This window comes from Kitasatospora sp. NPDC101157 (assembly GCF_044768255.1).
Taxonomy (GTDB): Bacteria; Actinomycetota; Actinomycetes; order Streptomycetales; family Streptomycetaceae; genus Kitasatospora.
Window position 1 is genome coordinate 1 of record NZ_JBIWPL010000022.1, and the last position, 54,892, is coordinate 54,892.

At 74.0% G+C, this 54,892-nt stretch carries 55 protein-coding genes (1 of these 55 cut by a window edge); 25 read left to right on the forward strand and 30 right to left on the reverse strand.

Annotation, left to right across the window (positions count from 1 at the left end; translation table 11 throughout):
- Positions 1-263: 263 nt before the first annotated feature.
- A complete protein-coding gene (locus ACIRVF_RS32090) occupies positions 264-1,628 on the forward strand; it encodes a hypothetical protein (RefSeq protein ID WP_402825651.1) in 1,365 nt (454 codons plus the stop codon).
- Between the two features lie 57 nt (positions 1,629-1,685).
- Here ACIRVF_RS32090 and ACIRVF_RS32095 read toward each other — a convergent pair whose 3' ends face one another.
- Positions 1,686-1,904 carry a hypothetical protein gene (locus ACIRVF_RS32095; RefSeq protein WP_402825654.1) on the reverse strand — a complete coding sequence of 73 codons (219 nt, stop codon included), beginning with the start codon at positions 1,902-1,904 and terminating at the stop codon, positions 1,686-1,688.
- Between the two features lie 80 nt (positions 1,905-1,984).
- The gene (locus ACIRVF_RS32100; protein WP_402826018.1) at positions 1,985-2,209 is read right to left on the reverse strand and encodes a hypothetical protein; all 225 of its coding nucleotides are present in this window, start codon (positions 2,207-2,209) and stop codon (positions 1,985-1,987) included.
- A 101-nt stretch (positions 2,210-2,310) separates the two neighbouring features.
- Between ACIRVF_RS32100 and ACIRVF_RS32105 the strand changes: the two genes are divergently transcribed.
- Together ACIRVF_RS32105 and ACIRVF_RS32110 are read left to right on the forward strand one after the other, a co-directional pair.
- Positions 2,311-2,832 carry a peptidylprolyl isomerase gene (locus ACIRVF_RS32105; protein WP_402825657.1) on the forward strand — a complete coding sequence of 174 codons (522 nt, stop codon included), beginning with the start codon at positions 2,311-2,313 and terminating at the stop codon, positions 2,830-2,832.
- Positions 2,833-2,896: 64 nt separating this feature from the next.
- Positions 2,897-3,292 carry a hypothetical protein gene (locus ACIRVF_RS32110; protein ID WP_402825660.1) on the forward strand — a complete coding sequence of 132 codons (396 nt, stop codon included), beginning with the start codon at positions 2,897-2,899 and terminating at the stop codon, positions 3,290-3,292.
- A 55-nt stretch (positions 3,293-3,347) separates the two neighbouring features.
- On the opposite strand, the gene ACIRVF_RS32115 is transcribed toward ACIRVF_RS32110, so the two are convergent.
- The 3 genes from ACIRVF_RS32115 to ACIRVF_RS32125 form a co-directional block, all read right to left on the reverse strand.
- Positions 3,348-3,941: a hypothetical protein gene (locus ACIRVF_RS32115; protein WP_402825663.1), complete on the reverse strand. Its 594-nt coding sequence runs from the start codon at positions 3,939-3,941 to the stop codon at positions 3,348-3,350.
- A gap of 165 nt (positions 3,942-4,106) precedes the next feature.
- The gene (locus ACIRVF_RS32120; protein WP_402825666.1) at positions 4,107-5,285 is read right to left on the reverse strand and encodes a transposase; all 1,179 of its coding nucleotides are present in this window, start codon (positions 5,283-5,285) and stop codon (positions 4,107-4,109) included.
- Between the two features lie 24 nt (positions 5,286-5,309).
- Positions 5,310-5,633, reverse strand: a complete 324-nt coding sequence (locus tag ACIRVF_RS32125) for a cupin domain-containing protein (protein WP_402825669.1) — start codon at positions 5,631-5,633, stop codon at positions 5,310-5,312.
- Positions 5,634-5,704: 71 nt separating this feature from the next.
- On the opposite strand from ACIRVF_RS32125, the gene ACIRVF_RS32130 reads away from it, so the two are divergent.
- The gene (locus ACIRVF_RS32130; RefSeq protein ID WP_402825672.1) at positions 5,705-6,706 is read left to right on the forward strand and encodes a helix-turn-helix domain-containing protein; all 1,002 of its coding nucleotides are present in this window, start codon (positions 5,705-5,707) and stop codon (positions 6,704-6,706) included.
- Between the two features lie 164 nt (positions 6,707-6,870).
- On the opposite strand, the gene ACIRVF_RS32135 is transcribed toward ACIRVF_RS32130, so the two are convergent.
- A complete protein-coding gene (locus ACIRVF_RS32135; RefSeq protein ID WP_402825675.1) occupies positions 6,871-7,878 on the reverse strand; it encodes an ADP-ribosylglycohydrolase family protein in 1,008 nt (335 codons plus the stop codon).
- Positions 7,879-7,994: 116 nt separating this feature from the next.
- Here ACIRVF_RS32135 and ACIRVF_RS32140 point away from each other — a divergent pair, with 116 nt between their 5' ends.
- Positions 7,995-8,810: a hypothetical protein gene (locus ACIRVF_RS32140; protein WP_402825678.1), complete on the forward strand. Its 816-nt coding sequence runs from the start codon at positions 7,995-7,997 to the stop codon at positions 8,808-8,810.
- Positions 8,811-8,844: 34 nt separating this feature from the next.
- Here the strand turns inward: ACIRVF_RS32140 and ACIRVF_RS32145 are convergent, their stop codons facing one another.
- The gene (locus ACIRVF_RS32145) at positions 8,845-9,267 is read right to left on the reverse strand and encodes a carboxymuconolactone decarboxylase family protein (protein ID WP_402825680.1); all 423 of its coding nucleotides are present in this window, start codon (positions 9,265-9,267) and stop codon (positions 8,845-8,847) included.
- A gap of 139 nt (positions 9,268-9,406) precedes the next feature.
- Positions 9,407-9,802: a hypothetical protein gene (locus ACIRVF_RS32150; RefSeq protein WP_402825682.1), complete on the reverse strand. Its 396-nt coding sequence runs from the start codon at positions 9,800-9,802 to the stop codon at positions 9,407-9,409.
- Between the two features lie 366 nt (positions 9,803-10,168).
- Between ACIRVF_RS32150 and ACIRVF_RS32155 the strand changes: the two genes are divergently transcribed.
- The 6 genes from ACIRVF_RS32155 to ACIRVF_RS32180 all read left to right on the forward strand — a co-directional run bounded on the left by ACIRVF_RS32155 (position 10,169) and on the right by ACIRVF_RS32180 (position 17,236).
- Positions 10,169-11,086 (forward strand): hypothetical protein, encoded by a 918-nt coding sequence (locus ACIRVF_RS32155; protein ID WP_402825685.1) that lies wholly within the window; start codon positions 10,169-10,171, stop codon positions 11,084-11,086.
- Positions 11,087-11,150: 64 nt separating this feature from the next.
- Positions 11,151-12,143, forward strand: a complete 993-nt coding sequence (locus ACIRVF_RS32160) for a hypothetical protein (RefSeq protein WP_402825688.1) — start codon at positions 11,151-11,153, stop codon at positions 12,141-12,143.
- Positions 12,140-13,015, forward strand: a complete 876-nt coding sequence (locus tag ACIRVF_RS32165) for a hypothetical protein (protein ID WP_402825691.1) — start codon at positions 12,140-12,142, stop codon at positions 13,013-13,015. Before ACIRVF_RS32160 ends, ACIRVF_RS32165 begins: the two co-directional genes overlap by 4 nt.
- A gap of 348 nt (positions 13,016-13,363) precedes the next feature.
- Entirely contained in the window at positions 13,364-14,410 is a 1,047-nt protein-coding gene (locus ACIRVF_RS32170) for a hypothetical protein (protein WP_402825694.1), read from the forward strand.
- 307 nt (positions 14,411-14,717) lie between these two features.
- Positions 14,718-15,029: a hypothetical protein gene (locus tag ACIRVF_RS32175; RefSeq protein ID WP_402825696.1), complete on the forward strand. Its 312-nt coding sequence runs from the start codon at positions 14,718-14,720 to the stop codon at positions 15,027-15,029.
- A 2-nt stretch (positions 15,030-15,031) separates the two neighbouring features.
- On the forward strand, positions 15,032-17,236 hold the full coding sequence (locus ACIRVF_RS32180; protein ID WP_402825699.1) for a hypothetical protein: 2,205 nt from the start codon (positions 15,032-15,034) through the stop codon (positions 17,234-17,236).
- Positions 17,237-17,384: 148 nt separating this feature from the next.
- Here ACIRVF_RS32180 and ACIRVF_RS32185 read toward each other — a convergent pair whose 3' ends face one another.
- The gene (locus tag ACIRVF_RS32185) at positions 17,385-18,488 is read right to left on the reverse strand and encodes an NADH:flavin oxidoreductase/NADH oxidase (RefSeq protein ID WP_402825701.1); all 1,104 of its coding nucleotides are present in this window, start codon (positions 18,486-18,488) and stop codon (positions 17,385-17,387) included.
- Positions 18,489-18,839: 351 nt separating this feature from the next.
- Here ACIRVF_RS32185 and ACIRVF_RS32190 point away from each other — a divergent pair, with 351 nt between their 5' ends.
- Positions 18,840-19,274 carry a DoxX family protein gene (locus ACIRVF_RS32190; protein ID WP_402825703.1) on the forward strand — a complete coding sequence of 145 codons (435 nt, stop codon included), beginning with the start codon at positions 18,840-18,842 and terminating at the stop codon, positions 19,272-19,274.
- 12 nt (positions 19,275-19,286) lie between these two features.
- Here the strand turns inward: ACIRVF_RS32190 and ACIRVF_RS32195 are convergent, their stop codons facing one another.
- Complete coding sequence (locus tag ACIRVF_RS32195; RefSeq protein WP_402825706.1) at positions 19,287-22,040, reverse strand: ATP-binding protein; 2,754 nt, start codon at positions 22,038-22,040, stop codon at positions 19,287-19,289.
- An 80-nt stretch (positions 22,041-22,120) separates the two neighbouring features.
- Between ACIRVF_RS32195 and ACIRVF_RS32200 the strand changes: the two genes are divergently transcribed.
- Positions 22,121-22,312: a hypothetical protein gene (locus ACIRVF_RS32200; protein ID WP_402825709.1), complete on the forward strand. Its 192-nt coding sequence runs from the start codon at positions 22,121-22,123 to the stop codon at positions 22,310-22,312.
- Positions 22,313-22,379: 67 nt separating this feature from the next.
- Here ACIRVF_RS32200 and ACIRVF_RS32205 read toward each other — a convergent pair whose 3' ends face one another.
- The 4 genes from ACIRVF_RS32205 to ACIRVF_RS32220 all read right to left on the reverse strand — a co-directional run bounded on the left by ACIRVF_RS32205 (position 22,380) and on the right by ACIRVF_RS32220 (position 25,832).
- Complete coding sequence (locus ACIRVF_RS32205; protein WP_402825712.1) at positions 22,380-23,777, reverse strand: MFS transporter; 1,398 nt, start codon at positions 23,775-23,777, stop codon at positions 22,380-22,382.
- 647 nt (positions 23,778-24,424) lie between these two features.
- Positions 24,425-24,838 carry a DUF2690 domain-containing protein gene (locus ACIRVF_RS32210; RefSeq protein ID WP_402825715.1) on the reverse strand — a complete coding sequence of 138 codons (414 nt, stop codon included), beginning with the start codon at positions 24,836-24,838 and terminating at the stop codon, positions 24,425-24,427.
- 205 nt (positions 24,839-25,043) lie between these two features.
- A complete protein-coding gene (locus tag ACIRVF_RS32215; RefSeq protein WP_402825718.1) occupies positions 25,044-25,532 on the reverse strand; it encodes an NUDIX domain-containing protein in 489 nt (162 codons plus the stop codon).
- Between the two features lie 54 nt (positions 25,533-25,586).
- Positions 25,587-25,832: a hypothetical protein gene (locus ACIRVF_RS32220; protein WP_402825721.1), complete on the reverse strand. Its 246-nt coding sequence runs from the start codon at positions 25,830-25,832 to the stop codon at positions 25,587-25,589.
- 144 nt (positions 25,833-25,976) lie between these two features.
- Between ACIRVF_RS32220 and ACIRVF_RS32225 the strand changes: the two genes are divergently transcribed.
- The 4 genes from ACIRVF_RS32225 to ACIRVF_RS32240 are packed head-to-tail and all read left to right on the forward strand — an operon-like array spanning position 25,977 to position 27,437.
- Positions 25,977-26,804, forward strand: coding sequence for a helix-turn-helix domain-containing protein (locus tag ACIRVF_RS32225; protein ID WP_402825724.1), 828 nt, complete (start codon positions 25,977-25,979; stop codon positions 26,802-26,804).
- Positions 26,797-26,994 carry a DUF397 domain-containing protein gene (locus ACIRVF_RS32230; RefSeq protein ID WP_402825727.1) on the forward strand — a complete coding sequence of 66 codons (198 nt, stop codon included), beginning with the start codon at positions 26,797-26,799 and terminating at the stop codon, positions 26,992-26,994. The genes ACIRVF_RS32225 and ACIRVF_RS32230 overlap by 8 nt, the downstream gene beginning before the upstream one ends.
- 10 nt (positions 26,995-27,004) lie before the next feature.
- Positions 27,005-27,217, forward strand: a complete 213-nt coding sequence (locus ACIRVF_RS32235; RefSeq protein WP_402825730.1) for a DUF397 domain-containing protein — start codon at positions 27,005-27,007, stop codon at positions 27,215-27,217.
- Between the two features lie 13 nt (positions 27,218-27,230).
- Positions 27,231-27,437: a DUF397 domain-containing protein gene (locus ACIRVF_RS32240; protein ID WP_402825732.1), complete on the forward strand. Its 207-nt coding sequence runs from the start codon at positions 27,231-27,233 to the stop codon at positions 27,435-27,437.
- A gap of 65 nt (positions 27,438-27,502) precedes the next feature.
- Here the strand turns inward: ACIRVF_RS32240 and ACIRVF_RS32245 are convergent, their stop codons facing one another.
- The 4 genes from ACIRVF_RS32245 to ACIRVF_RS32260 form a co-directional block, all read right to left on the reverse strand.
- The gene (locus ACIRVF_RS32245) at positions 27,503-28,234 is read right to left on the reverse strand and encodes a heparin lyase I family protein (RefSeq protein ID WP_402825735.1); all 732 of its coding nucleotides are present in this window, start codon (positions 28,232-28,234) and stop codon (positions 27,503-27,505) included.
- 145 nt (positions 28,235-28,379) lie between these two features.
- Positions 28,380-29,789, reverse strand: coding sequence for a uracil-xanthine permease family protein (locus tag ACIRVF_RS32250; protein ID WP_402825737.1), 1,410 nt, complete (start codon positions 29,787-29,789; stop codon positions 28,380-28,382).
- A gap of 321 nt (positions 29,790-30,110) precedes the next feature.
- Positions 30,111-32,765, reverse strand: a complete 2,655-nt coding sequence (locus ACIRVF_RS32255; protein WP_402825740.1) for a SpoIIE family protein phosphatase — start codon at positions 32,763-32,765, stop codon at positions 30,111-30,113.
- Positions 32,766-32,888: 123 nt separating this feature from the next.
- Positions 32,889-33,794, reverse strand: a complete 906-nt coding sequence (locus ACIRVF_RS32260) for a PIG-L family deacetylase (RefSeq protein WP_402825743.1) — start codon at positions 33,792-33,794, stop codon at positions 32,889-32,891.
- Between the two features lie 240 nt (positions 33,795-34,034).
- Between ACIRVF_RS32260 and ACIRVF_RS32265 the strand changes: the two genes are divergently transcribed.
- Both ACIRVF_RS32265 and ACIRVF_RS32270 read left to right on the forward strand, forming a co-directional pair.
- The gene (locus ACIRVF_RS32265) at positions 34,035-34,754 is read left to right on the forward strand and encodes a ricin-type beta-trefoil lectin domain protein (RefSeq protein ID WP_402825745.1); all 720 of its coding nucleotides are present in this window, start codon (positions 34,035-34,037) and stop codon (positions 34,752-34,754) included.
- A gap of 351 nt (positions 34,755-35,105) precedes the next feature.
- Positions 35,106-35,246, forward strand: a complete 141-nt coding sequence (locus ACIRVF_RS32270) for a hypothetical protein (RefSeq protein ID WP_402825748.1) — start codon at positions 35,106-35,108, stop codon at positions 35,244-35,246.
- Here ACIRVF_RS32270 and ACIRVF_RS32275 read toward each other — a convergent pair.
- Positions 35,237-35,851 carry a hypothetical protein gene (locus tag ACIRVF_RS32275; RefSeq protein WP_402825750.1) on the reverse strand — a complete coding sequence of 205 codons (615 nt, stop codon included), beginning with the start codon at positions 35,849-35,851 and terminating at the stop codon, positions 35,237-35,239. The genes ACIRVF_RS32270 and ACIRVF_RS32275 overlap by 10 nt on opposite strands.
- Before the next feature lie 140 nt (positions 35,852-35,991).
- On the opposite strand from ACIRVF_RS32275, the gene ACIRVF_RS32280 reads away from it, so the two are divergent.
- The gene (locus ACIRVF_RS32280; protein WP_402825753.1) at positions 35,992-37,104 is read left to right on the forward strand and encodes an RNA-binding protein; all 1,113 of its coding nucleotides are present in this window, start codon (positions 35,992-35,994) and stop codon (positions 37,102-37,104) included.
- 21 nt (positions 37,105-37,125) lie between these two features.
- Here ACIRVF_RS32280 and ACIRVF_RS32285 read toward each other — a convergent pair whose 3' ends face one another.
- Positions 37,126-37,719, reverse strand: coding sequence for a MarR family winged helix-turn-helix transcriptional regulator (locus ACIRVF_RS32285; protein WP_402825755.1), 594 nt, complete (start codon positions 37,717-37,719; stop codon positions 37,126-37,128).
- Between the two features lie 197 nt (positions 37,720-37,916).
- Between ACIRVF_RS32285 and ACIRVF_RS32290 the strand changes: the two genes are divergently transcribed.
- The 3 genes from ACIRVF_RS32290 to ACIRVF_RS32300 all read left to right on the forward strand — a co-directional run bounded on the left by ACIRVF_RS32290 (position 37,917) and on the right by ACIRVF_RS32300 (position 40,758).
- Complete coding sequence (locus ACIRVF_RS32290; protein ID WP_402825756.1) at positions 37,917-39,116, forward strand: cytochrome P450; 1,200 nt, start codon at positions 37,917-37,919, stop codon at positions 39,114-39,116.
- An 80-nt stretch (positions 39,117-39,196) separates the two neighbouring features.
- A complete protein-coding gene (locus ACIRVF_RS32295) occupies positions 39,197-39,406 on the forward strand; it encodes a ferredoxin (protein WP_402825759.1) in 210 nt (69 codons plus the stop codon).
- The gene (locus ACIRVF_RS32300) at positions 39,403-40,758 is read left to right on the forward strand and encodes an NAD(P)/FAD-dependent oxidoreductase (protein WP_402825761.1); all 1,356 of its coding nucleotides are present in this window, start codon (positions 39,403-39,405) and stop codon (positions 40,756-40,758) included. The genes ACIRVF_RS32295 and ACIRVF_RS32300 overlap by 4 nt, the downstream gene beginning before the upstream one ends.
- Here the strand turns inward: ACIRVF_RS32300 and ACIRVF_RS32305 are convergent.
- Complete coding sequence (locus ACIRVF_RS32305) at positions 40,724-41,320, reverse strand: dTDP-4-dehydrorhamnose 3,5-epimerase family protein (protein ID WP_402825764.1); 597 nt, start codon at positions 41,318-41,320, stop codon at positions 40,724-40,726. The genes ACIRVF_RS32300 and ACIRVF_RS32305 overlap by 35 nt on opposite strands.
- 210 nt (positions 41,321-41,530) lie before the next feature.
- On the opposite strand from ACIRVF_RS32305, the gene ACIRVF_RS32310 reads away from it, so the two are divergent.
- Positions 41,531-42,505, forward strand: a complete 975-nt coding sequence (locus ACIRVF_RS32310) for an NAD-dependent epimerase/dehydratase family protein (protein WP_402825767.1) — start codon at positions 41,531-41,533, stop codon at positions 42,503-42,505.
- Between the two features lie 28 nt (positions 42,506-42,533).
- Here ACIRVF_RS32310 and ACIRVF_RS32315 read toward each other — a convergent pair whose 3' ends face one another.
- Positions 42,534-43,760, reverse strand: a complete 1,227-nt coding sequence (locus tag ACIRVF_RS32315; RefSeq protein WP_402825769.1) for a methyltransferase domain-containing protein — start codon at positions 43,758-43,760, stop codon at positions 42,534-42,536.
- 44 nt (positions 43,761-43,804) lie between these two features.
- Entirely contained in the window at positions 43,805-44,836 is a 1,032-nt protein-coding gene (locus ACIRVF_RS32320; protein ID WP_402825772.1) for an NAD-dependent epimerase/dehydratase family protein, read from the reverse strand.
- A gap of 158 nt (positions 44,837-44,994) precedes the next feature.
- On the opposite strand from ACIRVF_RS32320, the gene ACIRVF_RS32325 reads away from it, so the two are divergent.
- Positions 44,995-45,612 carry a dTDP-4-dehydrorhamnose 3,5-epimerase family protein gene (locus ACIRVF_RS32325; protein WP_402825774.1) on the forward strand — a complete coding sequence of 206 codons (618 nt, stop codon included), beginning with the start codon at positions 44,995-44,997 and terminating at the stop codon, positions 45,610-45,612.
- A 114-nt stretch (positions 45,613-45,726) separates the two neighbouring features.
- On the opposite strand, the gene ACIRVF_RS32330 is transcribed toward ACIRVF_RS32325, so the two are convergent.
- The 7 genes from ACIRVF_RS32330 to ACIRVF_RS32360 all read right to left on the reverse strand — a co-directional run.
- Positions 45,727-47,400, reverse strand: coding sequence for an FAD-dependent oxidoreductase (locus ACIRVF_RS32330; RefSeq protein ID WP_402825777.1), 1,674 nt, complete (start codon positions 47,398-47,400; stop codon positions 45,727-45,729).
- Complete coding sequence (rfbB, locus tag ACIRVF_RS32335; protein ID WP_402825780.1) at positions 47,397-48,374, reverse strand: dTDP-glucose 4,6-dehydratase; 978 nt, start codon at positions 48,372-48,374, stop codon at positions 47,397-47,399. The genes ACIRVF_RS32330 and rfbB overlap by 4 nt, the downstream gene beginning before the upstream one ends.
- A 42-nt stretch (positions 48,375-48,416) precedes the next feature.
- Positions 48,417-49,319: a glucose-1-phosphate thymidylyltransferase RfbA gene (gene rfbA / locus ACIRVF_RS32340; protein ID WP_402825783.1), complete on the reverse strand. Its 903-nt coding sequence runs from the start codon at positions 49,317-49,319 to the stop codon at positions 48,417-48,419.
- A 68-nt stretch (positions 49,320-49,387) separates the two neighbouring features.
- A complete protein-coding gene (locus ACIRVF_RS32345) occupies positions 49,388-50,602 on the reverse strand; it encodes a nucleotide disphospho-sugar-binding domain-containing protein (protein ID WP_402825786.1) in 1,215 nt (404 codons plus the stop codon).
- A 190-nt stretch (positions 50,603-50,792) separates the two neighbouring features.
- Positions 50,793-51,563 carry an alpha/beta fold hydrolase gene (locus ACIRVF_RS32350; protein WP_402825789.1) on the reverse strand — a complete coding sequence of 257 codons (771 nt, stop codon included), beginning with the start codon at positions 51,561-51,563 and terminating at the stop codon, positions 50,793-50,795.
- 12 nt (positions 51,564-51,575) lie between these two features.
- Entirely contained in the window at positions 51,576-54,728 is a 3,153-nt protein-coding gene (locus ACIRVF_RS32355) for an amino acid adenylation domain-containing protein (protein ID WP_402825792.1), read from the reverse strand.
- On the reverse strand, positions 54,712-54,892 hold the end of the coding sequence (locus ACIRVF_RS32360; protein WP_402825794.1) for a nuclear transport factor 2 family protein. 269 nt of this gene lie beyond the right edge of the window; only the last 181 of its 450 coding nucleotides appear in the window; the start codon falls outside the window, past its right edge; the stop codon is at positions 54,712-54,714. The genes ACIRVF_RS32355 and ACIRVF_RS32360 overlap by 17 nt, the downstream gene beginning before the upstream one ends.

Sequence of the window (54,892 nt, forward strand, 5' to 3'; positions counted from 1 at the left end):
TGAGTCCACACAACCCTTGATGATCACGCGGTGGCCGTTCCCGTTCCCACCCGGCCCCGGCGCGAGATCACGAAGTCACACTGGAGTACTAGGGGGTGTCACCGACAGGGGTGACACGCCGTCGGGGCGGCCCGGGGAGGGGGCGGAGGAGGTCCGGGGAGGGCCCGGGGAGGGTGGCAAATATCTGGTATGGCAAGCGTAAAAGAAGATCTATGCTGTGGGGCGTTCATGATCCCTTCACAGGAAACAGCAGGTTCCACTGCATGAAGCTGCCCCGGGTGTCCACCGTCGTCGCCGCCGCCGTCCTGGCCCCCGCCGTTCTGTTCCCCTCCTCGGCCTCCGCCGCCGACGCCCCCCAGCCGACCGGGGTCTCCGGTCCTGACACCGCCTCGGGCTCGGTACCGGACGTCACGCCCGGCGACGACGGCGTCAACGGCGGTCCGGGCAACAGCAGCGGCCCCAAGGCCCCCGAGGGGCAGGAGCAGCGCGACCGCGCCGAGATCCAGAAGATCCTGGCCGACCCGGACACCGGCCGCGGGGTGCGCGAGGCGGGCGAGAAGGCGCTCAAGGGCGGCGCCGCCGAGCTGCGGCACTTCCTGACGGTCGAGCTGCCCAGGAACCGCATGGACGACCTGCGGGTGAAGCTCGCCCAGACCATGGACCGCGGCGGCCCGGCCGTGCGCGCGGCGGCCAGCAAGGCGCTGGACAACGGCGACGCGGCGGTCCTGAAGTTCTTCGCGGAGGATCTGCCCGCCGCCCAGGCCGAGGACGCCGACCGCGCCGAGATCCAGAAGATCCTGGCCGACCCGAACACCGGCCGCGGGGTTCGCGAGGCCGGTCAGAAGGCGCTCAAGGGCGGCGCCGCCGAGCTGCGGCACTTCCTGACGGTCGAGCTTGCCAAGAACCGGGCCGACGACAACCGGGTCAGGGTCTCGCAGATCCTGGCCACCGGCGGCCGCGAGGCGCGCGAGGGCGCGCAGAAGGCGCTGGACGGCAGCGACGCGGACGTCGCGAAGTGGCTGGCGGAGGGCTGGCCGGCTGCCAAGGCCTCGGACGACCGCGTCGCGGTGTTCGTCGCCCTGTCCGACAAGAACACCGGTCCGCACGTCCTCGAAGCCGCCAAGACGGCGCTCACCGGCACCCCGGCCGACGTCGCCCGCTTCCTGGAGGAACTGCCCAAGCTGCGCGCCTCCGACAACCGCATCAAGGTCTCCCAGCTCATGGAGACCGGCGGTCCGGCCGTGCGCGAGGCGGCCGCCAAGGCGTTCGGGGGCAGCGACGCCGACGTCGCCAAGTTCCTCGCCGAGGGCTGGGCCACGGCCCGTGCCGCGGACGAGGCCGCCGCGGACAAGCCGGCGGACAAGCCCGCCGACCAGGGTGCCGGTCAGCAGGACCAGGGCGCCCAGCAGCCGCAGACCGTCCAGCAGGCGGCCCTGACGGGGACCACCACCGGGAACACGGCCGGTTCCGCCGGGACCACCACGGGCGCCACCGCCGTCTCCGGGGCGGGCACGCTGGCCGCCACCGGCACCGAGGGGCTCGGCTGGGAGGCCGGCGGCGCCGCCGCGGCCCTCGCCGCCGGAGCCGCGCTGGTCGCGCTCTCCCGCCGCCGCTCCGCCGAGAGCTGACACCCGGTCGCGTCCCGGCCCGCCGCCCCACGGCGCCGGGCCGGGACGCGCCCGCTCTCAGCGTTCTCGGTGCCGGTTCTCAGCGCTCGGGAACCGGCGCGCGAGCTGCTCGCGCCACCGCGCCGCGTTCCTGCCGTCCAACTGGCCCTCGAACGCCCGGTGGGCGGCCGCCACCCGCTCCTCGCTCACCTGCCGCCCGGCCCCGAAGTACCCGGCGTCGTACACCGCCCACAGGGCCTCCTCGGTCTCCTGATCCAGGCCCAGGCAGGTCGCCACCCCGCGCCCGGCCAGGGCCTCGGCCGGCGCAGCCGCTGCCCGTCCCGCCCGTCCCGCCCGTGCTGCTCATCCGTCAAGGCTCAGTCCCCGCCGCCCTCGCCGCTGCCGCCCTTGCCCAGGAGCCACCGCTCCCGCCGTTCCCGCCGCCGCCGGCGCTGCTCCGCGCCGCGCAGCAGGCCGCCCGCGGCCAGCGTCAGCGCCGCGACCGCGCGCGCCCAGCGCGGGCCCCCGCGCTCGGCCCACACCACGCACCCGCACCCCGCGAGCACCAGCACCAGCACGGCCACCAGCACCGCTCCGACCATCACGGACCCCTCTCCTCCCTCACCGGTTCGGCCACGAATCCTGCCATGTGCCAGGATCTCCGTCCGAGTACCGAACCCGACCGACGAACAAGGAGACACCCGTGGCCAACGCCCGGTTCGCCACCCTGCACACCACCGCCGGCCCGATCCGGCTGGAACTGTTCCCGTTCCACGCGCCGAAGACGGTCCGCAACTTCGTCGAACTCGCCGAGGGCACCCGGGAGTACACCGACCCGCGCACCGGCGAGCCCGGCAGCGGCCCGTACTACGACGGAACGACGTTCCACCGGGTGGTCAAGGGCTTCATGATCCAGGGCGGCGACCCGACCGGCACCGGCACCGGCGGGCCGGGCTACGCCTTCGCCGACGAGTTCCACCCGGAGCTGTTCTTCAACAAGCCGTACCTGCTGGCGATGGCCAACTCCGGCCCGGGCACCAACGGTTCGCAGTTCTTCATCACCGTGGGCACCCCCACCCACCTCAACCGCCGGCACACCATCTTCGGCCAGGTCGCCGACGCCGCCTCCAAGGCCGTGGTGGACGCGATCGCCGCCGCCCCCACCGACGGCGAGCGCCCGGTCGAGGACGTGGTGGTCACCAAGGTCGAGATCACCCACCCCTGACGGCCGCCGTGAGCGCCGTGACCGCCGCGGCCGCCGTGACCGCGCCGTGAGTGCCGTGACCGCCGTGAGTGCCGCGACCGCCGGGCCGCAGGCCTTCCCGCCCCGGCCGGTGCGCGGCGTACGGGCCCGCTTCGTGCGGCAGGCGGGCTGCCCCGGCTCGCCGGCGGACGCCCTGGTCGACTTCGAGCCGTGGGAGGAGGGCGTGCACCTGGAGGTCGCCGCTGACGCCACCGTGCACGGCGGCCCTCTGCCGCAGGAGGACCTCGACCGCTGCCACGCGGCCCTGGCGGAGGGCGTGCGCGCCGGACTTGCCGAGCAACTGCCGGGCACCGCAGTGGCGTTGGCGCTGGTGGTGCACCGTACCGTGGTGCACGAGGTCGACACCAGCGAGTACGCCCACCGCAGGGCCGGGCAGGCGGCGGTGCGCGAGGTGCTCGCCCTCCTCGGGACGCCGGCGTAGCCGAGCCCCCGCCCCGCCGTGACCGCCCGCCACCGCACCCAGCCGGCCGGGCGGTTCAGTCCCGCGCCGCCCGGCGCCACCACCCCGCCGCGTCCCGGGCCGCCCAGCGGCCCAGGAACACCGCCCCGTACAGGGCGAACGGGACGGGGGCGGCGAACAGCGGCACCGACAGCCGGCTCGGCCGCCCGGTGCTCATCCGCCCCCGCCCGTCCAGCCACACCGTGACCTCCTTGCCCTGCGGGTAGGGCCCCTGCGGCCGCTCCGCGCCGAACTCCCGCCCGTCGACGCTCCAGCGGAAGGTGCAGGCGTAGGTCCTCGCCCCCAGGCCGCCGCCCTCCCCGCCCGGCTCCTGGCCGCTCACCCGGCAGCCCGTCACCCAGGCCGTCGTGCTGCGCGGACGGCTCAGCCGCTCCCGCACCGTCCCGGCGGCCTGCGCGGCCAGGAACACCGCCACCAGCGCCAGCAGCAGGGCCCCCACCGCCCGCGTGCCCGTCCCGGCCGGCGCCTGCGGATCACGGCCGCGCAGCACCGCCGACGCCGCCAGGGCCACCGCCGCCGCGCCGGCGCACAGCCACCACAGCCACCCGTCCACCGGATCGTCCTGCGACCACCGCCACACCGCCGCCGAGCCCGCGAGCGCCAGCGTCACCACCGCCCCCACGGCCACCGCCGCGCAGCCCCGCACCAGCCGGCCCCCGCCCGCTCCCGCCCGAACCGCTCCCGCCCGAACCGCTCCCGCCCCCACCAGCCCGCCCCCCGATGCCGCGCCCCGCCACCCGTCCCGGTATCCGATCCTCGGGCCGCCCGACCGTTCCTAGAGACTGAGCGGGAGTGAGTCCTGTCGCCAGAACCCTTGCTCAGCCGAACGCCCCGAACGGTCTTGGGCGTTCTGGTCCACCGCGTTCCTGCCGCGTTCAGCGCCGACGGATCGTGTCCGTGGTCCGGGTACGCGGGGGCGGTTTCCCTCACGCCCCCGGTCACCGGGCCGGGCCTGGACGGTCCGATGCCCGCGCACATCGCTCTGGTGTGCACGGGGCGGTGCCGTCCGTCGCCTGATCCGGTGTCCGAGGGCGCGCCTGCCGATCGCCACGCTCGCCGCCTGGTGGCGGCTCACGGGGCGGTCCGGTGTCGTGAGGGGCTTCTGCCAGTGCTCGGCTCCCCACATGGAGGTGTAGGCGGGATCGACCGCGATCACGCCGATTCCGGCTTCGGCGGTCATCGCGAGGAGCCGGGCGTGCAGCTTCGCGGTGGGCATGCCGTTGACGAGCTGGCGGAAGCGACGTTTGCGGCCGTGCTTTTCGCGGGTTCTGGAGTCGGTGAAGTCCAGGTCCTCGATCGCGATCGCCTTGACGCCGGTGTCGTTCACCCAGTGAAGGAGGCGGGTGATCGCGTGCCGGAGCCGGGCGTCACGGTGATCGGCGGTTCCGGACAGGTCGTAGTCGAAGCGGCGTGGCCGGCTGGTGGGGTTGCCGTGGGTGTCCAGGCGCCAGGCGGCGAGGTGGCCGGCGTTCACATCCACGCCGATCACCTCACCGCACCGCAGGGTTTCCAGCGGCACGACGGGGAGGTCCTTGCGCTGCCGGCTCGCGTCCAGGTACCAGCGCTCCCGCTCGACGTCGAGGTGGATGCGGTAGGCGACGGCCCGGTTCGCCTCGATGCGATCGCGCCACTCCCCACCCCGGTGCGGGAACGACACCGTCGAGGCCAGGACGTAACGGCCGTACGGGGCGTTGGCCAGATGCGCCGGCGGCGCCGGCAACCTGACGCTGATCCCACCGGCCGGGGTGACCCGGATCGTCTCGTTCCCGTAGCGTTTGCCCGACTCCCCGTCGGCCGCCAGGTCAACCGAAAGCATCTCGACGACCCTTCGCCGGAAACCGACAGACTCACTCATGAACACCAAAGAACACTCAACAACACTCAGCCACCAGCAGTTCACCACCCCCGCGGCCAGGCCCGCCCCGCAGCAGTGACCAGGCCGGGACAACGTCACGACCGGCCGGCGCCCGCCCCGCCGTCAGACGCCGGCCAGGGTGATCCCCAGGATCCGCGCGCCGGTCTCGGTGCGCGGCCGGTGCCGGCTGCCCGGCGCGAACACCACGTAACTGCCCGCCGGATGGCGCTCCTCGCCCTCGATCACCTCACCGCTGAGCACGAAGTACCGCTCCTCGCTCTCGTGTACGTCCACCTCCGGCCACCGGCTGCCCGGCGCGAAATCGATCAGCCAGGCGCGGGCGTACCCGGTGGCGGTCAGCCGGCGCCGCAGGATCCCCGGCCCGACCTCCACCGGCTCCACCTCGTCGGCCAGCAGGCTCGTCTTCAGTGCGTCGTTCTCGTCCATGCCCCCACTGTGGCCGCCCGGCCCCCGCCCGCCCCAGTGTCCCGAAAGACATCCTCAGGTACATTCCTGCCATGAACGCCCCTGCCGCGCGAGCACCCGCGCAAGCACCCCTGCCAGCACCCCGCCACCGGGTGGTGGCCCTGCTCGGCGCACCCCAGGCACCGTTCGAACTCGCCTGCGCCGCCGAGGCCTTCGGCACCGAACGCGCCGGGCTGCCCTCCCACTACGACTTCGCCCTGTGCACCGAGGCCCCCGGCCCGCTGCCCACCACCCTCGGCGTCCCCCTGCTGGTCGAGGACGGCCTGGAGGCGCTGGAACGGGCCGACACCGTCGTCGTCCCCGGCTGGCAGCCGCCCGGCTCGCCCGCACCGGCCGCCGTCCTGGACGCGCTGCGCACCGCCCACGCCCGCGGCGCCCGGATCGTCTCCATCTGCACCGGCGCCTTCGTCCTGGCCCAGGCCGGACTGCTCGACGGGCGCCGCGCCACCACCCACTGGGCCCGCACCGCCCAACTCGCCTCCCAGCACCCGGCCCTGGACGTCGACCGGGACGTGCTGTACGTCGACCACGGCGACGTCGCCACCAGCGCCGGCTCCGGCGCGGGCATCGACCTGTGCCTGCACCTGCTGCGCCGCGACCACGGCGCCGCCTACGCCGCCCAGGTCGCCCGGCACATGGTGCTGCCCCCGCACCGCGAGGGCAGCCAGCTGCAGTACGCCGCCGCCCCGGCACCCGCCCGCGCGGACGAGTCGCTGGCCCCGCTGCTGGAGTGGGCCCAGGAGCGTCTGGGGGAGCGGCTGACCCTGGACGGCCTGGCCGCCCGCGCCGGACTGTCCGGGCGCACCCTGGCCCGGCGCTTCACCGAGCAGCTCGGCACCAGCCCCGGCCAGTGGCTGCTGGCCCGGCGCATCGACGCCGCCCGGGCGCTGCTGGAGCAGACCGATCTGCCGGTGGAGGCCGTCGCCGCCCGGGTGGGCCTGGCCTCCGCCGTCAACCTGCGCCGCCGCTTCCGCACCGCGCTCGGCACCACCCCCGGCGCCTACCGCCGCACCTTCGGCGGACGCCCCAACTAGCCTCTGTTCCTGGTCAGTTCGAGGACCCGGGCGAGGACGGACCCGGGCGAGGGCGAAGGGGAGGGCGAAGGGGAGGGCGAACCGCCGGTCGAAGCCCCCTGGACTGCCCCCTCGCCGTCCGGCCGGCGGGCGCCCCGGCCGGACGGCGAGGGGGCCTTGTGCGCTCAACTCCCGTTGCGCACCGGGGTTTCGTCCTCGGCCCGGGCCACCCACTCCGGCAGCGGTTCGCGCTTGGCGAGCCACGCCGCGGCCGGGCCGCCCAGGCCGGTGCGGGCGGCGACCACGCCGCCGGTGATGGCGCAGGTGGTGTCCACGTCGCCCAAGCCCTCCGCCGTCGTCCACAGCGCGTCGGTGAGGCTGTCCAGGTGGTGCGCGGCCGACCACAGGGCGAACGGCACGGTGTCGCCGGCCCGCACCCGCTGTCCGTTGCCCAGCAGGTCCGCTGCCCGCCAGGGCTCGGTGTCCGGCGCGATGGCGGCGGCCCGCTCCAGCCCCTCGCGCACCGGGCCGCGCGGCGTGCGCCTGGCCACCTCGGCCAGCAGCTCGGCCCCGGCCACCGGCTCCGTCCCGCCCACCGGCTCCGTCCCGCCCACCGGCTCCGTCCCGGCCACCGCATCCGTCCCCGCCACCGCGCGCCCGCGCGCGGCGAGCGCGGCCGCCAGGGCCACGGCCACCGCCCCGGCCACCCCCTCGGGGTGAGCGTGGGTCACCTCGGCCGACAGCGCCGCCTGCTCCGCCGCCTCGTCCAGGTCCGCGTGGAACCAGGCGCCCAGCGGCGCCACCCGCATCGCCGCACCGTTGCCCAGGCTGCCCTGCCCGTCGAACAGCCTGCGCGACTCGGCGCGCCAGCTCGACGGCCGCTCGGCCAGCCTGGGCAGCAGCAGGCTCATGCCGTTGCCGTAGCCGCGGTAGGCGTCGGCCAGGTACGTCGCCCCGAACGCCTGCGCCAGCTTCTCCTGGTGCACCGCCTGGTAGGCGGTGAGGACGCCGTACACCGACAGCGCCATCGCGGTGTCGTCGGTCCAGTGCCACGGGGACTCCGGCGGCACCTGCCGGGCCCGGATCTGTGTGAACGCCAGCTGCGGCCTGCGGAAGAGCGGGAACCACCGCTCCCCGAAGCCGTCCCCGAGCGCCAGGCCCTCCAGTGCGTCACGTGCGGCGGATGATGTCATCCCGGCATCCTCGCACCGGCCCCGCGTGCCCGGGACGGCCCGGACGGCACAAGTTGATCAAGATGTGACCATCCCGTGGCGGGAGGTGTCAGTCGTGATCACTACCGTGCGTCGGTATGCGAAACGACGACCCGGGGCGGAGCCGGGACAAGTCCGAGGACGAGCAGTGGAACGAGTTCGTGAAGGCCGTGGCCGCGCAGGAGGAGGCAGAGCGCCGGGCCGCCGAACCGCAGCCCAGGCGGGTCTGGCCGCGCAACGCGGCCATGGCCCTGGGAGCTGCCGCCCTGACGCTGCTCGGTGTCGAGCTCCTGCAGCCCTCCGCGGACACCTCCGCCCCGCCCGCCCCGCCCGCCGCGGCCCCCGCCGCCGCCCTCACCCCGACGGCCTCCGCCGCGAGCGCCCCGGCCTCCGCCGCCGCCGACCACTCGCCGATACCACTGGACCAGGTCTTCCCTGCCGAGGTGAAGACGGCTTCCGGCGCCGTCTACACCCGGGTCGCCTCCGCCACCCTGCCCTCGTGCACCGAGACGGACTCGGTCGCCCCCGCCCTGATCGCCATGATCAAGGCGGGCAAGGGCTGTGTGGCCGAGCAGGTCGCCCTGTACAAGGACGCCCAGGACGACCAGTTCAACCTGGCGCTGTTCACCATGAAGGACCCGCTGGAGACCGTCCACCTGGCCACCCGGCTGTCCGGGGACTTCGAGGACTTCGAGGTCGCCGCCCAGGCCCCGCCGCCCGCCTCAGGACTGCGGACGCTGCCGCCGGACAGCGGCATGGTCCAGGCCTTCGGCAGCGGCGGCCGCGCGATGCTCGTCGCGCTCGGCCAGTGGGCCGACGGCCGCTCCACCGACCGCCAGCCGCTCGTCGAGCGCCTGTCCTCGCTGCAGGACGCCGTCGGCAAGACCGTCTACGCGTACGAGTCCACACTCTGAGCCCGGGCGGCCGCGCACCGCTCCCGGCGCGGCGTCAGTTCGCCGTGACCGGGAGCAGGCCGCGCTCGCCGAAGACCTTCTTGGCGACGAAGGTCGCGTTCAGGGCCTTGGGGAACCCGCAGTAGGCGGCGGAGTGCAGCAGGGCCTCGGTGATCTGGGTGGGGGTGAGGCCGACGTTGAGGGCGGCGTTGATGTGCACCTCCAGCTGCGGCTCGCAGCCGCCCAGCGCGGTGAGCATCCCCAGAGTCACCAACTGGCGGTCACGCGGGGCGAGTTCGGGGCGGCTGTAGATCTCGCCGAAGCCCCAGGCGACGACCTGGTGGGCCAGCTCGGGATTGATGTCGGCCAGCGCGTCGATCACCCGCTGCCCGCCCTCGCCGTCGACCCGGGTGAGCATCTCCATGCCCCGGTCGAAACGCTCCTGCCGCTGGCCGGCCCCGTTCTCGTGAACACCCATGGCGCCTGTCCTCTCCTCGTACCCGTACTCGTACCCGTACTGCTCGTGCCGTGGTCCCGGCCGTTGCGGTCGTGACCACGGCATGAACCGTAGGACTTGGAGTGCACTCCAACTCAAGCCCGGGCCGCGCGACACGTCCTCAGGGCCGGGGTGTCCACCCGGGCGGGGTGAGCGCGGTGTCGGCGAGGATCCGCGCCGGCGTCCCGTCCAGCGCGCCGGCCTGCGGAACGACCCGCTCGACACCGCCCGGCAGCAGGTCCCGCTCGGTACCAGCCGGCCATGTCCCCGGGCGAACTCGGCCGCCCGCGGCCGGGTGGCGTGGCGGCGCACCGTCTCCCCGAAGTCGACGTCCAGGTAGTACAGGTGGCTGCGCCCCCCGGTGGCCGGCGACCAGGTCCGCCGGCATCGGGCCGTAGCGCTCGGCGGCGAGGATGCCCTCCACCACGACGCGGAAGCCGCTGTCCAGCGCGTGCCGGGCCACCGGGGAGATCAGGCCGATGTTCGCCCCGCCCGGCACGTCGCGCTCGCGCAGCACGGTGCGCCGCAGCAGATCCTGCCCGACGACGGCAAGGCCCCCCGTACGAGGCCCGCAGTCCGGCGGCGACGCTGGACCTGCCCGCCCCGCCCGGCCCCCGCGCCACCACCAGCACCGTTGCCCGACTGCCCGTCACCGGGCCACCGTAGCCGCCGCCGGGGCGGTGTTGCGGTTGGATCACGGAGTGTCCAATTGATCAAGCAATGGGCGGGAGTGTGGTGATTGATTTTGTTGGCGTCAATGTCACCGGACTCTCATAATGCCTGCTGAGACACGTGACGGACGGTCCGGAGAGCCGCTTGGGGGAGCGGGATCCGACAGTGGCCCGCGTGCTAATCCCACATTTTTCCCTTTGGGGGGAGTCCTTTGTCCGCGCCCGAGAACGAGAGCGCCGCCTTCGCCGATCCGCCGCCGGAGCCGGCTGCCGCGGTGACGGAACCGGCCGCCGTACCCGCACCCGCGGCCGTAGACGTGCCCGGGCCCGCAGCCGCGCCGGAAGCGGCTGCCGCGCCCGCGCCCGCGCCGGACCGGGCCGCGGCCCCGCGCCGGCTGCCGCGCGCCGTCGCCGTCGCGCTGGCCACCGCCGGGCTGCTCGCCGTCACGGCGGCCAGCGCCGCGGTGACCGTCGCGGTCGGCAAGCCCGACAGCCGCCCGGCCGCCGCGCCCGCGCCCCGCGCCACCGCCGCCTCGCCGAGCGCCGGTGCCAGCGCCACGCCCTCCGCCGTCCCGGTGCCGACCGTCGTGCCGAGCGAGCCCGCCCCGGCCAGCACCGTCAAGGGCACGGTCAGCAACGGCAAGCACGAGGGCGACCTGCGCTACTTCCTGCTCCCGATCCCCGCCGGCGGCGAGTCCTACGGGCCCGCGGACGGGATGCCGATGACCCGCGACGACGTCTCCGAGATCTTCGGCAAGCAGGACGACATCGACACCATCCTCAACCGGCTCGGCTACCGGGACGGGGCGACCCGCACCTACCGCACGGCCGACGGCAAGGCCCAAGTGACCGTCACCCTCCTGCACTTCGGCTCCGCCGACACGGCCAGCAGGTTCGTCCAGGGCTACAGCATCAAGTCGCAGGAGCCGATCGACATCGACGGCGACCCCAACGCCCACGGCTTCCGCCGCACACCCAAGCACGAGGCGTACACCGGCTCGATGACCGGCGTCTCCAGCCAGGGCGACGTCCAGTACACCATCGACGTCGACGTCAAGGGCACACCGGACAAGGCGCTGCTCAACGACCTGATGAAGCGCCAGCGCGAGTGGCTCGCCTCCGGCGGCTGAGCCCGCGCCCGCGCCCCGCCCCACGACGTCGTCCTCCCTTCCTCCTGTCTGGAGAGCCACTCCCGTGACCACCGAACCCGAGCAGCCGCCGCCCACGCCGGCCGAACCGTCCGCGGCGGCCGAACCGCCGCTGCCCCCCGTACCCCCCGTACCCCCGGTGCCCCCGGTGCCTCCCGTGCCGCCGGTCCCGCCGGTGCCGGACGAACTGCCGGTCCCGCCCGTGCCCCCTGCTGCGCCGGTCCCGCCCGTCCCGCCCGTCCCCTTCGGCGCCGCCGAGGCGTCCGACGGGCCATCGGACGGGCCGTCGGACGAGCGGACGCCGCACCAGGACCTCTCCGCCGCCGACCTCCTGTCCGCCGGCCCCGAGTCCGCCCCGCGCGCCCCGCGCCGCCCCCGCCCGGTGCTGCTGTCCGTCTGCGCGCTGGTCGTCGGCGCCCTGGCCGGCGGCGGCGTCGGCTACGCGATCCAGGCCCAGCGCCCGCCCACGCCCCTGCCGCCGCTGCAGGTGGCCCTGCCGGCCTACCCGGCCGAGGTGGTCGACCCGGCCGCCCTGGCCGCCGTGCAGCCCGGGCCGCCGGCCATCGAGGGCGACCTGCTCAAGCTGCTGGTCAGCGCCCCCGACGGCAGCACCGCCTGGGGCGACTACCCGACCAAGCCGAGCTGGATGTCGATCGGCGAACTCGCCGAGCGCAAGAGCGACGCGGCCCTGGTCTTCAAGGACCTGGCCTCCTCCGGCTTCCGGCGCGCCGCCGAGGTGGACTGGATGAAGGGCGACACCCGCTACCGCGTCTCGCTCATCCAGTACACCCCCGAGCACATCGACGAGGCCGAGGCCGCCTCCGGCTTCTGGATGCCCTTCGCCGGCGACGCCAACGGCGGCTACAGCGCGGACTTCACGCCCAGGAAGTGGTCCGACACCGAGGACCAGTACTACTACGGGCAGGCCCAGGCCCGGCGCGGCACGGTGCAGATGAAGGTGGAGATCTTCAGCCCGAAGCCGGTGGACGGCGAGGAACTCAAGACCCTGGCCAAGCAGCAGTGGGAGCGACTGGCATGACCGAGGACAACTCCGTGACCGCGACGCCGGCCACCACGCCCGCCCCCGAACCCACCGCGCCCGCACCCGCACCCGCCGGTCCCGCGGCCCCGGCAGCCGAGTCCACCCCCGAGCAGCCCCCCGCCGCGCCCCGCCCCGCCACCCGCCGCCTGCTGCGCGCGGGCGCCGCGACGGTGGCCGCCGCGCTGGTGGGAGTGGTCATCGGCGTCGGCATCATCAAGACCCGCTACGACGACCCCGCCCCGGCCACCGCCGCCGGCCCCACCGGCGCCCCCGCCCCGACGGCCACCCCCACGCCGTACGGCGCCAAGTCCAACGGCAGCCACTTCGGCTCACTGCGCGACCTGCTGCTGCCCGTCCCGGCCGGCTTCGAACTCGGCCCCGACGAGGGCGGTTACGGCAACGACACCGAGATCGGCGCCGGGCAGATCTCCGACGAACTGGACGCCGAGCTCCAGCAGATCCCCAAGGACAAGCGCGACAAGCTGCGCTCCTACTGGGAGGGACTGCACGTCAAGGGCACCGGCGTGCGGACCTACCGCAACGACGGCAACAACCTGGTGGTCGGACTGCGGCTGCGCCAGTTCAACCAGCAGGAGGTGCAGCGGATCAACGAGTACACCGCGGTGTTCACCGGCGACACCGGCATCTTCCGCTCCGGCCCGCAGATCCCGGGCCACCCCGAGGCGCACTGCTACCTGATGCCCGCGCCGCCGTCCGCGCCGATCGACTACCTGGAGTGCTCGGCCGCCGAGGGCGACCTGCTGGTGGTCATGAGCGTCGAGGGCGTGGCACCGCTGCCCAAGGACAAGATCGTCGGCCTCTTCACCATGCAGCTCGACCGCCTCGCCAGCCCCGGAGCGTCCGTTTGACGTCTCTCCTCCGCCTGAGGGCGGGGGAATTCCCCTCAGCCTCGCGGCTGAGCCGCTGCGCCTCGGCGCTGCGGTGGGACTGCTTCCTGCTTCACCGACGACTGCCCGCCCGGAGTGCTCCGTTGAGGTCTTACACCGTCGTCGGGTAGAAGCGGAACTTGTACGCCCGCTTCATCTGAGTGATCGCCACGGCATACACGGTGACACTCGCCCTGGCGGCCACCTACTGGAGATCAATTGCCGCGACGCCGTACCGCCTTGGCGGCGAAGAGGCCGTTCCTGCCCCGCTCCGCGGGAGCTTCGCTTCCTCCCCGGGCTGAAGCCAGGGGCATCCACGAAGGAGTCCGGATGACCGACCACGCCACCGCGCCGCAGCCCGCACCGGAGCCGGACGACCAGGCCCCCGTCACCCCTGTGACCCCGGGGCCCGACGCCGGCCCCTGGGCCGCCATCACGATCGACGACCCGCAGCCCGACGCCTTTCAGACCCCCGCGCCGTCCGAGAGCCCGGAGGAGTCGGCCGCCCGCCGCACGCGCCGCCGCAAGGCCGCGGTGCGCTGGAGCTGCGCCGTCCTGGTGTTCGCGCTCGCGGGCACCGGCACCGCGCTGGCCGTCACCGCGCCCGAGCGCACCGACCTCCCCGGTCTGGCCACCGCCAACGACGGCCGTTACACCTTCCCGCCCCTGACGCTGCCTCCGCTGCCCTCGGGCAAGGCCGCGCCGGACCTGAAGGACGAGAGCAAGGGCCTGCACCAGGCGGACCTGCGCTACCTGCTGCTGCCCGCCCCCAAGGAGGCCGGCGGCTCGGTGAACCCGCCGGTCTTCCCGGCGCTCACCGCGCCCACCGCCTCGGCCACCGCCTCGGCGACGGCCGCGCCCTCGGACACCCCCTCGGCGAGCCCGTCCTCCGCCGTGCCGTCCGCCTCCGCCGCCGCCGGGGGGACGGCCCCGGCCAACTGGGTGGGCTGTGAGGCGATGGGATCCGATCTGCAGAACCCGGCCAGGCTGCACGGCCTGCTGCTGCAGAACGTGTGCCGTGCGGCCACCGTCCGGGAGTGGACGGCCTCCGACGGCACCATGACCCGGATCCGGCTGCTGCGTTTCGGCTCCCCGAACGAGGCCCGGGAGACCTACTTCCGCGGGCGTACGGACCTGCAGCTCAAGGCCGCCCCTGACGCGAAGATGGCTTCGGGCGACGGCTGGGACACCGTCGCGGGCATCGAGGTGACCCGCAAGGACTCCCAGGAGACCGCGGGCAAGGGCGTGCCGACCACGCGGGTGGCGTACGTGTCGGCCTCCGACGTGGTGGCCGTGATCACGATGACCAACCCCCGCGGGGTGCCGGCCACGGCGTTCCGCCAGGTCGTCACCCTCCAGAGCGACCTGCTGGCCTGACCGCACCCGGCGCCAGGGCCCCGCACCCCCCTTTCCCGGGGGTGCGGGGCCCTGCGCGGCCCCCGCCCCTCGAACGGCCCCCGCCCCTCGAACGGCCCCCGCCCCTCGAACGGCTCCCGCCCCCATCGAACGGTCCCCGCCCCCCGGAACGGTCCCCGCCTCCTGGAACGGCGGCCGCGTCGCCGGGCGGTGACGAAACGGTGACGAATCCCTGATCAATTCCGTGCCCAATCCAGCCCTGGTGGATCTACGATCATCGGCGCCCGGTGACCACACCATCGGGTCACCACACATGGGGGATGAACGGATGAGCACACCAGCACCAGGCGGATTCGGGGTCGACCACGGCGCGCTGGACAAGGCGCACGCCACGCTGACCAATCTGGCCCACGACTGTCCGGGCGCGGGCCAGGTCGCCGACGAGGCGACCGGGACGGCCGTCGCCGGTCTCAAGGGCTGGGACAGCGCCGGGGCGTTGAAGGACTCGCTGGACGAGTGGCACCAGCAGGTCCAGGCGCTGACCGGCCGGCTGAACGCCAACGCCGCCGCGATGCAGAGCACCGGCGCCAACTACCGCGCCACCAACCAGTCCATCGCCCAGTCCCTCCAGGTGCCGTAACGATGCTCGGATACGAAGACGTACTCAACGCCAACACCGACGCGCTGAGCGCCGCCGCCACCCAGTGGCGCGCGATGGCCACGCGCTTCCACACCATGCAGACCACCATGGAGCGGGACGTCCTGGGCGGGAGCGGCACCGGTACCGGGATCGGCGGTGGCGGCCTGTTCACGGGCGGGACCGGGGGGCTGGGCACCGGCAACGCCCTGGCCGGGGGCCCGTGGTGGACCGGCAGCACGGCGAACCTGGCCAACACGGCGCTGCTGGCCACCAAGGGGCAGATCGTCGACGCCCAGACCGAGGCCAACGCGATGGCCTCGCTGCTCGACGAGGCGCACACCGACTTCGCCGCCGCCCAGAAGCAGACCCGCGACGCCGCGGACGGCGCGGTCAAGGACGGCTTCAAGGTCACCGGCACCGGTACCGCCGTGTTCGACGAGAGCACGCTCGACCCCGCGACCCGCCAGGCGCTGCACCACGACCCCGAGGCCCGCCAGTCCTACCAGGACGCGGCCGACAAGTGGACCAAGGCGATCGCGGCCGGCGTCCAGGCCGCCACCCGCGCCGACCAGCGCATCGCCGCCGCGCTGCGCGGCGCCTCCAAGGCCGGCAACCCGCTGGACACCACCTTCAACGGCAAGGCGATGGGCGGCGGCGACGCCGGGGACGCCCAGCGCGCCGCCGACCTGGCCACCCACCTGGACGACCTCACCCCGCAGCAGCTGACCGAGCTGCAGGACCTGATGAAGGACAAGGCCGACCGCCCCGGCTTCTCCCAGGGCCTGCTCGACCGGCTCGGCCCGGACGGGATGATCAAGCTGTCCCAGCAGCTGAGCAGCCCCGGCGGCGACAAGAAGGCCGCCTACACCGACCTGCAGGGCGGCCTCACCCACGCCCTGGCCTCCGCCACCCAGGACACCAACACCGACTTCTACCGCCGCTGGCGCCAGGGCGTGAAGGACGTCGGCTACAAGAACTACGGCTCCAACACCGATCCGGTGTACGGCTACCAGATCCTCACCACCCTGATGACCAAGGGGGACGCCAAGTACTCCGCCCCGATGCTGGGCGACCTCGCCGACGACATCACCGAGACGGAGAAGAAGCACCCCGACGCGTGGAGCTACAAGGCCAGCCACGACGGCGGGGCGCTGGGCGCGGACCCGCTGGACAACGTGCTGGCCGTCATGGGCCGCGAGCCCGACGCCGCCACCGCCTACCTGGACCCGAAGTCCGGCGGCGGCAACCAGCACCTGCACTACCTGCTCAAGGACCGCAAGTGGCCCGACGGCTGGATCGCCAACGCGTACGCCGGCGTGGTCAAGGTGCCCGACCCGCTGTCGCAGAGCGGTCTGGGCGCGGCCCTGGAGGCCGCCACCACCGGCCAGCCGGCCGGCGCCCCGCACAGCGGCCACCACACCGAGGCCCAGGCCCGGATCATGCACGACACCGTCACCACCCTGGACGAGGGCCAGGGCGGCAACAAGATCAACGCCAACCTGCGCCAGCCGCTGGCCAACGCCCTGGCGGACTACACCAACGACACCCACGAGATCTTCAACGGCCGCAACTCCCAGTACGCGGACCACGGCAGCACGGTGTGGACCGACGCGAGCGGCAACGTCCACATGGGCGTCGGCGAGGACAGCCTGGTGCGCGTGATGCGGGGGCTGTCCGACAATCCCGACGCCTACGCCACGCTGCACCAGGCCGAGAGCGCCAAGATCGCCCAGGAGCTCTCCTCGATGGGGCCCAACCCCTCGCAGAACGACATCCAGGACGTCATGAACAAGGGCGCCGCGAGCCTGGGCGTCTACGACGCGATCCGCGCCGACGTCGCGATGGGCCAGCGCGACGACGCCAACCTCCAGGCCGACTGGAAGGCCAAGGTCGCCTACCACGTCGTCGGCGCGCCGCTGACCCCCATCCCGTGGGTGGGCGACAGCGCCCAGCGCCTGGTCGACACCTGGGCCTGGGAGTGGGACAACCAGATGAAGGACCACAACAACAGCATCGCCAACGCCAAGATCTCCGACACCTACCTGGACGCCAACAACGAGATGACCCACCTGGTCAGCGGCTGGGCCAAGGACCGCGGCATGGACCCGGACAGCAGCATGATCCACGTCGTCGAGGACGCCTCGCACGACCGCCGCTCCACCAGCGCCACCACCGCCGGCCACTTCCTGGGCCGCGGCAACTCCTGACCCGCCGCCGGCGGATCAGGCCCCCAGGGCCGTGAACCCGCGCGGCCCGTACGGCCGTTGACCGGGTGGGAGTGAAAAGGTGGAGGGGCGCCGCAGGACAGCCGTCCTGCGGCGCCCCTCGTGCGCGCTCGGGGGCCGTCGGCCGTGCTCAGGCGCGGTGGTACTGGACGGGGGAGTGGACCTCGCCGCCCAGCGCGCCGGCCGCGTGGCGGGCCCAGAAGGGGTTGCGCAGCAGCTCGCGGCCGATCAGGACGGCGTCGGCCCGGCCGGCGGCCAGGATGTCCTGGGCCTGGGCGGGGTCGGTGATCAGGCCGACGGCCGCCACCGGCAGCCCGGCCCCGTTGCGCACCGCCTCGGCGAAGGGCACCTGGAAGCCGGGCGCGGCCTCGATCCGGGCGTCGGGCACCAGGCCGCCGGTGGAGACGTCCAGCAGGTCCACGCCGTGCGCCTGGAGCTCCTTGGCCAGGCGCACGGTGTCCTCGCAGGTCCAGCCCTCGCGGCCGTCCTCGGGGTTCTCGGTGAGCCAGTCGGTGGCCGAGACGCGGAAGAACAGCGGCAGTTCCTCGGGCCACACCGCGCGCACCGCGTCGACGACCTCCAGGGCGAAGCGGATGCGCCCCTCGAAGGAGCCGCCGTAGGCGTCGGTGCGGTGGTTGCTCTGCGGGGAGAGGAACTGGTGGATCAGGTAGCCGTGCGCGCCGTGGAGTTCGACGGCCTGGAAGCCGGCCTCCAGCGCGCGCCGGGCGGCGTCGGCGAACTTGCCTACCAGTTCGCGGATCTGATCGACGGTCAGCTCGTCGGGCGTGGTGTGGGCGGGGGAGAAGGCCACGGCGCTGGGGGCGACCGGCACCCAGCCGTGCTCCTCCCCGGGGGCCAGGGCGCGCCCGCGCTCGACCCACGGCCGCTCGGTGGAGGCCTTGCGCCCGGCGTGGCCGAGCTGGATCGCCGGGACGGTGCCCTGCTCCTTGAGGAAGGAGGTGATCCGGCGGAACGCCTCCAGCTGGGTGTCGTTCCACAGCCCGAGGTCGTACGGGCTGATGCGCCCCTCGGGGCTGACCGCGGTGGCCTCCACGATGATCAGCCCGGTGCCGCCCGCGGCCCGCGCCGCGAGGTGGGTGTAGTGCCAGTCCGTGGGCACCCCGGCCGCGTCCCCGGCCGGGGCGGCGCTGTACTGGCACATCGGCGGCATCCAGACCCGGTTGGGGGCGGTCACGTCCCGCAGGGTGTACGGGGTGAAGAGAGTGGTGCTCATGTCGGGCTCCCGGCTCGGTCCGCGGCGCCCGTCGGCGCGGGCGGGCGCAGCTCGTTGCGAAGAAAATCTACGCGCTCCGACAATAGTTGTGCACTCATGAAGTTGCAAGAGCTGCATATTTCCGGGCGGGCCCACCAGCCGGCGGCCCCGTGCGCTGGACGGCCCGGCGCGGTGGGCGGCCCCGCCGTCGGCGGCCGCCGCGGAACTCAGAGGAACCTCAGAGCTCCCCACTCCTGCCGCCCGATGTGACGCGGGGTCAGAATTGGCGCCGCCGCGTCAACCGCGGCCGCAGAGGACCCCGCACAGCGCCGGCGCGCACGCCCCCACCCCCACCTGACCGAGGAGCTCCCGATGACCGTCGACCCCCCGCCCCTCGCCGGACGCACCCGCCCCCTGGCCCTGGGGCTGTTCCGGATCGTCGTCTCCCTGCTGTTCGCCTGCCACGGCGCGGCCACCATCTTCGGCGTCCTGGGCGGTACCCACGGCAAGGCACCCGAGTTCGGGCAGTGGCCCGGCTGGTGGGCGGCCCTTGTCCAGCTGGCCGGCGGCGCCCTGGTCCTCGTGGGCCTGGCCGTGCGCCCGGCCGCGCTCCTGTGCTCCGGGTCGATGGCCTACGCCTACTTCACCGTGCACCAGGAGCACGGCCTGTGGCCCATCCAGAACGGCGGCGAACCCGCGGTGATGTTCTGCTGGGCCTTCCTGCTGATCGCCGCGCTCGGGCCCGGCGGCCTGACCCTGGGCCGGGTGCTGCGCCGCGTGCCCGGCAGAGCGGCCCTGTCCGTCTGACCGCCCTCGGCCTCAGCCGCCCGCCCCGGCCCCCGCCTCCAGGAGGCCGCGGGCGCGGTCCGCCAGGCCGTCGGCGCCGCACTCGACAGCCAGCTCCAGCCCCCGGACGAGCGCGGCACGGGCCTGCGGAGCCGGGCCCGGCGCCCCGCCGAGGTCGACCAGTGCCATCGCGTGCTCGTAGCGGGCCGGCGAGCGCTCCAGGTGCCGCACCGCCTGCGCCAGCAGCTCGGCCGCGCGCGGCCCCTCGTGCACCGCCGCGCACAGCCGCAGCGCGCTGCCGACGGCCGAGTCCGTGCCCGACTGCCGGGCCCGGCGCACCGCCTCCCCGGCCAGCTCGCGGGCCCGCTGCGGCTCGGACGGGGCCACCGCCCGCGCCAGGTGCCCCAGCCACGGCGCCCACACCGTGTTGCGCCACCCGCGCGCGTCCAGGGCCGCGCCGGCGGCCGTCAGCACCTCGGCCGCGCCCGTCGCGTCACCCGCCGCCAGCAGCAGGCGCCCGTACAGGGTGGGGGCGTCGGGCAGCACCATCACGCTCGGGTACGGCGGACCGAAGGCGTGCTCGCGCGCGAGCTCCAGCGCCTGCGCCAGGCGGCCGCGCGCCGCCAGGGTCTCGGCCAGCGCCCCCACCGCGTCCCAGTGCAGCGGGGTGCCCGGGCCGATCCGCCCGGCCGTGCGCAGCGCCCGGCGCAGGTAGTCCTCGGCCTCCACCAGGGCGCCGCAGCGGAACCGCAGCATGCCGGTCAGCAGGTAGGCGAAGCCCAGGTGGCCGCCGCTCCACCCGGCGACCTCGTAGGCGCGCACCGCCTCGGTGAACAGCTCCTCCGCCCGGTCGACGCGGTCGGCGTACAGGTAGCTGATGCCCAGGATCCCGGGCAGCTCGAAGCCCCAGGTGGTGTTGGTCCAGGCGAGGCTGCGCGGCAGCCGGCCCTGCGGCAGCGCGGAGTCGGCCAGCGCGAGCGCCCGCGCGCGGTCGACGCCGCGCAGCGTGAGGTCCCAGCAGCGCAGCACGGCCACCGCGTGGACCAGACCGTCCTGCTCGAACACGGCCCCGCCCGGGGCCGCCGCGTCCGCGCCGGCGTCGGTGAAGGCCATGCCGACCGTGTCCAGCGTCCGGTGGAACTGCGTGAGGCGCCGGGAACGGCCGGGGCCGTCCGCGTCCTCGGACTGGAACGCGGCGAACATGAAGTGGGCGACCTCCAGGCGCATCCGCCCCGGCCCGGGCGGGGTACGCGCGGCCTCCTCGGCGCACAGCGCGGCGGCCTCGCCGAGCCGGTTGCTGTGGGCGAGGGCCTGGGCGAGGCGGAAGGTCGCGTCCACCCGCAGCCCGGGGTCCAGCCCGTACGGGTCGGCGAGCGCCAGGCGCAGCTGGTTGACCGTGGTCGCCGGGTCGGTGAGCAGGGCCGAGCAGCCGAGCTCGTAGAGCACCGAGGCGCGGTCCTCGTCGGCGGGCGGCTCGCTGAGGGCGCGGCGCAGGCAGCGCTGCGCGGCCTCGGGCGCGCCGATGGCCAGGTGCTCGCGGGCCGCCCGGCGCAGCTTGTCGACGATGAAGCCGTCCCCTTCGGGCAGGATCTCCAGCATGTGCCGGGAGGCCGCCGGCAGGCCGAGGCCGGCGTTCTCGACCTCGACGGCGGCGACCCCGTGCATCCCGGTCCGGGCGGCCGGCGTCATCGACTGGTAGACCGAGGTGGCGATCAGCGGGTGGACGAACTCCAGCCGGCCCGCCGGTGTGCCGGTCAGCACCCGGTGCCGGCGCAGCTCCCGGACGGACTCGGCGGCGGTCTCGGGCCCCTGGGCGCAGATGGCGGCGGCGAGGTCGGGGCGGATGTCGGTGTCCAGGACGGACGCCGCCCAGGCGAAGCGCAGCGCGGTGGGTCCGAGCCGGTCCAGCCAGTGGCGCAGCGTCATCCCGCGGGCGGTGGCGGCGATCTCGCGCAGCAGCCCGGTGCTCTCCTCCACCGGGTCGAGCTGCTGGTCGGCCACCTCGCGCAGCAGGGCGGCGGTCTCGTACGGGTTCCCGGCGGTGATGGCCCACACGTGGCGGCAGAAGGCGTCCTCGGCCTGCGCGCCCAGGGCCGCGCGGACCAGGTGCGCGACCGAGGCGGGCTGGAGCGGGCGCAGTTCGTGCCGGCGGTCGGCCCGGTCGGCGAGGCCGCGTTGCACCGCCAGCGCGTCGTCGGGGAACTCGTCGCGGCAGGCGAGCACCAGCAGAGCCGGCAGCTCCCGGGCCCGGACCGCGAAGCCGGCCAGCCAGCCGAGCGACTCCGGGTCGGCCCAGTGCAGGTCGTCGACCAGCACGGCCAGCGGCGAACGCAGCTGCACCAGGCGGGTCACGACGAAGTCCAGCCCGTCGCGCACCCCTTGCGGGTCGAGCTGCCCACCGGGCGGCCGCAGGCCCGCTGCGGGGCCGACGACGTCCTCCCACGGCCCGAAGACCCGCGCCCGCTCGTCGTCGGACAGGGCCGACAGCACCGGCCGCACCAGCTGGCGCACCACGTGGAACGGTTCGTGGCACTGCCGCTGGCCGCCCCGGGCGAACAGCACCGTGCAGCCCGCGTGCCTCGCCGCCCGGCGCACCTCGGTCAGCATCGCGGTCTTGCCCAGCCCGGCCGCTCCGGTGTAGATCAGCAGCTCCCCGACCCCGGTGCCGGCCGGCCGGACCAGCGCCCCGATCGCCTGGGCCGCCGACCGCAGCTCGGCCTCGCGCTCGTGCAGCGGCCCGTCGCCCCGCCCGTCCCCGTCGCCGCCCCCGCCCTTCCCCTCGGCCACCGCCGCCTCCAATTCCCCCTACCAGGGCCGTTGTTGCAGACAGCCGAGGTTACTGCCGATCGGCCGGCCGCGGTGCGGACTTGACAAGCCGCCCGCCGCCCGCCGCCGGGCACGGACACGCCGACGCGCCCCGGCGGCCCCGGCCGGGCCGACCGCTGACCCGCCCCCTCCCGCCCCACTCCCTCTACGCGGCGTACCTCGACCGCTGGGTCCTCCGGGCCGCCCCGGACCGCCTGAACGGCGTCGACGACACGCACCACGACCACCGCTGAACAACGACGACGACGGCGCCGCCCGGGAAGCATCCCGGACGGCGCCGCCGCCTTCACCCTCCGGCCGTCAGCCGCGCGCCGTCTGCGGCACACGCTGCGCCGGGACGGCCGGCGCCTTCGCCGCACCCGTACGGGCGGCGGCCGGGGCCGCGCCCAGCGCCGTGCCCCGGGTCTCCTCCGCCCACAGCACGCACACCAGCAGCCCCAGCGCCGTCGTCCCCGCGGCGATCAGCATGGTCGGCCCGGTGCCCAGCCCGGTCAGCGACAGCGGCAGCAGATAGGTGCCCACCGCCGCGCCGATCCGGCTCACCGAGGTGGCGACCCCCACGGCGGTGGCCCGGATCTCGGTCGGGAACAGCTCGTTGGGATAGGTCCAGTCGAGCACGTTCGGCCCGCCGCACAGGAACGCGTACGCGCACAGCGCGGTCAGCGCCACGGCCGCCGGCGCGGAGGGCCACACCCCCAGCAGCGCCAGCGGAACGGTCATCAGCGCGAAGGACCAGACGATGACGGGGCGCCGGCCCCTGGTGTCGATCAGGCGCAGCGCCGGGTAGCAGCCCAGCAGGAAGACCAGGCTGATCAGCCCGGTCCCCAGGGTCTCCATCACGGTGCCGCCGGGCATGCCGAAGGAGGACAGGATCTGCGGACCGAAGGTCAGCATCGCGAACAGCGGGCCGACCTGGCACAGGAAGAACAGGCCGCAGAACAGCGTGCGGCGCCGGTACGGCGGCGTCATCAGCAGCCGCAGTCCGCTGCTGCGCCGGGCGCGTTCGGCCGGATCCGGCATCAGCTCGCGGCCGTCCACCCGCACCCCGAGGTGCTTCTCCACCACGCGCACCGCGTCGCCCACCCGGCCGTTGGCGGCCAGCCAGCGCGGCGACTCCGGCGAGCCGCGCCGGATCACCAGGAACACCACGCACAGCACCGTGGAACTGGCCAGCATCCACCGCCAGCTGCCCGGTCCGGCCAGCTCCAGGAACAGGTAGCCCACCACGTAGGCGAGCACCGAGCCGGCGTACCAGGCGACGATCTGCTGGCCGAGCAGCCGCCCGCGGTGCTTGGCGGGCAGCCACTCGGCGAGCAGGGAGGTGGCGATCGGGTAGTCGGCGGCCACGGCCATGCCGAGCACGAAGCGCAGCACGGCGATCGCCCACACGTCGTCCACCCAGAAGGAGAGCACCGAGCAGGCGACCATCACCAGCAGGTCGGCGGTGTACATCACCTCCCGGCCGATCTTGTCGGTCAGCACGCCGAACAGGGCGCCGCCGACGAACATGCCCACCAGGGCGGCGGCGCCGATCAGGCTGACCTGCGCGGTGGACAGGCCCAGGTCGGGGCGCATCCCGATCAGGGCGACGCCGACGATGCTCAGGATGTAGCCGTCGAGCAGCGGCCCACCGGAACAGGCGAGCGCCAGCCGGCGGTGGAAGGCGGTATACGGGGCGTTGTCGATGGTCTGGGACATGGGTTTCGGGGTCCTCCGGAGCGTACGGCCGCGCGCTCTTCACACACGCCGTGCGCCGGGTAGACGGCAGGGAACGGCGCCGCCCACGCTGGACGGCGCCTTCGCCCGATCACACCGGGCGACCGTCCACGGTTGCCCGGGATCGCGGGGGCCACCACCAGGTCCAAGGTCAACCGGATCAATGACCTTGGTCCCGAAACGGACAAGGCCTTCGGCCATGCCGAACCAAGGGTCGCCCAGGCCTCATGGGCATCATCGCCGCTCGCCGGCCGCCCGCACCGCCGCAGGTGAGCCTTCTCACGACGGGCGCCCGCGGGCGTGGCGAGCGCCACAGTTTCGACCCCTGGTCCAGACCAACGGCGCCCGGCTCAGGGCACCGGCCGCGCCTCGCGCAACCTCCCCAGGCCCGAGTCCAGGGCCGCCTCCAGATGGACGGTGGAGCCCGGGGTCAGCAGGATCAGCACCCGGGCTGGGGTGGGGGCTGGGGTTGCTCACCCTGGCCGTCGACGACGAGCCGAGGATCCGGCTGGTGATCGTCGGCCAGGGGTCTTGCTGTTCGCCGGACCGGTCGTGGTGCGCCAGGCCGGTCCGGGCACGGCGCGGCCCCCCTCGGGCGCATCGCTCGACGGGGGCCGCGGTGCGGTCGATCAGTACCAGCCGGTCTGGAAGTGACCGTTGGTGCCGCTGGAGCCGGCCTGCGACTGGATGTCCTTGTCGTTGACCATCGCGGACCAGATGTTGCCGCCCGAGTACGTGACGGTGGAGTAGTCCCAGTAGTCGCCCTGGTGGTTTCGGACCGACACGTCCTCGCCGGGGACGGCGTTCCTGTCCCGCGCCCAGGCGGCGCGGCAGGACGGGCTGTAACGCAGCTCCACGGGGCCGGCGGTGGAGACGGTGACGGCGTCGTTGGCGCAGGTGGTGTTGGCCGGGTCCAGCCCGGTGCAGCTGCTGGCGTAGCAGCTGGTGGCGGCGGAGGCCGGGGCGGCGGCGAGCACCGCTCCGGACATGGCCAGGGCCAGGGTGGCGCCGATCGTGGCGGCCTTGCGGGTGAGGGAACGCACGGGGTCCTCCGGACCGGTAAGGGAGTGAGGGATGAACGCCATCACTCTCGGGGTCAGCCGCACCGTCCCTCCACCGTCCCGCCGTCCCCGGGGACGTCCCGACCCGTCCCGGGAATCGGCGCCGAGCCGGACGAACCGCCCTGGCCGTGCAGCATCACGCTCATCCGGTTCGCCGCGTCGGTCAATCCTTTTGGTGCCGCGCTGGTCAGCCCACCGGGACCGGGACGCCCTGGACGAGGAGCGGGAGGCCGGCGCCGTGCTCCCAGGCGTCCCAGGCGTCGTCTACGCGCCGGTACTGGTCCTCGGCCATGACCTCGCGCAGCTTGGACCGGGGCACCCAGTGCAGGCCGCGGATGTCGGCCGGCGGCTGGTGGCGGCGGACGGTGTCGGCCTGCGCGGGCGTGAGCATCCCCCCCGCGTAGACGAAGTTGACGCCCTCGGGGAACTCGGCGGCGGGCACGTAGTCGATGGTCAGGACGGTGCGCAGGCCCAGGACGAGCCCGGTCTCCGTTTCGAGGTGGCGGCGGGCCGCGAGGTGGGGGAGCTCGTCCTGCTCGGCGCTGCCGCCGGGCAGGGTCAGGCCCTCGCGGTAGACGGGATCGACGAGGAGGACGGAGAAGTCGTCCACCCGGTCGGGGTTTTCGAGGAGGACGAAGACCTGCTGGCCCGAACGGCGGGCGGGAGGACGGCTCATGAGGCGGGACCTGCTCAACTCTGCTCCAGATGTGAGGTGCTCGTAGGGGGCTGGTTACAGCGGCCGACGACGCGGCTTCCCGCAGGTGCCCGGCGCGGTCTCCCGGGGATTGAGGGACTGGAGGAAGGCAGGGGCGACCCGCCACTCGGGCCCGGTGGCCCCCAGGGGCCGGAGTACCACCTTCCCGAGCAGCGCCTCGACGAAGACCCCTTCGCGCGGTCTCCCGTTCTCCAGATAGCTGAAGTCCCGCACGACTTCGTGGAGTTGGAAGGGATGAGGGGGGTTCTGCGCGTCAGACATGAGGGTCTCCGTGAGCGATGTACGCATTGCCGTCCTGGTCGATGACTTCGGTCAGTGACCGAATCGCTACCAGGATGGCTCAGCCTCCTCTAGGATCGGAAGAGTTTCAAATCTCTAGTCCGATGGATTTTAAAGAGGACGATCTTGGTCCGTCGCACGCTTGATCCAACGTCATCGCCACTTGAGGCACTGGCAGTTCAAATCAGCAGGGCACGCCAGGCAAAGGGGCTGACGCAGATCGAACTTGGCCAGCGAGTCGGGTACTCCAACGTCTACATCTCGAACGTGGAGCGAGCCAAACAAGCTCCCTCTTTAAAGTTCGTAGAACGCGTCGACGCCGCCGTCGACGCAGGTGGCGCCCTGACGGGGCTGTGGTGGAGTTGGAAGAACGGCGCTCTTCTGCCTGGGTTCTCCGAGTACCTTCGCCGGGAACGTGAAGCGATCACAGCCAGACTGTTCGACACGGACATGGTGTCGGGCATACTCCAACACCCGAGCTACAGCGCAGCTTACGAAGCCGGTATCGTCCGCCGTGGGGAAGCGACTCGGGAGCAGGCTGACGGGAGACTCGGCTTGCTGGCCCAACGCCAACTGATGCTAGACCGGGGCACAATGATCCATGCTGTTCTGGACGAGGGAGCCCTGCGTCGGCCGATCGGCGGCCGGGAGGTCATGGCCATGCAGCTCTCCCACCTGGAGAGTCTGAGCCACCGCCCGAACGTGATCATCCAGGTTGCCCCGTACTGCCTCGCCGAGGACCGACCCCTGTCCCACCCCGTCACGCTTTTGACCCTTCCGAATCGGGCATTGGTCGGCTACACGGAGACGCTTCAGCGGGGATACCTGGAACAAGATGCCGAGACGGTGACCCGATGGGTCGATAGATACGATCGACTCCAGGTCAACGCGCTCAGCCAGCCGGATACTTTGGCCATGATCCGGGAGGCACGGAAGGAACTGGACCATGCATGACCCCACGGGCGCCAAGTGGCGCAAGAGCACCTATAGCAATGGCGGTGGCGGCTGCATCGAGGTGGATGACGCGCACCCGGGCAGGGTCCGTGACTCCAAGGACCCCCAGGGACCGGCCCTGGTCTTCCCGTCGGAGGCTTGGAAATCGTTTGTCGCCGCTGTCCGCAGCGGCGAGTTCGGCGATGTCTGACAGGAGTGTCATGATCCCAGCAGCGGACCTGACCAACGCCAGATGGCGAAAGTCCGGCTTCAGCAACAACGGGGGCGACTGCGTGGAGGTGGCACCAACCTTCCCCGGCGTGGTGCCTGTCCGTGACTCCAAGGACCCTCAGGGCCCGGCGCTGATCTTTCCGTCGGAGGCTTGGAAGTCCTTCGTCGCCGCCGTCCGCAGCGGGGAGTTCGGCGACGTTTGATGGGAGGAACGTTATGGCCGATCGTGTAGACCTGTCCGACGCCCTGTGGCGCAAGAGCACTCGCAGCAACGGACAGGGCGGCTGCATCGAGGTGGATGACGCGCACCCGGGCAGGGTCCGTGACTCCAAGGACCCCCAGGGCCCCACCTTGGTCTTTTCGTCGGAGGCCTGGCAGTCGTTTGTCGCTGCTGTTCGCAGCGGGGAGTTCGGCGACCTCTGAAGCCACAGGCCCGGACCGCATTCGCTGCGGTCCGGGCCTGTCGCCGTCGTCGTATTCTTCCGCCGCTACGAGCCGGCGGTGGCCGTCTCCAGCGTGGTCGCCATCACCGGGCTGGTGAAGGTGTTCGTGGCGTCGCCCGGGTTCGGATGGTAGGAGCCCCACTTGAGGTAGTTGCGGTCACCGTCCCACGTGGTCCCCTTGAACGTCCCCGCACCACCGCTGAACGTCTGCTTCCTGCCGTCGAACCAGAAGTCGATCGTCCCGTCGCTGCGCCCCAGGTGGATCTTGAGCGCGTACGCGTGCCACTCGCCGTTCTTCACCGGCGCCGTCCACAGCGGGTGCGCCACGTGGTCGGTGTCCCACTCCTGTAGCCGCACCCGCCCGTTGGTGATGTCGATCTCGATCGGGTGGTTCGCTGTGCCCTCGCTGGGCGAGCACTTGAGCTGGAAGACGTACCGGCTCTGGTCGTCGCCGATCTCCACCTTGGACGACCAGCCCAGGTAGAACGTGTCGCCCTCCTTCAGGTCTGGGCCGACCGTCTCGCAGCGTTCCTGGTTCGCGGCCTGGAACGCCTTCCACACGCTCCCCTTGACTGGGTCCTTGACGACGCCGAAGCTGCTCGGGGCCGCGCACTGGACGCCGAGGAAGGACGACGGTCCCTTGGCGGTGCTCGGGGTCCACAGGACCTTGCCGGTCGCAGCGGAGCTACTGGCCGCGGCCGGGCTGCAGGAGATCGCGAAGGTGGCCAGGGCCAGGGCCCCGATGGCGAGCTTGCGGTGCTGGGGCAGAAGGGACATGCCTCTCCCGGGGTGACGGGGGAATCGGGTGGTCGAGTCGCTGCCTGCGATTCGACCACCCGACGGCCCGTCCGACCAGGCGGAACGACCGGCGGAAGTAGCTTCCGGTCATGTTCCGCTCACTTCCGCCGGTCCTGAACCGCGCCTACGGCAAGCGCCGTTCTCCCTCGCCCGAGCCCCCGGACGGCTCGTCGTAGGACGAGGTTCCCTCGTCCAGCAGCGGTTCCTGGGTCTTGAGGTGCGCCGGGGCCAGAGCCCGCAGGGCGTGGTAGCCGGTGATGACGACCAGGGTGCCGAGCGCGATGCCGCTGAGACTGAAGGTGTCGGTGAACTTCAGCGTCACGTTGCCGATGCCGATGATGATGCCCGCCGCGGCCGGCACCAGGTTGAGCGGGTTGCGCAGGTCCACCTCGGACTTGATCCAGATCTGCGCGCCGAGCAGGCCGATCATGCCGTACAGGATGACGGTGATGCCGCCGAGCACCCCGCCGGGGATCGCGGCGACGACGGCGCCGAACTTCGGGCAGATGCCGAACAGCAGCGCGAAGCCGGCCGCCGCCCAGTACGCCGCCGTGGAGTAGACCCGGGTGGCGGCCATGACGCCGATGTTCTCGGAGTACGTGGTGTTGGGCGGGCCGCCGAGGGCGGTGGAGAGCACGGAGCCGACGCCGTCCGCCGAGATCGCGGTGCCGAGCTTGTCGTCCAGGTTGTCGCCCGTCATCTCGCCGACGGCCTTGACGTGTCCGGCGTTCTCGGCGACCAGGGCGATCACCACGGGCAGCGCGACCAGGACGGCCGACCACTGGAAGGAGGGGCCGTGGAAGGAGGGCAGGCCGATCCAGTCGGCCCTGCCCACGCCCGAGAGGTCCAGGCGCCAGTGGTCGGTCATGTGCCCGCCGCCGTCCACCGAGTGGATCTTGCCGAAGACGCGGTCGAACACGAAGGAGATCCCGTAGCCGAAGACCAGTCCCAGGAAGATCGCCACCCGTGACCAGAAGCCGCGCAGGCACACCACCGCGAGGCCGGTGAACAGCATCACCAGCAGGGCCGTCCACTGGTCCTGCGGCCAGTACGTGGAGGCGGTCACCGGGGCCAGGTTGAAGCCGATCAGCATGACCACGGCGCCGGTGACGATCGGCGGCATCGTCGCGTGGATGATCCGCGCACCGAAGTACTGGACCGCCAGGCCCACCAGGAACAGCACCACGCCGACCACGAGCACCGCGCCGGTGACCGTCGCGCTGGTGCCGCCCTGGGCCCGGATCACCGCGGCGACGCCGACGAAGGACAGCGAGCAGCCGAGGTAGCTGGGCACCTTGCCGCGGGTGGCCAGCAGGAAGATCACGGTCGAGACGCCGGACATCATGATCGCCAGGTTGGGGTCCAGCCCCATCAGCACCGGGGCCACGAAGCTCGCGCCGAACATGGCGACCACGTGCTGGGCGCCGAGCCCTGCCGTGCGGGGCCAGGAGAGCCGTTCGTCGGGGCGGACGACCGCTCCCGGCGCGGGCGTACGCCCGTCACCGTGCAGCTTCCAGCGCACGCCGAGATCCATGTGGGGGTTCCTTCGGTCAGCTTTCGGGGGACTGTCCGCACCATTCTCGTGCTCGTCCGGCCCCCCGCGCACACCTGGCCCCGCTCCTGACCTGCGCACTCGCGCGGGAAAGCGGAGCCGGGGGAGGTGTGACGGCCGGTCAGCCGTGGTGCTCGGCGGCGGCCTTGAGGTCGCCCAGCCAGGCGGCCCGCCCCCGCCCGGTTTCAGCTGGGAGGGAATACGGCCCTGGCCCGTGGGCGCGAAGCGCCGTCGTCTCCTTCGCGGGAGTCCCGGTCCGACGCCCGTCGCTTCACGGCCGTCCCGCCCGCCGCCGTCCGCCCCTCAGGCGGCGGGCGGGGCGGGGCGCAGGGCGAGCAGGGCGATGTCGTCGTCGCTCTCGGCGCCGAGGCCGATGACCAGTTCGTCGCAGAAGACGTCCAGGGGCGCGCGGGCCAGGGCGGCGGTATGCCGGCGCAGCCGGGCCATGGCGTCGTCGAGGGACTGCCCGCGGCGTTCGATGAGGCCGTCGGTGTACAGCAGCAGCGTGGAGCGGGGCGGCAGGCGGTCGTGGGCCGTCGCGCGGGGCAGGTCGGGGTCCATGCCGATCAGCAGTCCGGCCCCGCCGTCCAGGTAGCGGGTCCCGCCGTCCCAGGTGGTGAGCAGCGGGGGCAGGTGTCCGGCCGAGGAGTGGTGCAGTTCCCAGGAGCCGTCGGCGCCGCCGCCCGTGGCCAGGGCGTAGACGCAGGTCGCGGTGGAGTGGGGGTTCAGGGTGTGGTTCGCCCGGTCCAGCTGGCGCAGCACCTCGCCGGGCGGCTCGCCGCGGTCGACGGCGATGCCGCGCAGCATGTTGCGCAGGGTGCTCATGGCGACGGCGGCGCGCAGGTCGTGGCCGGCCACGTCGCCGATGACCAGCACGGTCTCGCCGCTGGGCAGGACGAAGGCGTCGTACCAGTCCCCGCCGACCTCGGCGGTGGTGCTGGAGGGGACGTAGCGGGCGGTCAGGTCCAGGTGCTCGACGCGGGGCAGCTCGGGCAGCAGGGCGCGCTGGAGGCGCTCGGCGGTCTGCTGGGCGTGCCGGTGCAGCCGGGCGTTGTCCACCCCCAGGGAGATGCCGCGCACCAGCTCCGCGATCAGGAGGACGTCGTCCTTGGCGAACGGGTGCTCGCGGCGGGTGCGGGCCAGGGTGAGGGCGCCGATGACCTCCCGGCGGCCCCGCAGCGGGGCCAGGACCGCGCTGTCCGCCCCCAGTTCGTCGAACAGCTGGGCCTGCCGGTCCTCCAGCGGGCCGTGGGCCTCCTCGGGCGGGGGGATGTCGGTGAGCCGCAGCGGGCCGGCCCCGCGCAGCACGCGTGACAGGGCGCCGAGGGTGTCCTCGGACAGCGGGGGTAGTCGGCCTAGGAGGGCGCGGGGGATCGGGGCCAGGGGGTCGCGGTGGACGATGCAGATCCGCTCCAGCCGGCCCTGCTCGTCCAGGAGGTCCACCGCGCACCAGTCGGCCAGTTGCTGGTTCAGCAGCACCTGGCACGCCCGGCGCAGCCGCTCCTCCAGGTCCAGGGTGCTGGACAGCGCCCGGGCGGTGTCGGCCAGCAGTGACAGCCGCTGCAGCGCGGCCCGGTCGACGCTGGCCCTGCGCGACTTGGTCGTGGTCGTGGGCAGGCGCACCGGGCCCGGCTCGGGCCGCGTCGGGTACGTGTCGTCCGCCAGGTCGCCCGTCAGGTCCTCCGGCGGGGCGTCCGGCGGGTCGGGCGGGGCCGTGCGCATGAGGATGTGGGCGACGAACACGGTGCGTCCGTCGACCGCCTCCTGGGTCTGGATCTCCAGGCGCACGGGGATCAGCCGGCCGTCCCGGTGCAGCGCCGGGACGGGTACGGAGCGGCCCAGGATGCGGGGCTGCCCGGTGAGCAGCAGGGAGCTGAACGCGGCCACGTGGCGGTCGCGCAGGTGCTCGGGGATCAGTGCGGTCAGTCGCTGTCCGATGAGTTCCTGGGCGGACCAGCCGAGCAGTTCGGCCGCGGAGTTGCTCACCGCGATGATCCGGTTGAGGTCGTCGGCGGCGACGGTCGGTACGGCGGCGGCCTCCACCTCGCCGGCGTCCCAGGGGGCCAGTTCGGTGGGGGTGTGGTCCGGGGCGCCGGGGACCAGCGTCCAGGCGGTCGGCTCGGTGCCGGCCAGCTGGTCGGTGATCTGGTCGAGCAGCCAGTGGCGGAAGGTCCGGATCTGGGGGAGGGCCGGGAGGGCGAGCAGGGTGCCCTCCTGGGCCGCCGACTCGGCCTCGTCCAGGACCCGGCGCAGGGTGGCCACGGCCTCGGCGGCGTCCGCGGGGAAGGCCACCAGGAGGGAGAGCGTGGAGCTGTCGGGGGTCTCCTGCTGCACCGAGGCCGTCATGCACCCGCAGACCACGTTGCCGGCCTCCCGGGCGGTGGTGAGGTCCTGTGGCCGTAGGCCGGTGAGCGCCTCGACGCCGCGGGTCAGGTAGAGCTCGCGCAGCAGCCCCTCCCAGTGCTGCTGGGCGGCCCAGTACAGGGCGTAGGGCACGTCGATCAGGGCCACGTTCACGGTCGGGCCGCAGGGGGCGACGGTCTCCCAGGCGGAGGTGGGGGGCGCGGTCGGGCCGGGCCACAGCTCGAACCAGACGGTCTTGCGGTCGGCGCCGCTGTGGACGCCGTGGCTGGGCGCCAGTTCCTCCACCAGGGCCAGGCCCCGGCCGGTGGAGGCGAAGGGGTGGTGGTCGTGGGGGACCAGGCCGCGTTCCGGACAGCGGTCGCTGACCTGCACCTGGATCCGGTCCTCCCCGGCCCAGGCGCGTACCTCGAAGTCGCCGCGTGCGTGCAGGACCGCGTTGGTCGCCAGCTCGCAGGTCAGCAGCTCGGCGGTGTCGGCCACCTCGGGCGCGACACCGTCCAGCACCGACCGCACGAACCGGCGGGCCAGCGCAGCGCTCTCCGGCGTCGTGGGCAGCCGCCGCGACGGCGCCCCGGGCGGACTGGGGATGCCCATACGGGGCCACTGCCCAGAAACCCCGGGGCCAAAAGGGGCGGACGGCCCCGGCCCCCGGCAGGGGTGCCGGGTGCCGGGGCCGGCAGGGCTGTGCAGGGTGCCGGGGGCGGGGACCGGGGGGTGTCAGCGCAGGCCGGCGAACAGGTCCTGCTCGGGCAGCGGCGCGCCGGTGGTGTCGCGCACGCGCACGAAGGTCTCGACGCCCATCAGCTCGGTGAAGCGCTCCTTGCCCATCCGCAGGAAGAAGATGTTCTCGCCCTGGCTGGCGTGGGCGGCCAGGGCGTCGAACTTCTGGCTGCCGTAGGCGCTGGTGTCCACCCAGGTGGTGACCTCCTCGTCGGGCAGCCCGATCGGGGGCAGCTCGGGGGCCTCGACGGCCGACCCGGCCCCGCTCGTCCCGCCGGTCTCCCCGGTCTCCCCGGCCGCCCCGGCCGCGTCAGCGGGTTCGGTGGGCTCGTCCCAGTCGGCGCCGAACTCCCGCATCGCCTCGCCGAAACGCTTCATCGCCGAGTGCGGCGCGGTGGTCCAGTACACCTTGGGCGTCAGGTCGGGGGCCAGGTCCAGGGCGGCCATGGTGATGCGGTGGGCCTGGATGTGGTCGGGGTGGCCGTAGAAGCCGTTCTCGTCGTAGGTGACGACGACGTCGGGCCGGTAGTGGCGGATCAGCTCGGCCAGGCGGGCGGCGCCGTCGGCGACGGGGGTGCCCCAGAACGCGCCGGGGGCGTCGTTGGCGGGCCAGCCCATCATCCCGGAGTCGCCGTAGTCGAGCATTTCGAGGTGGTCGACGCCCAGGACGCGGCAGCTGGCCTCCAGTTCCTTGCGGCGCAGGGCGGCCACCGCCTGCGGGTCGTGCCCGGCCTCGCCGGGCTTGACGCCGCCGGGGCCGTCGCCGCAGGCACCGTCGGTGCAGGTGACGAGGACGGTGCGGACGCCCTCGGCGGCGTAGCGGGCGAGCACGCCGCCGGTGCCGGTGGCCTCGTCGTCGGGGTGGGCGTGCACTGCCATCAGCGTCAGGGGCCGGTCGGCCATGGTGTCGTCCTCGCTTCGCTCGGGTGGTCCGCCCCCAGTCTGCCTGGCGGGTGTGACAGCCCGCGCCCGGCCCCGTCCCCGCGGACCGGGCACCGGCAGTCTGCAAGCTGGCATGAATTGTTTCCGGACAAGCCATTCACAACAGTTGACGAGCCATCACCTCGTCGCCCACGCTGGGCGGCACCAACCACACGATCCACACATCCGGTTGGGCCCCGTCGACCAGAAGGGACCCCTCGTATGCGCCTGCGACGAACCCTCGCCGCCGTGCTGACCACCCTGCTCACCCTGGCGGGCGTCGCCGCCATGTCCTCCACCGCCCAGGCCGAGACCCCCGGCGCCTGCGGCACCGGCCGCGGCGGCTCGATGGCCTCCGCGACCTGCAACAACGTGCCGGCCGGCACGGTCTGGCAGGTCCAGGTGGTCTGCTTCTACGTCGTCCAGAGCCAGCCGATCACCTACTGGGTCGCCGGCAACACCGTGGTCGGCGACGGAACCTCCACCGCCGTGTGCCACCCCGGCGACATCGCCACCGACACCATCCGCCCGGTCGTCATCGGCATGCAGGGCAAGCAGGGCCGCCTGGTCGGCTACGGCGGCAAGTGCGTGGACATCGCCCACGGCAGCAACAACAACGCCACCCCCGTGCAGATCTACGACTGCAACGGCACCGGCGCCCAGTGGTGGACCCTGGGCCTGGACAGCACCGTCCGCGGCCTGGGCAAGTGCCTGAACGTGGTGTGGGGCAGCGCCTCCAGCCCCAACGGCACCAAGGTCGAGATCTACGACTGCGTCGGCAGCCAGGGCGAGCAGTGGATCCCGCAGCCCGACGGCTCGCTGAAGAACGTGCTGACCGGCAAGTGCCTGGACGAGCTCGGCTTCGACACCTCCAACCGCGCCCAGCTGGGCATCTGGGACTGCAACGGCCTGGCCAACCAGAAGTGGGTCCTCACCCCCTGAGGCCCCGGCCCGACCCCTCACGACCCCAACGGGTGTCCGACCGGGCCCACCTGAGTCCCCGTACTCAGGTGGGCCCCGGCGCTACTGGCACCTGCTCGCCGTCATCAACGGATGGTCCGTCCCGCCCAGCCTGGCACCGGTGTTCACGTGGCTCAGCACGCCTTGCGCGCCCGCACCGGGCAACCATCCCGCGTGGAGTAGCCCCGCGCCCGCCGGCCGGCCCGCTCCTCTCGGCTTCGACCAGGCCGCGAGGGTCTCGGGGCGTTCGAGAAGCGCCTGTTCCCCGGGCGGGCGTCCTTCCCTCCGGGCGGCGGACGGCGGAGGCCGGCAAGGGGGCGTCGGGCAGGGTAGTTGCGCTACCCGCCACCGCCCGCACGGGCCGGCCTGGAGAACGACCTGACGCCCTTCGTCGAGGAGGAGCACTTCGACCTCGGCCTCTTCGTCGCCGACGTCCTGGCCGACCGCGCCCCGGTGGCCCGTGTCTACCGCTGACGGGCCGCCCAGTACAGCGCGGTGTCGAGGTCGCGGGCCGTCCAGCCGGCCGCCCGGGTGCCGCCGTGCAGCAGGAGGGCGTCGAGGAGGTGCAGGTAGCGGCCGTAGCGGCCCGGCGCGGGGGTGAGGGTGAAGCCGAGGGTGTCCAGGGCGGCCTGGACGTGGCGGTCGTAGACGGCCATCCGCGCGGGTGCCGCCGCGGTCAGGACGGCGGAGGCGAGCGCGTCCCCGGTGCGCAGGCCGGGCAGGTCCGCGAGGGCGGCCCGGCCCGTACGGGCGGCCTCACCGCGCGCGAGGGCGGTGTCCCGGACGGCCGCGACGGCCCGCGCGGTGACGGCCCGCACCTGCGTGTCGGGCCGGGACAGGAACTCGGCCGCCCACGGGGTGCGCGCGGACAGCCGCTTCCAGACCGTCAGCACCGCGATGTCGGCCTTGCCGAGGCTGCCGCTGCTGCGGGCCCGCCCCGCGACCTCGTCGAAGACCTCGTCGTAGTGCGGCGAGACGCCCGTCAGGTAGTCGGCACGGGCGGGGACCAGGACGTCCCAGGCCCGGTCGCACAGGGTGGCGAAGTCCTCTTCGGCCGCTGTCGCGGTGGTGTTCTCCATCCCGGCATCATGCCCCCTCGAACGAGGCCGAGGGAGTGCCCGTCCACCGCCTGGCCACCCATCACGCCAGCACCGCCGAAGCCGCCGCCCACCTGACCCGGGCGCCCCCACGGCCCGCCGCCTGCGGCAGGATGGCCCGGATGAGCCCTCCGCCCCCACGGCCCCCCGCCGCGCCGCGCCACGTGTACCGGATCACCAAGTACGACCCCGCCGACCGCGACGAGCGGGGCGTCTACACGGGGACGGAGGAGGCGGTCAGCGACCACGGCCCGGTGGAGGCCGCCTACCTGGAGGCCGTCGCCGCCTTCGCCGAGGAGAGCGGCGTAGGGCACCTGTCCGTGCGCGAGCCCCAGGCCCCGCCCGGCTTCACCCACTTCGGCCTGGAACCGGCGGTCGAAGGCGGCGGCCTCGCGGGGATCTTCCCGCCCGACCTGACCGGCTTCCACGACGGCGCCCGGGTGCCGGTCGCGCTCGGCCTGGAGCTGGTACGGGCCATGCTCCGTGACAGCGGCGCCTGGTGCCGGCTGGAGACCGAGCCCGGCGTCTTCGCCGAGCCCGCCTTCGCCGTCCACGTCGGCTGGGACCAGTACGTCTACGTCGGCAGCGACACGCCCTGCCCGGCCGCGCTGGCCCGCGCCCGCGAACTGGGCCTGCATCCCGAGCCGTTGGACGCCTCCCCGTACGAGGCCGAGGCCCCCTGCGGTGAGCCGGGCGGGCAGCGCCCCGCCGACGACGACTTCTGGGCCCTGCTGCGCGGGTGCGTGGCGAGCGGCGAGGCGGCGCTGCTGGAGGAGACGCACATCGACAACGCCTGCCGCTGGCACCGGCTCGACGGGACAGCAAGGCACGGGGCAGCGAGGGACGGGGCAGCGATGGACACGCTGCGCGCCCGGCTGGCCCCGCGCGCCCGGCTCGCCGTCTGGCCGGACCTGCTGTCCACCGACGTCGCGGCGGTCCTGGCCGCCCTCCCCGACGAGGACCTGGTCGAGTTCGTCCGGGAGGACCACGACGGCCGGATCACCGGCGAGGTCGGCGACGCGCAGGAGTTCCGGGCGCGGGCCGCCGAACTGTCCGGGGCGCGGGCCGCCGCCGTCCTGTCGGTGTGCACCGACGAGCGCAGCCCGCTGTTCACCGCCGTGCTGCCCGACGCCGACGGCGTCCTGCGGGCCCGGTGGCGCACCGATCCGACCCCCGCCGACCGGCACTGGGCCCGCCTGCGGACCGCGGAGCCCGACGACGGCCACCGCGCCTGACGCCCCGGCGGCCGGGGCCGCTCAGGTCTCCACCACGTCGCGCACCGCGGCGCAGTCCCCGGCCGCCGCCACCACGGCCCCGCCCGCCGGGGGAGCGGCGCCGTCCTCCTCCGGCAGCATCGAGCCCCGCACCCGCTGCACGTAACGCTCGATCAGGTGGCACAGCACGCTCACCGTCGCGGCCACGTCCGGCTCCGGGACGCCTTCCAGGGCACTGGTCAGCCCGATGATGTTGGCCTGTTTCAGCCGCTCCAGCATCGCCCGCCCGTCGGCCGTGAGCACCACCCGGCGGGCCCGGCGGTCCAGCGCGTCCGGGGTGCGCTCCACCAGGCACTGGCCCTCCAGGCGGTCGATCTGCCGGGTGACGTGCGAGGGCTTGACCATCAGTCTGGCGGCCAGGTCGCCGACCCGGCTGGGCCCCTCGGCCTCGGCGAGCGCGCGCAACAGGTAGACGTCCGAGCGGGCGGCCGTGATGCCGGCCCGGGCGGTGCGGCGTTCGTGCTCCTGGGAGCGGGTCAGCAGGTAGGCCAGCGAGGCCAGTACGGCCTCCAGGTCCGCGGTTGCGTCCGCGGTGGCGTCCGCGGCGGCGGTTCGATCGTCTGCGGCGTCCGACATGGGCGAACTGTAGCGAGCCGGTGCCCGCCGCCGCTGCGGTGCCGACCGCTGACCGGATTTCGGACAGAATCGGCGCCCACCGGATGGCCTCTTCCACCGCCACGGACCGCGAGTTAGCGTGACGGCGAGTTAGTTGCTTTTGGCACGTAAATGCTCCAGGGACCCGCTCCACCCCACCCCCGAGAAGGGAGCCCCTGATGGCCACCGCCGCCCAGACCCCCCGCTTCACCCACCCCGCCGCCCGCGGCACCTGCCCCTTCGCCCCGCCGCCCGCCTACCAGCAGGCCCAGCAGGAGGAACCGGTCAGCCGCATCTCCCTGTGGGACGGCAGCACCAGCTGGCTGGCCACCCGCCACGAGGACGTCAAGGCGGTCCTGTCCGACCCCCGCTTCAGCGCCGACGGCACCCGCCCCGGCTTCCCCTTCCTGACCGCCGGCGTCCGGCAGCTGAACACCGGCCAGCCCACCTTCATCCGCATGGACGACCCCGAGCACGCCCGGCTGCGCCGGATGCTCACCGGCGAATTCATGATCAAGAAGGTCGAGGCGCTGCGCCCCGAGATCCAGCGCATCGCCGACGACCTGCTCGACCGCATGACCGACTCCCGCACCGAGGCCGACCTGGTCCACGACTTCGCCCTGCCCCTGCCCTCCCTGGTCATCTGCCTGCTGCTCGGCGTCCCCTACCAGGACCACGAGTTCTTCCAGGAGTGCAGCCGCGTCCTGCTGCGCCGCGAATCCTCCGTCGAGGAGGTCGCCACCGCCCAGCACCGCCTGATCGACTACCTGAGCGACCTCACCGAGGCCAAGCGCACCAGCCCCGACGACGGCATCCTCAGCCGCCTGGTGGAACGCGGCGAACTCGACACCGCGGAGATCGGCGCGATGGGCCGGCTGCTGCTCATCGCCGGACACGAGACCACCGCCAACATGACCGCCCTGTCGGTCCTGGCCCTGCTGCGCAACCCCGACCAGCTCGACCACCTGCGCCGCCACCCCGAAGCCGTCACCGGCGCGGTCGAGGAACTGCTGCGCTACCTGACCATCGTGCACTCCGGCCTGACCCGCGTCGCCACCGAGGACGTCGACCTCGGCGGGGTGCGCATCCGGGCCGGCGAAGGCGTCGTCTGCATGATCAGCACCGCCAACCGCGACGAGGACGAGTTCCCGGCCGGCGACGAACTCGACCTCACCCGCGACGCCCGCCGCCACCTCGCCTTCGGCTTCGGCGTCCACCAGTGCCTGGGCCAGCCGCTGGCCCGGCTGGAACTGCAGATCGCCCTCAGCACCCTCCTGCGGCGACTGCCCCAACTGCGCCTGGCCGTACCGTTCGAGGACGTCCGCTTCCGCGGCGACATGCTCATCTACGGCGTCCACGAACTGCCGATCGCCTGGTAACGGAGCTCCGGCCCCCACACGCCGGCCGCACACCGCGGTTCACCAACCCCGAGACCGGTCACGCCCCGAAGGGAAACCCCATGCTCGTCCAGATCGACCAGGACAAGTGCTGCGGCGCCGGACACTGCGTCCTCGCCGCCCCCGACGTCTTCGACCAGCGCGACGAGGACGGCATCGTCGTCCTGCTCGACGCCCGCCCGCCCGCCGAACTCCACCAGGCCGTCCAGGACGCCGCCGCCGTCTGCCCGGCCGCCGCGATCCAGCTCGACCAGGCCCCGGACCGGGCGTGACCGCACTGCGGGAGGTGGCCGTCGTCGGCGCCGGCGCGGCCGGACTGCACGCCGCCGAGGCGCTGCGCCGGGCCGGCTACGACGGCCGCCTCACCCTCGTCGGCGCCGAGGACGAACCCCCGTACGACCGCCCGCCGCTGTCCAAGCACCTGCTCGACGGCCAGTGGCAACCCGACCGGCTCGCCCTGCGCAGCCCCGACGCACTCGCGCAGCTGCGACTCGACCTGCGCCTGGGCGCACCCGCCGAACGCCTGGACCGCCGGACCCGGACGGTGCACCTCGCCGACGGCCACCGGATCCGCTGCCAGGCCGTCATCCTCGCCACCGGCGTCCGCCCGCGCCGACTGCCCGGAGCCGTCACAACCCCGCGCGCAGCCACGACGCCGCCCGGGACCGGGAGACCGCTGCCCGGCGCCCACGTGCTGCGCACCCTCGCCGACGCCCTCGCCCTGCGCGAGGAACTGCGCCCGGGGGCACGGCTGCTGGTGGCCGGCGGCGGACTGCTCGGCGCCGAGGCGGCGGCCACCGCCGTCGGACTCGGCGCCGAGGTGACCTGGCTGGTGTCCGCCGCCGCACCCATGGCCGCCGTCCTGGGCGCCGAGACGGCCGCGCTGCTGACCGGCCTGCACCGCGAACACGGGGTGCGCATCCACCGGGGCACGGCCGCGGCGGTGGTCGAGCGGCGCGGCCGCGCCGCCGGCGTGCGGCTGGCCGACGGATCCGAACTGGCCGCCGACGCCGTCCTGATGGCGATCGGATCCGAGCCCGCCACCGAGTGGCTGGCCGGCAGCGGCGTGCCGCTGGACCCGGGCGGCGGCGTGGCCTGCGACGCCCACTGCGCCGCCGGCCCCGGCGTCTGGGCGGCCGGCGACGCCGCCTCCTGGCCCGACCCGCGCACCGGCCGCCGCCGGCGCCTCGAACAGCGCACCAACGCCACCGAACAGGCCCTGCACGCCGCCCGCGACCTGCTGGCCGGCCCGCACGGCGCCCGGCCGGCCTACGCGCCGGTCCCGTACCTGTGGACCGACCAGTACGGCCTGCGGGTCCAGGCCTTCGGCAGCCCCGGCAGCGCCGACCGCTTCCAACTCGTCGACGGCAGCCCCGCCGAGCACCGCTTCGCCGCCGCCTGCCTGCGCCGGGGCCGGGTCACCGGCGCGGTCGGCATCGCCTCCGCCCGCGCCCTGCGGCAGCTGCGCGCCCAGGTCGCCGCCCACGCCCCCTGGCCGCCCGCCACCGCCGCCGACGCACCGGGCAGCGGCCCCGCCCAGCCGGCCAACGCGGAGCCGACCAGCCGGTCAACGGTCCCGGACCAGCCGGTCAACGGTCCCGGACCAGGCCCCGGACCGCGGTGAAGGACGGGAGCAGGCCCCGGCGCCCGGCCTCCGCCAGGCCCGGGGCCGAGCGGTCCCGCTCCGACAGCGAGGCCACGTCCGCACTCACGGGCCACGGCAGCGCCAGCTCCCCGTCGAGCGGATGGACGGTGCGCTCCCGCTGCGCGGCATAGGGCGCCGAGCACAGGTAGAGCACCGTCGCCCGGTCGGTCAGCGCCGTGAAGGCGTGGCCGAGCCCCTCGGACAGGTACACCGCCCGCGCGTGGTCCGCACCCAGACGCACCGAGTCCCACCCGCCGAAGGTCGGCGAGCCCTCCCGCACGTCCACCACGAAGTCGAGCACCTCCCCGGCGACACAGGTCACGTACCTGGCCTGCCCGGGCGGGGTGTCGACGTAGTGCACGCCGCGGATCACCCCCTTGCGGGAGACCGACACCCCGGCCATCGCCAGCGGCAGCGGCGCCCCCAGCACCCCGGCGAAGTCCCCCACGGAGTACCACTCCGTGAACGACCCGCGCTCGTCGCGGCGCGGATCGAGGGCGACCTCCCACGCCCCGGCCACGCTGAGCTGACGCAGTTCCATCTCGCCTCCGTTCCGGGCGGCCGGCCGATCCCGGCCCCGTCCGACCGTGGCAGGCCCACGTCCAGCACCGCTCGACGGCCACTCGTGCAACCCCTGGCACAACTGACCGTGGACCCACCTGCCCCGAAGACCGAAGACCGAAGACCGAAGACCGAAGACCCCAAGAAAGACCCGAAGACCCGAAGCACAGAACAGAAAAGGGGACCGCCCATGTCACCTCCCGCCCGGCCCCTGGTCGCCGTCCTCGGCGCCTCCGGCTACCTCGGCTCGGCCGTCGCCGCCGAACTCGCCGCCCGCCCGCTGCGGCTGCGCCTGGTGGGCCGGCGCCGCTGCGCGCCACCCGCCGACGCGGCCGCCTCCGTCGAGACCCGCGAGGTCGACCTGACCGCCCCCGGCGAGGCCGCCCGCGCCGTCGCGGACGCCGACGCCGTCGTCCACCTGGTGGCGCACACCACCGACGCCGCCAACTGGCGCGCGGCGGAGCTGGACCCGCACGCCGAGCGGATCAACGTGGGACTGATGCGCTCGGTGGTCGAGGCCCTGCGGGCACAGCACCGGCCCGGACGCCGCCCTCCGACGGTCGTCTTCGCGGGCTCCGTCTCCCAGGTGGGCCGCTCCGGCCCCGTCGACGGCAGCGAGCCCGACGAACCGGTGACGGTCTACGCCCGCCAGAAGCTCGCCGCCGAGCGGCTGCTCACGGCCGCCACCGCCGAGGGCCTCCTGCGCGGCGTCTCGCTGCGGCTGCCCACCGTCTACGGCCGCGGACCGGGCCCGCAGGGGCGCGGCGTCGTGCTGGCGATGACCCACCGCGCGCTGGCCGGCGAACCGCTCACGCTCTGGGGCACGGGAGCGGTGGAACGCGACCTGCTCCACGTCGCCGACGCGGCCCGGGCGGTGGCCGCCTGCCTGGACCACGCGGACGAACTGGCCGGACGGCACTGGCCGGTGGGCACCGGCGACCCGGTCACGGTCGCGCAGCTGTTCACCGCCATCGCCCGCAGCGTGGCCGCCCGGACCGGCCGGCCACCGGTGCCCGTGCGCTGCGTGGAACCCCCGCGCACGGCGACTGAGACCGACGCGCGCGGCACCGTCGTCGACTCCTCCGCCTTCCGGTCGGTCACCGGCTGGCGGCCCCGGATGCCGCTGCGGCAGGCGCTGGACGACCTCGTGGCGGCGCTCGCCTAGCCGGGGACCCGGGCAGGGGCGGGCGCCGTCAGACCAGGTGGACCTCGGGCACGTAGAGGATCCACTGCCCGCCCCGGTCCTGGAACCCGCTCTCCTTGCGCATGATCTCGGCGGCGTGGTTCCACGCGAACAGCAGCGCGTAGTCCGGGTACGACGCGGCGAACTCCTCCGGGGAGCGCACCGGGATGTGCGAACCCGGGCTGAGCAGCCCCTGCTTGGCCGGGGTGTTGTCACAGATGTACGAGACCAGGTCGGGGCCGATCCCGCAGAAGTTGGTGAGCGTGGCGCTCTTCGCGGTCGCCCCGTACCCGGCCACCGTCCTGCCCTGCTCCCGGCACCGCACCAGGACGTCGCGCAGGCTCTCGCGCAGCTGCTGGACGTTGGCGGCGAAGCGGTCCAGCGTGCGCTGCTCCGCGATGCCCAGGATCTTCTCCCGGTCCAGGTACCGGGCCACCGCCGGGCTGGGCGTCCGGGCGCCGGGGCGGGCCACCGTGTAGCGGATCTCGCCGCCGTGCACCGGCAGGTGCTCCACGTCGACCAGCTCGAAGCCGTACTGGGCGGCCATCGCCTGGACCGACCGCACGGTGAAGAAGTAGTAGTGCTCGTCGTAGATCTGGTCGAAGGACGTCCGCTCGACGATGTCGGCCAGGTACGGGTCCTCGAACACGAAGATCCCGTCGGGGGCCAGCAGCACGTCCACGCCGCGGAAGATCGAGTCGACGTAGTCGACGTGGGAGAAGGTGTTGGCGGCGTACACCACCTTGGCCGGCCCCTCCGCGGCGAAGACCTCCTTCGCCGTGGACTCCTCGAAGAACGCGTTGCGCACGCGGATCCCCTTGGCGGCGGCCGCCTCCGCCACCCGCTTGGAGGGCTCCACCCCCAGGTGGCGCACCCCCGCCGCGGCGACCGTCTCCAGCATGATCCCGTCGTTGCTGCCGAACTCGACGATGAAGGACCCCGGCTCCTTCAGCTCGTTGTCCAGGAAGCTCTGCGCGACGTTCCGGAAGTGGCGCCGCATGTCGGCCGAACCCGAGGCCACGTACGGGTAGTCCACGTGGAACATCCGCTCGCGCGGGATGCCCTCGACCAGCTGCGCCATGGTGCAGGCCGTGCAGACCGCGACCGCCAGGCGGTAGAAGAACTCGTTGGAGAGGTCCTTCGGGGCGACGAACGCGTCAGCCACCGGCTGGCGTCCGAAGTCGAAGAACTCGCGAAGCGAACCGCCGCAGATTCGGCAGCTGGGCGTGGCAGACATGATGTGTTCCCCAAGTGTCGGCGGAGTGTTCCTGCTGGCCTTGCTCAACGGGATGCTCCCGGGCCCGGTTCGACAATCACTTGAGCTCGGATGGACGCGTCCGGCTCCGGCGGCGGCGGTACGGCCGCGGCCAGCAGGTCGCGCAGCGACTGGTCGAGCGGGCAGCGCGGCAGCCAGCCCAGCAGCCGGCGCGCCCGGGTGATGTCGACGCGCTGCCACTCGGCGCCCGGCCGCCCGTCCGCGGCCTCGTACTCCTCGACCACCGAGCCGTCCAGGCCGCTCAGGGCGATCAGCCGGTCCACCAACTGCCGTACGCTGACCGCGTTGCCGCTGCCGATGTTGACGACCCGCTGGTCCGGGCCGGCGGCGTCCAGGGGCGCCGCGACGGCGGCGACCACCGCCCGGCCCACGTCGCGCACGTCGACGAAGTCCCGGTGGGCGCGCAGCGGGGACAGCCGCAGCGGCGCCGCCGCGGCGCCGCCGGGGTGGCGGGCGACGGCCGCCAGGTGCGTCGCGATCATGCCCAGCAGGCTGGCGCGCGGCGCGTGGGGCCCGCAGACGTTGGAGATGCGCAGCACGACCGCGTCCAACTCCCTCTCCCGGACGGCGTCGAGGACGGCCCGGGTGGCCAGCAGCTTGGAGTGCCCGTAGCGGCCGGCGGGCCGGGTGGGGTGCTCCTCGGTGAGGGCGGTGCCGGGGGCGCCGACGCCGTACTCGTGGACCGAGCCCAGGTGGACCAGCCGCGGCGGGCGCTCCAGCGTCGACAGCGCGTCCACCACTCTCCCGGTCAACTCCACGTTGCTGCTGGTGAGTTGGTCGTCGGTCACGCCCCAGACCGCGCCCGCGGCGTTGACCACCACGTCCGCCGCGCGCTCGCGCAGCAGAGCGGCCACCTGCCGGCGCGAGGCGCGGCTCAGGTCCAGGCGCACGGTCGGCGCCGCGGCGCCGGGGGGCGCCTCGGAACGGGCGACGCCCAGCACGTCGGCGCCCCCGCCCGCGAAGGCCTCGCACACGTGGCGGCCCACGAAGCCGCTGGATCCCAGCACCACGACCGAGAGCCGTTCGTCATGCACCACTGCCTGCCCCTCCAGTGCGTCGGCCCTCGGCCGAAGACCCGTCTTCGTCCCCGAACGAGGGAATCGTCGCCGAACGGGCTTGAGAACGGATCGACCGTGGCGGCGCAGGGCGGCGGCCGCTACCGGCATTCGAACGGGCCGGGCTACTGTCCCGCGCCATGGGTATTGATGAGATGGCCGTGCCTGATGCCTACCGATTGACTCCGCGTCTCATCCGTGACCAACGCGGCAGCTTCCACGAGTCCTACAGATACCGGGAACTCGCCCGCGCCACCGGCCACGTCTTCCGTCCGCTGCAGGTCAACTACTCCGTCTCGGTGCGCAACACGCTGCGCGGGCTCCACGGGGTGACCATTCCGCCGGGGCAGGCCAAGCTGGTCACCTGCGTGCGGGGCCGGCTGCTGGACGTCGTGGTGGACCTGCGCCTGGGCTCGCCCACGTTCGGCGTCCACGACACCACGCTGCTGTCGGCGGAGGAGGGAACCGGGGTGTACATCGCCGAGGGCCTGGCCCACGGCTTCGTGGCGCTCACCGACGACGCCTGCATCAGCTACCTGTGCTCGACCGAGTTCGTCCCCGGCACGCAGTTCGACATCAACCCCTTCGACCCGGAGCTGGCGCTGCCGTGGGAGCGAGGACTCACCGGCAGGCCGCTGCTGTCGCAGAAGGACGAGCAGGCGCCCACCGTGGCCCAGGCCGCACGGCAGGGACTGCTCGCGCACTACGACGAGTGCCTGGCCCTGTACCGGCGCCTGCGCGCCGAGGCGCCCCGGTAGCCGGGCACGGGCAGGGCCCCGGGCGGCGGGGCGGGCCCGCGGCCGGCCGGGGACGCGTGGTGCACGGCCCCGGCCGGCCCTGCGGCCGCAGGGCCGGCCGGGGCGCGGACCGGATCAGTCGGCGCGGGACGGCACGGGGGCCGGGCGCAGCCCCAGGGCCGCCAGCGCCCCCCGGGGCGTGCCGGGCCCGGAGCCGGCCAGGGCACTGCCGCGCGCGGCGACGTAGCCGTCGGGCCGGATCAGCACCCAGTCGCCGGGCGCGGCGCCCAGGTCGGTGCGCAGCCGGTCGCCGGGGTCCGCCAGGGCGCCGGGCCACTCCTGCCCCGGCGCGGCGCCCTGCCCCGGGCCGGAGAACACCGTGCGGACCCGCAGCAGAGCGGCGTACCGCTCGGCGAGAAGGTGCAGGGCGGCCGCGTCCCGCTCGCCGGGGCGGGCGAACGCGAGCAGGGCCCACCGCGGTTCGCGCAGCTGCGCCACCAGCTGCTGCCAGCCCGCCGAGTCCGCCAGGCGCTGGGCGGTGACCGTGGCCGCGCGCCCGCCGGTGGGCGGGCCCGCGGGGCAGGGCAGGGCCAGCGCCCGGCCGGCGTAGGAGAGGCCGAGCGCCGACATGCCGCCCATGATCTTGCGCTGGATCCTGGACTTGAGCGGGGTCACCGTGCGCACGATGCCGAAGGCCACCCGCAGTCCCGCGGCCGCGTACCGGCTGCGCAGCTGGACCAGGAGGGTGGCCATCCGGGTCGACTTGAGCAGCTCGGCGCCCACCGGGACGCGTTCGGCGCCGTAGCTGTCGAGCAGGGACTCCTGCGCGGAGCCGCCGATCACCGCGGCGAGCTTCCAGGCGAGGTTGACGGCGTCCTGGACGCCGGTGTTCATGCCCTGGCCGGAGGCGGGGCTGTGCACGTGGGCGGCGTCGCCGGCCACGAAGCAGCGGCCGGAGCGCATGGTGGGGATCATGCGCTGCTGGATGGTGAACACCGAGACCCAGCTGGGCGGTCGGACGTGGACCCGGCGTCCGCAGCCGGTCGCGATCTTCCGGGCGAAGCGCCGTGCCAGCGCCTCCTCGCTCTCGTACGTGGTCTCGGCGGTGTCCAGCAGCCGCCACTTGCCGGGCTCGGGGAAGGGCACCATCATCACGGTGCCGGCCGAGGTGTGCATCCAGTGGATACTGTCGCGGGGCAGGTCGCAGTCGATGACGGCGTCGGCGATCAGCCAGGTCTCCGTGCTGTCGCCGACCAGCTGCAGCCCGAGCCGGCGGCGCACGGTGCTGTGCCCGCCGTCGCAGCCCACCAGCCACTGGGCGGTGACCGTCTCGGTGCGGCCGTCGGCGTGGCGCAGGAGCGCGTCGACCCGGTCGCCGCGGTCCTCGAAGCCCTCCAACCGCACGCCCCACTCGACCCGCACCCCGTGCCCGGCCGCGGCGGTGCGCAGCACCTCCTCGGTGATGGTCTGGTCGACCATCAGGGTGAAGGGGAAGCGGGTGGGCAGCCGGCTGTAGTCGGTGTCGAAGCGCACCAGCCGCCGGCCGCCCCGGTGCAGGGTGAAGTGCTCGACCCGCTGTCCGCGCGGCAGCAGCTCGTCCAGGATCCCCATCTGGTCGTAGGTCTCCAGGGTGCGGGCGTGGGTGGCCAGGGCCCGGCTGGTGGTGGCGGGGCCCGGGGCGGCGTCCACCAGGCGCACCGCGACCCCGTGCCGGGCCAGCTCGTGGGCGGCGCTCAGGCCGACCGGGCCGGCCCCGACCACCAGCACCTGCGGGCCGGCGCGTCCGGCGGCCGGGTCCGGGGCCGTCACCGCGCCGCCTCGCCGAGCAGCGGCTTCCACCAGCCGGGGTTGTCCCGGTACCAGGCCACCGTCGCCGCCAGGCCCTCCTCGAAGTCGATCCGCGGCGCGTAGCCGAGCTCGGTGCGGATCTTGCCGTCGTCCAGGGAGTACCGCAGGTCGTGGCCCTTGCGGTCGGCGACCGGCTCGACCGCGCTCCAGTCCGCCTCGAACAGGTCCAGCAGCAGCTCGGTGAGCCGCCGGTTGGTCCGCTCGTGGCCGCCGCCGATGTTGTAGACCTCGCCGGCCCGGCCCCTGGTCAGCACCAGGTGCAGCGCCCGGCAGTGGTCGTCCACGTGCAGCCACTCGCGGACGTTGCCGCCGCTGCCGTACAGGGGCAGCCGGCGGCCCTGGAGCAGGTTGGTGGTGAAGCGCGGGATCAGCTTCTCCGGGTGCTGGTACGGCCCGTAGTTGTTGCAGCAGCGGGTGACCGACAGGTCCAGGCCGTGGGTGCGCCAGTAGGAGCGGGCGATCAGGTCGGAGGACGCCTTGGACGCCGCGTAGGGGGAGTTGGGCAACAGCGGGCTGTGCTCCGTCCACGAGCCCTCGTCGATCGATCCGTACACCTCGTCGGTGGAGACGTGCACGACCCGCTGGACGCCGGTGCGCAGGCACGCCTCCAGCAGGGTCTGGGTCCCGGCGACGTTGGTGCGCACGAACTCCGCGGCGGAGTGCAGCGAGCGGTCGACGTGCGACTCGGCGGCGAAGTGCAGCACCGCGTCGTGCCCGGGCAGCACCTCCAGCAGCAGCGGCAGGTCGCAGATGTCCCCCTCCACCAGGGTGAGGCGGGGGTGGCCGAGCGGCAGGTTGGCCCGGTTGCCCGCGTAGGTGAGCTTGTCGACCACCGTGACGTGGGAGGCCTCCTCGCCGGGATAGCCGCCGTCGAGGAGCGTGCGCACGTAGTGGGAGCCGATGAACCCGGCCGCCCCGGTGACCAGGATTCTCATAACGTCCTGTCCTTCCACTGTCGTTCGAGGATTGGGTGACCCTCACTTGGCCGCCAGGGCCTGTTCCAGCCGGGCTCCGGTCGACACAGCAGTGTCCATGACGTACTGGCCGTAGCCCGAACTGGCGAGCGCCTCGCCCAGCCGGTAGCAGGCGTCCACGTCGATGAAGCCCATCCGCAGCGCGACCTCCTCCAGGCAGGCGATGCGGATGCCCTGGCGGCGTTCGAGGGTCTGGATGTACTGGCCGGCGTCCATCAGCGAGTCGTGGGTGCCGGTGTCGAGCCAGGCGAAACCCCGGCCGAGCTCGACCAGTTGGGCCGTGCCCGCCTCCAGGTAGCGCCGGTTGACGTCGGTGATCTCCAGCTCGCCGCGGGCGGACGGGCGCAGCTCGCGCGCGATGTCCACGACGTGGCGGTCGTAGAAGTACAGGCCGGTGACGGCCAGGTTCGACCGCGGGCTCCTGGGCTTCTCCTCGATGGAGACCAGGCGCCCGTAGGCGTCGACCTCGCCGATCCCGTAGCGCTGGGGGTCGGCCACGGGGTAGCCGAAGAGCACGCAGCCCTCGGCGATCGAGGTGTGCGGGCGCAGCAGTTCGGAGAACCGGTTCCCGTGGAAGATGTTGTCGCCCAGGATCAGGGCGCACGGCTCGCCGTCGATGAAGTCGGCGCCGAGCGTGAACGCCTCGGCGATGCCGCGCGGCTGGGCCTGCTCGGCGTACCGCAGGTCCAGGCCCAGCGCCGAGCCGTCGCCCAGCAGCCGCTGGAACAGCGGCAGGTCGCGGGGCGCCGAGATGAGGAGGATCTCCCGGATGCCGGCCAGCATGAGCACCGACAGCGGGTAGTACACCATCGGCTTGTCGTAGACGGGCAGGAGTTGTTTGGAGACACCCTGGGTGATCGGGTGCAGCCGGCTTCCGCTTCCGCCGGCGAGGATGATGCCACGCATGGACAGCTGACTCCTTTGCGGGACCGATGCGATCCAGAGGTTTCGAAGCCTCCTCCGGGCGCATCGAATCAGCTCGGAGCTCCGGTGGAGTACGCGGCGGCCTCGCCGGCCAGCTGCTCGACGACGGTCGCGGGGGAGGGCATCGCGGCGATCTCGGCGGCGACCGCGGCCGCCTTCTCGCGCGCGTGCGCGCCCTCGACCACCGCCGCCACCGCCGCCGTGACGGCCCCGGGGTCGACGGCCACGTCGGTGCGGACCATCGCCCCCGCCCCGGAGCGCTCGATCTGCGCGCCCCACTGGCGGTGCATCGGGTGGTGGGCCAGCACCAGCTGGGGCACCCCCAGGGCGAGGGCGGTGGTGCCGGTGCCGGTGCCGCCGTGGTGGATCACCGCGTCGCAGGTCGGCAGCAGCACGTTGAGCGGGAAGTTCTCCACCAGGCGCACGCCGGGGGGCAGGGCGCGCAGGGAGGGGTGGGAGGCGTCCTTGACGGTGACCACGGCTTCGCAGCCGCGTTCGCGCAGGGCGTCGAGCAGCGTGCGCTGCAGCGTGTCGCTCCAGATCGAGGAGTCGCCGGAGACGGAGATCCCGGTGGTCAGGCACACCCGCGGGCCGGAGCGCTCCTGCCACAGCCACTCCGGCACCACGCCCGGGCCGCTGTAGGGGGTGTAGCGCACGTCGACGCGCCGTACGGGCAGCGGCGAGCGCAGGCTCGGCGGGCTCGGGTCGATCCAGGTCGGGGCGGCGGTCAGCGGCTCCGCGCCGTACTTCTCGAACAGCGGCGCGAAGTACGGCAGGATGTGCTCGTCCGCGACGTCGAAGATCCCGTCGGAGGTCGCTCCCCAGATCTGCCCGTACGCGGGCACGCCCAGCACCGCCGCGGCGACCAGCCCGACCAGGGCACCGGTGTCGTGGACGACCAGCGAGGGGCGCCAGGCACGCGCCACCTCCACCGCGTCCTGCGCCATCCCCTCGGCCAGCGCGATCATCTTGCGCCCGCCGGCGATCAGCATCTCGCTCTCGGTGGGGGCGAAGTCGCCGCCGCCCTGCTCGGCCACCCGGCGGCCCACCTGGGCGAACAGATCGGCCTTCACCTGCTCGGTGAGCGCGGCGATGCGCTGCTCGTCGCCGATCGCGACGGCCGGCAGGCCGGCCCGGGTGACCTGGTCGACACAGGTCGGCCGCGTGGCGACCAGCACCTCGTGCCCGCCGAGCTGGGCGGCCCAGGCCAGGGGGATCTGCCACTGGACGTGCGACGGCCCCTGCGCCACGAACAGAAAACGCATGACGGGTTCCTCCTGCGACGGTGGGCGGCGGCCGCTGCGGCGCCGCGAGGCGCCGATCGTGCCCCGTCCGGCTTGAGGGGCGCTGGAGGTCCGGCCGACCCGGGCACGCGGGCACGCGGGCACGCCAAGGGGCCGCCGCTTCGGGGGGAAGCGGCGGCCCCCGGGGGTGGAGGTCCCGGGCCCAACGGTCCTAGCTGAGCGGGAAGACCCTCATCTGCTGCTCGTCCGTCAGGAAGTCCAGCAGCATCCGGTTCACCAGGTCGGGACGCTCCAGCGGCGCGACGTGGGAGGTGCCGGGCAGCACGGCGAGCTGCGAGTCCGGCAGGGCCCGGGCCATCGCGGCGCTGTGCTCCACCTCGACGCCGTCCCGGTCGCCCTGCATCACCAGCACCGGCACGGTGATCTTCGGCAGGTCCTCCAGCGTCAGCTGGGGCCCCTGGCGCCACATCCGGGTCAACTTGTCCAGCACCACGGGGAAGTGCTCCGGCCCGTCCGGCGAGAGGATCTCGTACGGCGCGAAGAACATCTGGGTCAGGACCTGGATGCTCTCCTCGCTCCCGTCCACCAGCGCCTGGGTGTTCTGGGTGATGCCCTCGTCCGTCCCGGCACTGATCACGGCCAGCTTGGAGACCAGATCCGGCCGGCGCAGGGCCAGGTGGAGGGCGACGATGCCGCCGTCGCTCCAGCCGACCACCCGGGCCGGGCCGATCCCGAGCTCCTCGATGAACGCGGCCATGTCGTCGGCCATCAGCTGGTAGGTGATGGGCCCTTCCACGTCCTGGGTGCGGCCGTGACCACGCCGCTCCGGCACGAGCACCCGGTAGTGCTCGGACAGCGCGGGAAGCTGACCGCCCCAGCTCTCCGCCGTGACGGCGCCGCCGTGCAGGAGCACCACGGGCTCGCCCTGGCCCTGGTCCTCGTAGTAGAGCCGTAAACCCCGCACGGTGATGTACGCACCCATCTCCGGCCTCCTTCAGTTCTGTGCTGTCGCCATGGCGAGCTCGTCAAGAGCCGCGACATCAATCTTGCCGTTGGCTGTCACCGGAAACGTATCAACGACCGCCCAGCGCGTGGGAATTGCGAACGCCGGCAGCTCGTCGGCGGCGAACTGGCGCAGGTCCGCGAGGTCGGGCGCGTCCGGCCCCGGGACCACGGCGGCGAGGATCCGGCGGGCCCCGGCGCCGTCGCCGACGGCCACCACGACGGCGTCGCGGACCTTCGGGTGCGCCGCCAGCCGGGCCCGAACGGAGTCCAGCTCCACCCGGTAGCCGCGGACCTTCACCTGCCGGTCACGGCGGCCGAGGAAGCGCAGCCGCCCCTCGCTGTCCCAGCGCACCACGTCACCGGTGCGGTACATCCGCCCGCCCTCCCCGTCGGGGACGAACGCCTGCCGGGTCTGCCGCTCGTCGCCGAGGTAGTCCGCGGCCAACCCGGCGCCCGCCGCGTACAGTTCGCCGACGCCCCCGGGGGGCACCGGTGCCCCGTCCCGGTCGAGGACCAGCACCCGGGTGCCGGCCACCGGCCGCCCGACGGGCAGCGGCCCGTCCAGGGAGGCCACGTCGTCGACGTGGTGGACCGTGGTGAGCGAGGTGTTCTCGGTCGGGCCGTAGCCGTTGGAGATCCGCAGCCCGGGGAAACGTTCGAGCAGGGAGCGCACGTGCTCGACCGGGACGACGTCGCCGCCCGCCATCACCTGGCGGGCGGCGGCGAAGGCCCCCGGGCGGTGCTCGGCGACCAGCCGGAACAGGCCCGCGGTGAGCCACATGACCGTCACCTCGTGCCGCACCAGGAAGTCGGCGAGCTCGGCGGGGCCCACCGGGCCCTCCGGGTAGACCTCGATGGCGCTGCCCGCCGCGAGCGGCACGAACAGCTCCAGGGTCGAGGCGTCGAAGGACAGCGGGGCCAGCCGCAGGAAGCGGTCCTGGGGCCCGCTGCGCCAGGCGGTGGGGTCCAGGGCCAGGCGGACCACCCCGCGGTGGGGGACCCGGACGGCCTTCGGGCGCCCGGTCGAGCCGGAGGTGAAGCTCAGGTAGGCGATCCGGTCCGGGTCCGCCGGCGCCGCCGCGACGGCCGGCACCCCCCGGCCCGCGGGGGCGTCGGGGTCCACCAGAGCGCAGCCCGCCGGGGCCGCCCGCACCAGCATCCGGGCCCGCTCGTCCGAGCCGATCACCGCGCGGGGCGAGAGCCGTTCGAGCAGGGAGGCGGTGACGGCCTGCGGGTAGGCGGGGCTCAGCGACACGAACGCCGCGCCCAGGCGCAGGGTGGCGAGCACCGCGACGACCTCGGCCACCGAGCGCGGCAGCGCCACCACCACGTGGTCGCCGGCCCCGACCCCGGCCGCCGCCAGGACGGCCGACTGGGCCTCGGCGGCGGCCAGCAGCTGGGCGTAGGTGAGGCAGGTGCCGCTGTGGGGCTCCTCGACGGCCGTCAGCTCGGCGTGCTCGGCCGCGCTGCGCTCGAAGAGCTGCCACAGGCCCTGCCCGGTGTCCACCTCGGCGCCGGTGCCCAGCTCCCTGGCCCGCTCGCGCTGGCCCGGCGTCAGGCCGCGCACGGTGTGCAGCCGGGCGTCGGGGTCGGCGGCCAGCTCGGTGACGACCTGCTGGAAGGAGGCGGCCAGTTCCGCGGCCTCGACGGGGGACAGGACCGAGGAGGCGTACTCCATGGCCATCCGCGGCCGCTCGCTCCACCGCTGGACGTAGAGCGAGACGTCCAGCGACGCCCCGCCGCAGTGGCCCTGGTGGGAGAGCAGTTCGAGCTCGCTGGTGCGCAGCCGGTGCGGGATGAAGTCGTGCTGACCGGAGAACGCCACCTGGACCAGCGGGACCCGGCTGTTCTCCGGCATCCCGCCCAGGCGCATCACCAGGTCCCCGAAGGGCACGTCCATCGCCGCGACCGCCTCGGCGAGCGACTTGGAGGTGGCGCGCAGGAACTCGGCCACCGACTGGCCGCCGTCCATGCGCACGCCCACCGGGATCAGGACCGCGCAGGGCCCCATGGTGGCGCGCACACGGTGGTTCGACCTGCGCGCCGCGGCCGTGCCCATGATGAGCTCGTCCACGCCCGCCCGGCGCCCGAGCGTCAGCGCCCAGGCCGCGAACAGCGCCACGGTCTTGGTCACCCCGGCGTCCGCGGCCAGCTTCTCGCAGGCGTCCCGCTCGGCGTCGCTCAGGTCGAAGCTGAGCCGCACGCCGCGGAAGTCGAAGACACCCGGCCGGGTGCGGTCGCTGGGGATCTCCAACACCTTGGGCAGGTCCGCGAGTTGCTCGACGCGCCGGTCCAGCTGCTGCTGGAGCAGGTCGGCGCGCAGCCGCTCGGTCCGTTCCAGGACCAGGTCCGAGGACGGGGCCGGCCGCTCGTCGACCTCGCCGCCGGTGCGCAACCGGTCGTAGGTGTCGGCCAGTTCGCGCCACAGCATGCCGATGCCCCAGCCGTCGATCAGCGAGGCGTGGTGGACGAAGGACAGCAGGTGGCGGTCCGGGCCGAGCTCGGTGAGCACGAAGGTGTACCCGGGGCGGGTGAAGGGCTCGATGAACTGGTCGCTGGTGGAGCCCAGCTGGTGCTGGACCGTCTCGACGGCGTCGGCGCCGCCGGGCGCCCGCACGCTCTGGCGCACCAGCGGCGGGCGCCACTCCGGCAGGATGCGGCGCCGGAAGCCCCCCTCGACCGGGACGAAGACGGTGCGCAGGGCGTCGTGCCGGGCCACCACCCGGTGCAGCGCCCCGTGCAGGACGGGCACGTCCAGCGGTCCGAGGAGCTCCAGGCCGAGCACCATGTGCAGGGAGGTCCCGCCGGTGTACTGCTGGGTCAGCAGCATGGTGTCCTGCCCGGGGAGCAGGGGGCGGGTCGCGCCGGCCGCGGGCGGCGCCGGGCGCTGCTCGGGCGCGGCGGCAGCGGCCGGGACCGCCGCCGCCAGCACCGCGGCCAGCGGGGCCAGGCCGAGCAGCTCCCCGAGGTCCAGGGCGAGGGCGAGCCGGTCCTCGGCGGTGGCGACCAGGGCCGCGGCGCTCAGCGAGTCGCCGCCGAGTTCGATGAAGGAGTGCCCGGCGGCCCGCTCGTGGAAGGCGTCGTCGGCGCGCGAGCCGACCGCCTCACGGGCCAGGTCCAGCAGGTCAGGCGAGGTCGTCACGGGTCACCCTCCGGTCGAGGACGAGCAGCGAGCCGTCCTCGGCGCGCACCAGGCGGTCCTCGCAGACGGTGCTGCGGTGGATCTCGCTCGTGCCGCCGAGCCGGATCTGGATCACCAGCGCGTACGAGCGGGCGAACAGCTCGCCGCCGGGCGCCGCGGTGACG

Excerpts from the sequence above, each read along its gene's own strand:
- ACIRVF_RS32090 (WP_402825651.1), top strand. The coding sequence starts at position 264 with ATGAAGCTGCCCCGGGTGTCCACCGTCGTCGCCGCCGCCGTCCTGGCC.
- ACIRVF_RS32100 (WP_402826018.1), bottom strand. The coding sequence starts at position 2,209 with ATGGTCGGAGCGGTGCTGGTGGCCGTGCTGGTGCTGGTGCTCGCGGGG.
- ACIRVF_RS32125 (WP_402825669.1), bottom strand. The coding sequence starts at position 5,633 with ATGGACGAGAACGACGCACTGAAGACGAGCCTGCTGGCCGACGAGGTG.
- ACIRVF_RS32130 (WP_402825672.1), top strand. The coding sequence starts at position 5,705 with ATGAACGCCCCTGCCGCGCGAGCACCCGCGCAAGCACCCCTGCCAGCA.
- ACIRVF_RS32135 (WP_402825675.1), bottom strand. The coding sequence starts at position 7,878 with ATGACATCATCCGCCGCACGTGACGCACTGGAGGGCCTGGCGCTCGGG.
- ACIRVF_RS32140 (WP_402825678.1), top strand. The coding sequence starts at position 7,995 with ATGCGAAACGACGACCCGGGGCGGAGCCGGGACAAGTCCGAGGACGAG.
- ACIRVF_RS32145 (WP_402825680.1), bottom strand. The coding sequence starts at position 9,267 with ATGGGTGTTCACGAGAACGGGGCCGGCCAGCGGCAGGAGCGTTTCGAC.
- ACIRVF_RS32165 (WP_402825691.1), top strand. The coding sequence starts at position 12,140 with ATGACCGAGGACAACTCCGTGACCGCGACGCCGGCCACCACGCCCGCC.
- ACIRVF_RS32170 (WP_402825694.1), top strand. The coding sequence starts at position 13,364 with ATGACCGACCACGCCACCGCGCCGCAGCCCGCACCGGAGCCGGACGAC.
- ACIRVF_RS32175 (WP_402825696.1), top strand. The coding sequence starts at position 14,718 with ATGAGCACACCAGCACCAGGCGGATTCGGGGTCGACCACGGCGCGCTG.
- ACIRVF_RS32180 (WP_402825699.1), top strand. The coding sequence starts at position 15,032 with ATGCTCGGATACGAAGACGTACTCAACGCCAACACCGACGCGCTGAGC.
- ACIRVF_RS32185 (WP_402825701.1), bottom strand. The coding sequence starts at position 18,488 with ATGAGCACCACTCTCTTCACCCCGTACACCCTGCGGGACGTGACCGCC.
- ACIRVF_RS32190 (WP_402825703.1), top strand. The coding sequence starts at position 18,840 with ATGACCGTCGACCCCCCGCCCCTCGCCGGACGCACCCGCCCCCTGGCC.
- ACIRVF_RS32205 (WP_402825712.1), bottom strand. The coding sequence starts at position 23,777 with ATGTCCCAGACCATCGACAACGCCCCGTATACCGCCTTCCACCGCCGG.
- ACIRVF_RS32215 (WP_402825718.1), bottom strand. The coding sequence starts at position 25,532 with ATGAGCCGTCCTCCCGCCCGCCGTTCGGGCCAGCAGGTCTTCGTCCTC.
- ACIRVF_RS32220 (WP_402825721.1), bottom strand. The coding sequence starts at position 25,832 with ATGTCTGACGCGCAGAACCCCCCTCATCCCTTCCAACTCCACGAAGTC.
- ACIRVF_RS32230 (WP_402825727.1), top strand. The coding sequence starts at position 26,797 with ATGCATGACCCCACGGGCGCCAAGTGGCGCAAGAGCACCTATAGCAAT.
- ACIRVF_RS32235 (WP_402825730.1), top strand. The coding sequence starts at position 27,005 with ATGATCCCAGCAGCGGACCTGACCAACGCCAGATGGCGAAAGTCCGGC.
- ACIRVF_RS32240 (WP_402825732.1), top strand. The coding sequence starts at position 27,231 with ATGGCCGATCGTGTAGACCTGTCCGACGCCCTGTGGCGCAAGAGCACT.
- ACIRVF_RS32245 (WP_402825735.1), bottom strand. The coding sequence starts at position 28,234 with ATGTCCCTTCTGCCCCAGCACCGCAAGCTCGCCATCGGGGCCCTGGCC.
- ACIRVF_RS32250 (WP_402825737.1), bottom strand. The coding sequence starts at position 29,789 with ATGGATCTCGGCGTGCGCTGGAAGCTGCACGGTGACGGGCGTACGCCC.
- ACIRVF_RS32255 (WP_402825740.1), bottom strand. The coding sequence starts at position 32,765 with ATGGGCATCCCCAGTCCGCCCGGGGCGCCGTCGCGGCGGCTGCCCACG.
- ACIRVF_RS32260 (WP_402825743.1), bottom strand. The coding sequence starts at position 33,794 with ATGGCCGACCGGCCCCTGACGCTGATGGCAGTGCACGCCCACCCCGAC.
- ACIRVF_RS32265 (WP_402825745.1), top strand. The coding sequence starts at position 34,035 with ATGCGCCTGCGACGAACCCTCGCCGCCGTGCTGACCACCCTGCTCACC.
- ACIRVF_RS32275 (WP_402825750.1), bottom strand. The coding sequence starts at position 35,851 with ATGGAGAACACCACCGCGACAGCGGCCGAAGAGGACTTCGCCACCCTG.
- ACIRVF_RS32280 (WP_402825753.1), top strand. The coding sequence starts at position 35,992 with ATGAGCCCTCCGCCCCCACGGCCCCCCGCCGCGCCGCGCCACGTGTAC.
- ACIRVF_RS32285 (WP_402825755.1), bottom strand. The coding sequence starts at position 37,719 with ATGTCGGACGCCGCAGACGATCGAACCGCCGCCGCGGACGCCACCGCG.
- ACIRVF_RS32290 (WP_402825756.1), top strand. The coding sequence starts at position 37,917 with ATGGCCACCGCCGCCCAGACCCCCCGCTTCACCCACCCCGCCGCCCGC.
- ACIRVF_RS32295 (WP_402825759.1), top strand. The coding sequence starts at position 39,197 with ATGCTCGTCCAGATCGACCAGGACAAGTGCTGCGGCGCCGGACACTGC.
- ACIRVF_RS32305 (WP_402825764.1), bottom strand. The coding sequence starts at position 41,320 with ATGGAACTGCGTCAGCTCAGCGTGGCCGGGGCGTGGGAGGTCGCCCTC.
- ACIRVF_RS32310 (WP_402825767.1), top strand. The coding sequence starts at position 41,531 with ATGTCACCTCCCGCCCGGCCCCTGGTCGCCGTCCTCGGCGCCTCCGGC.
- ACIRVF_RS32315 (WP_402825769.1), bottom strand. The coding sequence starts at position 43,760 with ATGTCTGCCACGCCCAGCTGCCGAATCTGCGGCGGTTCGCTTCGCGAG.
- ACIRVF_RS32325 (WP_402825774.1), top strand. The coding sequence starts at position 44,995 with ATGGGTATTGATGAGATGGCCGTGCCTGATGCCTACCGATTGACTCCG.
- rfbB (WP_402825780.1), bottom strand. The coding sequence starts at position 48,374 with ATGAGAATCCTGGTCACCGGGGCGGCCGGGTTCATCGGCTCCCACTAC.
- rfbA (WP_402825783.1), bottom strand. The coding sequence starts at position 49,319 with ATGCGTGGCATCATCCTCGCCGGCGGAAGCGGAAGCCGGCTGCACCCG.
- ACIRVF_RS32345 (WP_402825786.1), bottom strand. The coding sequence starts at position 50,602 with ATGCGTTTTCTGTTCGTGGCGCAGGGGCCGTCGCACGTCCAGTGGCAG.
- ACIRVF_RS32350 (WP_402825789.1), bottom strand. The coding sequence starts at position 51,563 with ATGGGTGCGTACATCACCGTGCGGGGTTTACGGCTCTACTACGAGGAC.